48 protein-coding genes, 2 tRNA genes, 1 pseudogene and 1 riboswitch (1 of these 52 only partly in view) are annotated in these 51,293 nt (G+C 48.3%); of the genes and pseudogenes, 30 read left to right on the top strand and 21 right to left on the bottom strand.

The window, feature by feature from the left end; all coding sequences use genetic code 11:
• Positions 1-363, top strand: a 363-nt coding sequence (locus O3681_RS05475) for a type IV pilin protein (protein WP_371459460.1), incomplete at its 5' end; no start/stop codon positions are given.
• A gap of 75 nt (positions 364-438) precedes the next feature.
• Here the strand turns inward: O3681_RS05475 and O3681_RS05470 are convergent.
• From O3681_RS05470 to metK, 7 genes are all read right to left on the bottom strand, one after another.
• Entirely contained in the window at positions 439-1,263 is an 825-nt protein-coding gene (locus O3681_RS05470; RefSeq protein WP_371459459.1) for an undecaprenyl-diphosphate phosphatase, read from the bottom strand.
• 44 nt (positions 1,264-1,307) lie between these two features.
• Positions 1,308-1,949: a thiol:disulfide interchange protein DsbA/DsbL gene (locus tag O3681_RS05465; protein WP_070608096.1), complete on the bottom strand. Its 642-nt coding sequence runs from the start codon at positions 1,947-1,949 to the stop codon at positions 1,308-1,310.
• Positions 1,950-1,960: 11 nt separating this feature from the next.
• Positions 1,961-3,067: an SPOR domain-containing protein gene (locus O3681_RS05460; protein ID WP_107723648.1), complete on the bottom strand. Its 1,107-nt coding sequence runs from the start codon at positions 3,065-3,067 to the stop codon at positions 1,961-1,963.
• A gap of 154 nt (positions 3,068-3,221) precedes the next feature.
• Positions 3,222-4,718 (bottom strand): YifB family Mg chelatase-like AAA ATPase, encoded by a 1,497-nt coding sequence (locus O3681_RS05455; protein ID WP_107723647.1) that lies wholly within the window; start codon positions 4,716-4,718, stop codon positions 3,222-3,224.
• A gap of 13 nt (positions 4,719-4,731) precedes the next feature.
• Positions 4,732-5,052, bottom strand: a complete 321-nt coding sequence (locus tag O3681_RS05450; protein ID WP_003684455.1) for an accessory factor UbiK family protein — start codon at positions 5,050-5,052, stop codon at positions 4,732-4,734.
• A gap of 124 nt (positions 5,053-5,176) precedes the next feature.
• Positions 5,177-6,244, bottom strand: a complete 1,068-nt coding sequence (locus O3681_RS05445) for a DUF1176 domain-containing protein (RefSeq protein ID WP_107723646.1) — start codon at positions 6,242-6,244, stop codon at positions 5,177-5,179.
• A gap of 171 nt (positions 6,245-6,415) precedes the next feature.
• Positions 6,416-7,585 carry a methionine adenosyltransferase gene (gene metK, locus O3681_RS05440; RefSeq protein WP_371459458.1) on the bottom strand — a complete coding sequence of 390 codons (1,170 nt, stop codon included), beginning with the start codon at positions 7,583-7,585 and terminating at the stop codon, positions 6,416-6,418.
• Positions 7,586-7,758: 173 nt separating this feature from the next.
• A riboswitch (SAM-I-IV-variant riboswitch) is annotated at positions 7,759-7,869 on the bottom strand.
• A 108-nt stretch (positions 7,870-7,977) separates the two neighbouring features.
• On the opposite strand from metK, the gene O3681_RS05435 reads away from it, so the two are divergent.
• Complete coding sequence (locus tag O3681_RS05435; protein ID WP_070625949.1) at positions 7,978-8,856, top strand: lysophospholipid acyltransferase family protein; 879 nt, start codon at positions 7,978-7,980, stop codon at positions 8,854-8,856.
• Positions 8,857-8,904: 48 nt separating this feature from the next.
• Here the strand turns inward: O3681_RS05435 and O3681_RS05430 are convergent.
• Positions 8,905-8,981: transfer RNA gene (locus O3681_RS05430), tRNA-Pro, on the bottom strand.
• Between the two features lie 199 nt (positions 8,982-9,180).
• Here O3681_RS05430 and recC point away from each other — a divergent pair.
• Positions 9,181-12,480, top strand: coding sequence for an exodeoxyribonuclease V subunit gamma (recC, locus tag O3681_RS05425; RefSeq protein WP_371459457.1), 3,300 nt, complete (start codon positions 9,181-9,183; stop codon positions 12,478-12,480).
• A gap of 3 nt (positions 12,481-12,483) precedes the next feature.
• Positions 12,484-12,990: a thioredoxin family protein gene (locus O3681_RS05420; RefSeq protein WP_371459456.1), complete on the top strand. Its 507-nt coding sequence runs from the start codon at positions 12,484-12,486 to the stop codon at positions 12,988-12,990.
• Positions 12,991-13,105: 115 nt separating this feature from the next.
• Here O3681_RS05420 and lapB read toward each other — a convergent pair whose 3' ends face one another.
• Together lapB and O3681_RS05410 are read right to left on the bottom strand one after the other, a co-directional pair.
• Positions 13,106-14,275, bottom strand: coding sequence for a lipopolysaccharide assembly protein LapB (gene lapB / locus O3681_RS05415; protein WP_003684462.1), 1,170 nt, complete (start codon positions 14,273-14,275; stop codon positions 13,106-13,108).
• A 25-nt stretch (positions 14,276-14,300) separates the two neighbouring features.
• Positions 14,301-14,624, bottom strand: a complete 324-nt coding sequence (locus O3681_RS05410; protein ID WP_371459455.1) for a lipopolysaccharide assembly LapA domain-containing protein — start codon at positions 14,622-14,624, stop codon at positions 14,301-14,303.
• Positions 14,625-14,837: 213 nt separating this feature from the next.
• Between O3681_RS05410 and ilvE the strand changes: the two genes are divergently transcribed.
• Positions 14,838-15,836 carry a branched-chain-amino-acid transaminase gene (ilvE, locus tag O3681_RS05405; protein WP_371459454.1) on the top strand — a complete coding sequence of 333 codons (999 nt, stop codon included), beginning with the start codon at positions 14,838-14,840 and terminating at the stop codon, positions 15,834-15,836.
• A 1,085-nt stretch (positions 15,837-16,921) separates the two neighbouring features.
• Positions 16,922-19,162, top strand: coding sequence for a right-handed parallel beta-helix repeat-containing protein (locus O3681_RS05400; protein WP_371459485.1), 2,241 nt, complete (start codon positions 16,922-16,924; stop codon positions 19,160-19,162).
• A 92-nt stretch (positions 19,163-19,254) separates the two neighbouring features.
• Here O3681_RS05400 and metE read toward each other — a convergent pair whose 3' ends face one another.
• From metE to iscX, 3 genes are all read right to left on the bottom strand, one after another.
• Complete coding sequence (gene metE / locus O3681_RS05395) at positions 19,255-21,531, bottom strand: 5-methyltetrahydropteroyltriglutamate--homocysteine S-methyltransferase (RefSeq protein ID WP_371459453.1); 2,277 nt, start codon at positions 21,529-21,531, stop codon at positions 19,255-19,257.
• A gap of 89 nt (positions 21,532-21,620) precedes the next feature.
• Complete coding sequence (gene metF / locus O3681_RS05390; protein WP_003745556.1) at positions 21,621-22,502, bottom strand: methylenetetrahydrofolate reductase; 882 nt, start codon at positions 22,500-22,502, stop codon at positions 21,621-21,623.
• 171 nt (positions 22,503-22,673) lie between these two features.
• Positions 22,674-22,871, bottom strand: coding sequence for a Fe-S cluster assembly protein IscX (gene iscX / locus O3681_RS05385; protein ID WP_003682097.1), 198 nt, complete (start codon positions 22,869-22,871; stop codon positions 22,674-22,676).
• A gap of 300 nt (positions 22,872-23,171) precedes the next feature.
• Between iscX and O3681_RS05380 the strand changes: the two genes are divergently transcribed.
• The gene (locus O3681_RS05380; protein WP_371459452.1) at positions 23,172-23,792 is read left to right on the top strand and encodes a hypothetical protein; all 621 of its coding nucleotides are present in this window, start codon (positions 23,172-23,174) and stop codon (positions 23,790-23,792) included.
• Positions 23,793-23,867: 75 nt separating this feature from the next.
• Here O3681_RS05380 and fdx read toward each other — a convergent pair whose 3' ends face one another.
• The 3 genes from fdx to hscA all read right to left on the bottom strand — a co-directional run bounded on the left by fdx (position 23,868) and on the right by hscA (position 26,603).
• The gene (fdx, locus tag O3681_RS05375; protein ID WP_003686005.1) at positions 23,868-24,209 is read right to left on the bottom strand and encodes an ISC system 2Fe-2S type ferredoxin; all 342 of its coding nucleotides are present in this window, start codon (positions 24,207-24,209) and stop codon (positions 23,868-23,870) included.
• 92 nt (positions 24,210-24,301) lie between these two features.
• Entirely contained in the window at positions 24,302-24,664 is a 363-nt protein-coding gene (locus O3681_RS05370) for a TIGR02328 family protein (protein ID WP_308881563.1), read from the bottom strand.
• Positions 24,665-24,743: 79 nt separating this feature from the next.
• Complete coding sequence (gene hscA / locus O3681_RS05365) at positions 24,744-26,603, bottom strand: Fe-S protein assembly chaperone HscA (RefSeq protein ID WP_308881561.1); 1,860 nt, start codon at positions 26,601-26,603, stop codon at positions 24,744-24,746.
• Positions 26,604-26,848: 245 nt separating this feature from the next.
• Between hscA and rpsF the strand changes: the two genes are divergently transcribed.
• The 5 genes from rpsF to mltB all read left to right on the top strand — a co-directional run bounded on the left by rpsF (position 26,849) and on the right by mltB (position 29,514).
• On the top strand, positions 26,849-27,220 hold the full coding sequence (gene rpsF, locus O3681_RS05360) for a 30S ribosomal protein S6 (protein ID WP_003686150.1): 372 nt from the start codon (positions 26,849-26,851) through the stop codon (positions 27,218-27,220).
• On the top strand, positions 27,217-27,519 hold the full coding sequence (gene priB / locus O3681_RS05355) for a primosomal replication protein N (RefSeq protein ID WP_191620531.1): 303 nt from the start codon (positions 27,217-27,219) through the stop codon (positions 27,517-27,519). Before rpsF ends, priB begins: the two co-directional genes overlap by 4 nt.
• 6 nt (positions 27,520-27,525) lie before the next feature.
• The gene (gene rpsR / locus O3681_RS05350; protein ID WP_003678863.1) at positions 27,526-27,756 is read left to right on the top strand and encodes a 30S ribosomal protein S18; all 231 of its coding nucleotides are present in this window, start codon (positions 27,526-27,528) and stop codon (positions 27,754-27,756) included.
• A 16-nt stretch (positions 27,757-27,772) separates the two neighbouring features.
• Entirely contained in the window at positions 27,773-28,225 is a 453-nt protein-coding gene (rplI, locus tag O3681_RS05345; RefSeq protein ID WP_371459451.1) for a 50S ribosomal protein L9, read from the top strand.
• 209 nt (positions 28,226-28,434) lie between these two features.
• Positions 28,435-29,514, top strand: a complete 1,080-nt coding sequence (mltB, locus tag O3681_RS05340; protein WP_371459450.1) for a lytic murein transglycosylase B — start codon at positions 28,435-28,437, stop codon at positions 29,512-29,514.
• A 57-nt stretch (positions 29,515-29,571) separates the two neighbouring features.
• On the opposite strand, the gene O3681_RS05335 is transcribed toward mltB, so the two are convergent.
• Positions 29,572-30,285: an aldose epimerase gene (locus O3681_RS05335; protein WP_371459449.1), complete on the bottom strand. Its 714-nt coding sequence runs from the start codon at positions 30,283-30,285 to the stop codon at positions 29,572-29,574.
• Positions 30,286-30,483: 198 nt separating this feature from the next.
• Here O3681_RS05335 and dnaX point away from each other — a divergent pair, with 198 nt between their 5' ends.
• The gene (gene dnaX, locus O3681_RS05330) at positions 30,484-32,487 is read left to right on the top strand and encodes a DNA polymerase III subunit gamma/tau (protein ID WP_371459448.1); all 2,004 of its coding nucleotides are present in this window, start codon (positions 30,484-30,486) and stop codon (positions 32,485-32,487) included.
• Between the two features lie 90 nt (positions 32,488-32,577).
• A complete protein-coding gene (locus O3681_RS05325; protein ID WP_003678854.1) occupies positions 32,578-32,913 on the top strand; it encodes a YbaB/EbfC family nucleoid-associated protein in 336 nt (111 codons plus the stop codon).
• A 253-nt stretch (positions 32,914-33,166) separates the two neighbouring features.
• On the opposite strand, the pseudogene O3681_RS05320 reads toward O3681_RS05325, so the two are convergent.
• Positions 33,167-33,229: pseudogene (locus tag O3681_RS05320) on the bottom strand (transposase); the annotation flags it as partial.
• Between the two features lie 25 nt (positions 33,230-33,254).
• Here O3681_RS05320 and O3681_RS05315 point away from each other — a divergent pair.
• Positions 33,255-33,821: a hypothetical protein gene (locus O3681_RS05315; RefSeq protein ID WP_371459447.1), complete on the top strand. Its 567-nt coding sequence runs from the start codon at positions 33,255-33,257 to the stop codon at positions 33,819-33,821.
• A 261-nt stretch (positions 33,822-34,082) separates the two neighbouring features.
• Here the strand turns inward: O3681_RS05315 and O3681_RS05310 are convergent.
• Together O3681_RS05310 and O3681_RS05305 are read right to left on the bottom strand one after the other, a co-directional pair.
• A tRNA-Asn gene (locus O3681_RS05310) sits at positions 34,083-34,158 on the bottom strand.
• Positions 34,159-34,297: 139 nt separating this feature from the next.
• Complete coding sequence (locus O3681_RS05305) at positions 34,298-34,789, bottom strand: NemA protein (RefSeq protein ID WP_371459446.1); 492 nt, start codon at positions 34,787-34,789, stop codon at positions 34,298-34,300.
• A 180-nt stretch (positions 34,790-34,969) separates the two neighbouring features.
• Between O3681_RS05305 and dapF the strand changes: the two genes are divergently transcribed.
• The 4 genes from dapF to O3681_RS05285 all read left to right on the top strand — a co-directional run bounded on the left by dapF (position 34,970) and on the right by O3681_RS05285 (position 38,114).
• Positions 34,970-35,821: a diaminopimelate epimerase gene (gene dapF / locus O3681_RS05300; RefSeq protein WP_107723631.1), complete on the top strand. Its 852-nt coding sequence runs from the start codon at positions 34,970-34,972 to the stop codon at positions 35,819-35,821.
• Positions 35,818-36,420 carry a hypothetical protein gene (locus O3681_RS05295; protein WP_107723630.1) on the top strand — a complete coding sequence of 201 codons (603 nt, stop codon included), beginning with the start codon at positions 35,818-35,820 and terminating at the stop codon, positions 36,418-36,420. The genes dapF and O3681_RS05295 overlap by 4 nt, the downstream gene beginning before the upstream one ends.
• A gap of 106 nt (positions 36,421-36,526) precedes the next feature.
• Complete coding sequence (cysK, locus tag O3681_RS05290; RefSeq protein ID WP_107723629.1) at positions 36,527-37,459, top strand: cysteine synthase A; 933 nt, start codon at positions 36,527-36,529, stop codon at positions 37,457-37,459.
• A gap of 154 nt (positions 37,460-37,613) precedes the next feature.
• Complete coding sequence (locus O3681_RS05285) at positions 37,614-38,114, top strand: membrane lipoprotein lipid attachment site-containing protein (RefSeq protein WP_371440888.1); 501 nt, start codon at positions 37,614-37,616, stop codon at positions 38,112-38,114.
• An 83-nt stretch (positions 38,115-38,197) separates the two neighbouring features.
• Here O3681_RS05285 and O3681_RS05280 read toward each other — a convergent pair whose 3' ends face one another.
• Entirely contained in the window at positions 38,198-38,581 is a 384-nt protein-coding gene (locus O3681_RS05280) for a YkvA family protein (RefSeq protein ID WP_049329785.1), read from the bottom strand.
• Positions 38,582-39,042: 461 nt separating this feature from the next.
• Here O3681_RS05280 and sdhC point away from each other — a divergent pair, with 461 nt between their 5' ends.
• The 11 genes from sdhC to sucC all read left to right on the top strand — a co-directional run.
• Positions 39,043-39,420: a succinate dehydrogenase, cytochrome b556 subunit gene (gene sdhC, locus O3681_RS05275; protein ID WP_003686156.1), complete on the top strand. Its 378-nt coding sequence runs from the start codon at positions 39,043-39,045 to the stop codon at positions 39,418-39,420.
• Positions 39,414-39,755, top strand: a complete 342-nt coding sequence (sdhD, locus tag O3681_RS05270) for a succinate dehydrogenase, hydrophobic membrane anchor protein (protein ID WP_003678837.1) — start codon at positions 39,414-39,416, stop codon at positions 39,753-39,755. The genes sdhC and sdhD overlap by 7 nt, the downstream gene beginning before the upstream one ends.
• Positions 39,756-39,757: 2 nt before the next feature.
• Complete coding sequence (sdhA, locus tag O3681_RS05265) at positions 39,758-41,521, top strand: succinate dehydrogenase flavoprotein subunit (RefSeq protein WP_070491556.1); 1,764 nt, start codon at positions 39,758-39,760, stop codon at positions 41,519-41,521.
• 119 nt (positions 41,522-41,640) lie between these two features.
• On the top strand, positions 41,641-42,348 hold the full coding sequence (locus O3681_RS05260; protein WP_003678833.1) for a succinate dehydrogenase iron-sulfur subunit: 708 nt from the start codon (positions 41,641-41,643) through the stop codon (positions 42,346-42,348).
• Positions 42,349-42,351: 3 nt separating this feature from the next.
• Positions 42,352-42,600: a succinate dehydrogenase assembly factor 2 gene (locus O3681_RS05255; protein WP_003678830.1), complete on the top strand. Its 249-nt coding sequence runs from the start codon at positions 42,352-42,354 to the stop codon at positions 42,598-42,600.
• 124 nt (positions 42,601-42,724) lie between these two features.
• Positions 42,725-44,008, top strand: coding sequence for a citrate synthase (gene gltA / locus O3681_RS05250; protein WP_003686103.1), 1,284 nt, complete (start codon positions 42,725-42,727; stop codon positions 44,006-44,008).
• 209 nt (positions 44,009-44,217) lie between these two features.
• Positions 44,218-47,046, top strand: coding sequence for a 2-oxoglutarate dehydrogenase E1 component (locus O3681_RS05245; protein ID WP_371459445.1), 2,829 nt, complete (start codon positions 44,218-44,220; stop codon positions 47,044-47,046).
• A gap of 99 nt (positions 47,047-47,145) precedes the next feature.
• Complete coding sequence (gene odhB / locus O3681_RS05240; RefSeq protein WP_371459444.1) at positions 47,146-48,327, top strand: 2-oxoglutarate dehydrogenase complex dihydrolipoyllysine-residue succinyltransferase; 1,182 nt, start codon at positions 47,146-47,148, stop codon at positions 48,325-48,327.
• A gap of 259 nt (positions 48,328-48,586) precedes the next feature.
• Positions 48,587-50,020 carry a dihydrolipoyl dehydrogenase gene (gene lpdA / locus O3681_RS05235; RefSeq protein ID WP_002217382.1) on the top strand — a complete coding sequence of 478 codons (1,434 nt, stop codon included), beginning with the start codon at positions 48,587-48,589 and terminating at the stop codon, positions 50,018-50,020.
• 124 nt (positions 50,021-50,144) lie between these two features.
• Positions 50,145-50,432: a hypothetical protein gene (locus O3681_RS05230; RefSeq protein WP_004519272.1), complete on the top strand. Its 288-nt coding sequence runs from the start codon at positions 50,145-50,147 to the stop codon at positions 50,430-50,432.
• A 17-nt stretch (positions 50,433-50,449) separates the two neighbouring features.
• Positions 50,450-51,293 carry the 5' portion of an ADP-forming succinate--CoA ligase subunit beta gene (gene sucC / locus O3681_RS05225; protein ID WP_371459443.1) on the top strand. It continues 377 nt past the right edge of the window, so 844 of the gene's 1,221 nt are visible here — the first part of the coding sequence; its start codon is at positions 50,450-50,452; the stop codon falls past the right edge of the window.

Genomic DNA, 51,293 nt, shown 5'->3' with positions numbered 1-51,293 from the left:
TCGGTCCGCTCGGCCAACTTGCGTGCGGCGCATGCTGCGCTGCTGGAAAATGCGCGCTTTATGGAGCAGTTCTACGCGAAAAAGGGCAGCTTTAAGCTGACGTCGACGAAGTGGCCGGAACTGCCGGTGAAGGAGGCGGGCGGTTTCTGTATCAGGATGAGCGGTCAGGCTAAGGGCATCCTGGAGGGTAAGTTTACCTTGAAGGCGGTGGCGCTGGATAGGGAAGCGGAGCCGAGGGTGCTGCGTTTGAACGAGTCGCTGACGGCGGTGGTATGCGGGAAGATGAAGGGGAAGGGCAGCTGTACGGACGGTGAGGAGATATTTAGGGGCAATGATGCGGAGTGTAAGCCTTTTATGGGGTGACAATAGAGTGGAAAGGAGATAAGAGAGTAAAAAGGACGTGGGGTACACGCCCTTTGAGGAGAATGAAGGGAGCGATTATTCGCTCCAGCTGACTATGCCTAGCATCCAAGTAAGGAGAATCAGACCACCAAATACAATACGGTAGTAGGCAAAAGGCACATAGTTTTTACTGGAGACAAATTTCAGCAAAGCTTTTACTGCCAATAAACCGGCAATAAATGCTGCGATAAAACCGATGGCAATTTGTCCGACATCTTGCAAGGTAAAAAGTTTGTAGTTTTTTAAAATGTCGTAACCTGTGGCCGCAATCATCATTGGTACAGCAAGGAAGAATGAAAATTCGGTAGCCGTTTTACGTTCCAGTCCCCATAGCATACCGCCCATGATGGTACTGCCTGAACGTGATGTCCCAGGGATAAGGGCACAAATTTGGGCGCATCCTACAACAAATGCGTCAATTGGGCGCATATCATCGACATGGTTGACTTTAGGTTTTGCTGTTGCTTGGCGTTTTTCAACCCATAAAATGAAGAAGCCTCCCAGTGCCAGCATGGTAGCAACGGTAATCGGGTTGAAAAGATACAATTTAATTTGTTTACTGAATAAGAGGCCAACAATCGCAGCGGGGATGAATGCGATAAATAAATTCAGCACAAAGCGATTGGCTGTTCGCTCTTTGCCTAGTCCTTTTATGATATGGATAAATCGTTGGCGATATTCGAATACGACGGCTAATACGGCACCGAGCTGGATGGCAATTTCGAATACTTTACCGTTACTTTGGAAATTCATTAAGTCGCCGAATACAATCAAGTGACCGGTACTTGAAATAGGGAGGAACTCGGTTAAACCTTCGATAATACCGAGAATAAGTGCTTTAAATAAAATCAGAATGTCCATAAGTTTTCAGACGGCCTTGAGGCCGTCTTTCTTTTGTTGAATAGTTAAAGTGGTTTTGAGGATTGTTCGCGACGGGCTTTGACGATGAGGTCATCTATGGTTTTCATACCGACTTTCCAGTCGCCACCATTGAAATTGACTTTGTATTTACCACCGACAATGACAGTTGGTGTGTTTTCAATTCGATAAGTTTCCGTCAATTGCTGCATTTTTGCAGCAGCCGACGCGGCAGCAGGGCTATTGTAGGCTTGAAGCAGTTTTTGACTGTCAAAACTTGTCTGTTTACCAACCCATGATCGGAATACATTTGCATCAGCCAGGTTGATTTTTTGTTCGTAAACTGCTTTGAAGATGACTGGATTGGCCTGATATTTTAAACCTGAAAGATTGACGGCAGCGGCTACTTTGGCCAAGCCTAACATTTCAGGCATCCAAACGACGTGTTCTGTCCGTAAGGAAACATCTTTGGCAAAGGTTTTGCTGTGTTGCAACAAAACGGGATCGAGATGGTAACAATGGACGCAGAAGTAGCCGAAAAATTCTAGCACTTCAATTTTTCCGGCTTGTTGCTGCGGAATAGGGCGACTGAGGACAGTATAGTCCACGCCCTCGGTAGCAGCCTGCGCACTCAGACTGAGCAGGCTCAGGCTGAGTGCGGAAATGGTTTGTTTTATATGCTGCTTCATCAGTGATTCCATTATTTGCTAGAACGAATCAAGCTGTTGATATTATGGCCTTGCAGGTTTTTTTGCAGTTTTACAGCGGCTTCCTGCGGCATGGTATTACTTTGAACTCGGTAAATGGTTTTGTCGCCGTTTTGCGATTCAACCACTTTGGAAGAAACACCTAAAATAGCTAGTTTTGCACGTTGTGAGTCTGCGCTGGAGCGGTCTGCATATGAACCAAGTTGCAGGAAGGCTTTTTTACCGCTGTTCACAGCTGCTTCGGCTTTTTCTGCTGACTGTTTACTTGCAGTGTTGCTGCTTTCTTTTGTTGTAGAGGCATTTGCTGCTTTACGTGCTTTTTCGATGCTGCCGCTGTTGAGGATTTGCTCAGGTGTCGGCTTGTTTTGTTTTTTGACTTCGGCTGCTTTTTTCTCAGCCAATTTGCGCTCGGCACGCTCTTTTTGTTTGTCGGTCAGTTGGTCGGCTGCTTTTTTATCTTTTGCAGTTTTATCAGTAGCTTCTTTTTCAGCTTTGGCTTTTTCTGCGCGTTTTTTCTCTAATTCGGCTTTTTTCTCGGCCAGTTTTTTCTTGGTGGCTTCTTTTTCTGCTTCCGTTTTTGCGGCTTTTTCTTTGGCTTCACGTTCGGCTTTGTCGACGGCAGTTTTGTCTGCTCTTTCTTTGGCTTCGCGTTCGGCTTTGTCGGCGGCGGCTTTTTCAGCTTTTTCTTTAGCTTCGCGTTCGGCTTTTTCTGTTTCAGCTTTATCCGCTTTTTCTTTGGCCTCGCGATCGGCTTTTTCCTGAGCCTCTTTTTCTGCTTGAGCTTTCTCTTCAGCTTCTTTGGCAGCCTTTTCAGCCGCTTCTTTTGCTTTGGCTTCTTTCTCCGCCGCTTCTTTTTCAGCTTTGGCTTTTTCTTCATCTGCTTGGCTGGACGAGTTGTCGGTAGCTGGGCGTTTCTCTGCTTTGTCCTGAGGTTTCAGGATTTCAGGTTCTTCGCTTTGTTTAGGCTGAGTCAGCTCTTTGAAAACGTTTTGGTTGCCTTGGTTCAAGAAGAACAAAATACCGGCAATAATACCTGTTGCCAGTATCAGGCCGAAAAAGAAACCGGCCAAGCCTTTGCCATATTGTGTAGATTTTTTCATGACTTACCTTGTAATAATGTGTTCAGACGGTCTGAAGGGAGACTGTCTGAGTTTGGATTCGATATTTTATCAATAACCGTTATGGACGGCAAAATCCTGATGCTTTGTTTACTCTAGTTTTACTTAAACATAAAGATTCAGGCCGTCTGACAAGTTAAAGGGCGCGACGGAAGCCGATGGCTTTCATCACATGGGTTTTGCTGACTTCTTCATCACCCGCCAAATCGGCCAGCGTACGGGCGACGCGCATGATGCGGTGGAAACTTCGGGCGGAAAGGGACAGTTTTTCGAGCATAGTTCCCAAGGCTTCTTGCGCTTCTTTTTGAATACGAGCTTTGCCATCGAGCTCGCCGACACTCAGTTCTGCATTGACTTTGCCTTGTCGGTTGTATTGGATTTTGCGTGCGGCGGTAACGCGTTCCAATACGGTAGCACTGGATTCGCCTGCTTCCTGTTGCATCAACTCGGCAGCGGAAAGGCTGGGTACTTCGATGGTTAAATCAATACGGTCGAGCAATGGCCCTGAAATTTTGTTGCGGTAGCGGGCAACGCTTTCAGGCGTGCAGCGGCAAGGTTTGGATGGATGACCAAGATAGCCGCAAGGGCAGGGGTTCATGGCGGCGACAAGTTGGAACTTGGCTGGATAAACTGCTTGGCGTGCGGCGCGGGAAATATGGATTTCGCCGTTTTCCAAAGGTTCGCGCAACACTTCTAATACTTTACGGTCAAACTCGGGCAATTCGTCTAAAAACAACACACCGTGATGTGCCAATGAAATTTCGCCCGGACGCGGGTCTGAACCACCACCTACCATGGCAGCCGAGCTGGCGCTGTGATGAGGGCTGCGGAAAGGGCGGTTACTGTCGAGTTGCTGTTGATGGTTGGGCAGGAGCGAACGCAATGCCCATACTTCGACTAATTCGTCTTCGGTCAAAGGCGGAAGGATGCCGGGCAAACGTTGCGAAAGCATGGATTTGCCCGTACCCGGCGGACCCATCATCAGCAGGCTGTGTCCGCCTGCCGCTGCGATTTCCAAAGCAAGGCGGGCGGTATGCTGGCCTTTAACATCAGCTAAATCAGGAATTTTACTTTGTTCAGACGGCCTTTGTGGCAGTTTGCATTCGGTTTGTGTCAACGGTTCGATGCCGTTTAAATGGGCGGCCACTTCACCCAAAGAACGCGCTCCATAAACCGCGATACCGCGCATAACGGCAGCCTGTTCGGCATTTTCTTGCGGCAATACAAACGAACGGCCTGCCTGCATTCCCTGCCATGCCATGGCCAGTGCACCGCGCACGGGACGCAGCAGGCCGGATAGCGCCAATTCTCCGGCAAACTCATATTGGGAGAGCTTTTCAGGATTGATTTGTCCCGATGCGGCAAGAATGCCTAAGGCAATCGGCAAATCGAAACGGCCGGATTCTTTTGGGAGGTCGGCCGGTGCGAGGTTGACGGTAATTTTCTTGGCGGGAAAGTCGAAGCCGCTTTGGATAATGGCGGCACGCACACGGTCGCGGCTTTCTTTAACTTCAGTATCGGGCAAACCGACGATATTGAAATGTGGCAAGCCGTTGGCAAGGTGGGCTTCCACTTCGACCAACGGCGCATTCATGCCGCTTAAGGCGCGGCTGTAAACCAAAGCAAGCGACATGTTTCAGACGGCCTTATTCGGCAGCTTCAGTTTGTTGTTTGATTTCGGCAACAGCTTCTTCTGCAGCAGCTTCGGCCGCTTTCAAAGCAGCTTCTTCAGGCTCTTGAGCGGCTTCGAGTTTGGCCAAACGGGCTTCCAATTCAGCCAGTTTGGTACGGGTTTTAATCAAAACCTGTTGTTGGATGTCGAATTCTTCGCGGGTCACCAAATCCATGCGGTTGAATGCGCTGCCGAGCATGGCTTTAACGTTTTTTTCCATGTCTTTGGCAGGGCTGTTGGCGATGGTTTCGCTGATTTTGGAGCTGACTTCTTCAAAAAGTTGTTTGCCGAACATAATCCGTATCCTTTATTCAGAATGTATATAGAAATTCAAGTGGCTATTGTATAAGGAAAAAGGCCGTCTGAAAACGGGAATTTTGAGACGGCCTTTGCTTTCTATCGTAAATATTCCGTGTATTTTAACGTTCAACACGGGCTTCAAAAATAGACATCAGCCAAGCGCCGCCTGTGAAGCCTTTGCATGAGCCGGTGGTGTGTTCCTCACTGCGGACAAACGTTTTACCGTCCCACACCGCTGCATTGCCAGACCAGCAGTCGCCGATCCCTCGGCCTTTGAAGCTGCCGCTAAGGGTGGCTGTTTTCTCATCGAATCCGCCGTGACCGCCGTATGTCATTGGCGGCAGCACTTGTTCGATTTTGGTTAATTCTTTGTTGGCAATGGCATAGTAGCCGCCGGTTTGATAGGCTCCGCCGATACAGATGGCCTCTACCAATACTTGTTGTTTGTTGAGCGGATAAATACTTAGGCTGCGATTCCAATCCATGTGCTCTTTATCATGCAGGGCGGGGCAGTAATTGTCATCGTCAGTGGGAGCATAGTTGTTGCTGTCTCGCAGCAGTTTCATGACGGCATTGTGGCGCGACGTGTTTTGCTCCAGCGTATCGCTTGCTTTTTGTAGTACGGCAACGGCACGGATAACGGGTTTGGGTTGAGGATTGAGGACTGCCTGATTGCTGTTGCCTTTGCGTATCAGCGCGGAAGGTGTGTTCAGACGGCCTTGGAATTCATCCGCTTTCAACATTGCCGCCGCTGCGCCTTTGTCGGACAAATGCCATTCATATTTTCCAGATCGGATGCTGATTTTGCTCTCTTTTTTCAATGCTTCGAGTAAGGCACTGGTTTGCGCGCTGCTCAATTTGCCTTGGCCTTTTTTGTTCAACGCCAATTTGCCCAGTGATTTACCGTTCAATACTAATTCGTTGCGGGTTGCAATGCTGGCGAGTTGTGTGTCATCGTCATTAAATGACAGCAAGGAAACTTCGCCAATTACGGCGGCATTCGCCCCTGCTTGTCGGGTAAACAGGATAGAAACCGGCGGTTCTGTTTCATCTGCCTGATATCCGGCAAGACGGCAGGTGCCGGTATTGTCGCAAGCAATGTCCCAGTCTTTGTAATTTTGATAAAAGCCTTGAGGCGGAGCAGCCAGTGCGGTGGCAGGCAAAACAGCCAGCAGCCATTTTTTCATGATGTATGCTTTCAGTTTTATTTATGTAGATTCACAAGGAAAGCATAGCAATCCAAAATTTCATTGCACTGTTTTTGTGAAAATACGATGTGTCGTTCGTAAAAAGGTTTTGAATATTTAGATGTAAAAAGGCCGTCTGAAACTCCCGTTCAGACGACCTTTATTGTTTTTCTACACGCCTGCGGCTGCTTTCAATGCGGCTGCTTTGTCGGTGCGCTCCCAAGTAAATTCAGGCTCCTCGCGGCCGAAGTGGCCGTAGGCGGCGGATTTGCTGTAAATCGGGCGCAGCAGGTCGAGCATTTGGACGATGCCTTTAGGGCGCAGGTCGAAATGTTCGCGAACCAGGGCAATCAGTTTTTCTTCGCTGATTTTGCCGGTGCCGAAAGTATCGATGGAAATCGAAGTCGGTTCGGCAACGCCGATGGCGTAGGAAACTTGGATTTGACATTGGGTCGCCAAACCGGCGGCTACGATGTTTTTTGCAACATAACGGCAGGCGTAAGCGGCGGAACGGTCCACTTTGGACGGGTCTTTGCCGGAGAATGCGCCGCCGCCGTGCGGAGCTGCGCCGCCGTAGGTATCGACGATGATTTTACGGCCGGTCAAACCGCAGTCGCCTTGCGGGCCGCCAATAACGAAGCGGCCGGTCGGGTTGATCAGGTATTTGGTTTCGTCGGTCAGCAGTTCAGACGGCAGAACCGGTTTGATGATGTGTTCGATCACGGCGTTTTTCAGCTCTTCGTAACTGATAGACGGATCGTGCTGGGTAGACAGGACGACGGTGTCGATGCGTTTTACTTTGCCGGTTTCGCTGTCGTAAACCACGGTCAGTTGGGCTTTGGCATCAGGGCGCAGCCAAGGCAGGCGGCCGTCTTTGCGCAATTCGCTTTGGCGTTGCATCAGGCGGTGGCTGTAATAGATGGCAAACGGCATCAGGGTAGGGGTTTCGTCGCAGGCGTAGCCGAACATCAAACCTTGGTCACCCGCGCCTTGGTTCAGGTCGATGCCTTCGCCTTCGTTCACGCCTTGGGCGATGTCCGGAGATTGTTGGTCGTAGTACACGCCGACTGCGCAGCCGTTAGCGTCAAAGCCCAGCTCGGAGGAGTTGTAGCCGATGCGTTTGATGGTTTCGCGTGCGACTTTGATGTAGTCCACTTGGGCAGTAGTAGTAATTTCGCCTGCCAATACGCACAAGCCTGTGTTGACCAAGGTTTCGGCGGCGACACGCGCTTTGGGGTCTTGCGCCAAGATGGCATCCAAAATCGCATCGGATACTTGGTCGGCAACTTTATCCGGATGGCCTTCGGATACCGATTCGGAAGTAAACAGATATTCGCTCATTGCTATTCTTTCATTAAAAACAGGCTGCTGTGTTTTCAGACGGCCTTTTATTTCGGACAGCGGAAATCATAACAAAAACTCCGCTTTTTCTCTATACAAGTGAGAAATATTCGCACTTGCCTGCTGTTTCGGAATCCTGTTGCACGTTTCTTACAGGCAAAAAAATTCCCGCATTAAGCGGGTTTGGATTGCTCTGGCGAGCCACATCGGTTTTTCAACCGTCCACCTTACCTTTCCGTTTGAAAAGCAGGTTGGCATGGAATTCCCAACTCTTAATGCAGCGCGGATAGTAGCAGAAAAGCAGGTGTGCCGCAATATATTTGCCCGAAGTCTGTTTTGTTCAGACGGCCTGTTTCGTTTACAATCTGTCCACTTCATTTTGGTAAAACCTTATGCAAACGCTTGTTACCTTTGTTTTTAAATTTTTGGCCGCGCTGCCTTTGGCTTGGTTGCACAAATTAGGCAACCTACTCGGCAGTTTGGGTTTCCGCGTGCTGTCGAAAGATCGCCGGCGGGTATTCGAAAACATGAAACTTGCCGGATTGAACCCGACGGACGAGGCGGTAAAAAAAGTTTTTCGTGAAACGGCAAAAGGTGGCTTGGAATTGCCGGTGGCGTTTTTCAGACGACCTGAGGAAATTGAAAACCTGTTTGTCAGCGTCAATGGTTGGGAACATGTTCAGACGGCCTTGAGCGCGGGTGAAGGTTTGCTGTTTATCACGCCGCACATCGGCAGCTATGATTTGGCGGGCCGCTACATCAGCCAGCAACTGCCGTTTCCGCTGACGGCGATGTACAAACCGCCTAAAATCAAGGCTTTTGATGCGGTGATGCAGGCAGGGCGCGTGCGCGGCAAAGGCAAGACTGCGCCGACCAGTATTCAGGGCGTCAAACAAATCATCAAAGCGCTGCGCGGCGGCGAAGCGACCATTGTGTTGCCGGATCATGTGCCGTCTCCGGAAGAAGGCGGCGACGGCGTGTGGGTAGACTTTTTCGGCAAACCTGCCTACACCATGACGTTGGCGGGCAAGCTGGCGCAAGTCAAAGGCGTAAAGGCTTTGTTTTTCTGCGGCGAGCGTTTGCCCGACGGCAAAGGCTTTGTCCTGCACATCGAGCCTTTGCGCGGCGAATTGAACGGCGATAAGGAGAACGACGCGCGCGTGATCAATGAAAATACCGAATATTGGATACGCCGTTTTCCGGAACAATATTTGTTTATGTACAATCGCTACAAACATCCCGAAGGCGCGCCTTTCCCGCCGGAAATATAGGCTTGCCGAATGTAAAAAACCTGCTTGGACTCAAGCAGGTTTTGTATTTGGTCGGAATGAGAGGATTCGAACCTCCGATCCCTTCGTCCCGAACGAAGTGCGCTACCGGGCTGCGCTACATTCCGAATGTGGGAAATTATAGGATAGGAGAAGCCGGTTTGTACAGGGGTCGATAAATAATTAATAATTGGCTGCCGATGGGTTTGTTTTAGGCCGTCTGAAGCGATGTGTTTCAGACGGCCTGTGTTTTTGTTTGCCGCTTCTGCTGAAGCATTTGTCCTAATGGCATTATAATGTGGGCAATTGTTTTTTAGATTGTCTGTTATGTTTTATCTTTATCAGTCCGACCGTTTGGAAGCGCTTGCCGAAATGTGCGCGCATATTCATCAGGCCTTGCCCTTGGATTCTGTATTGGCGCAGGAAGAAGTGGTGGTGCAGAGCCAGGGGATGCGGCGTTATCTGAATGTGTTTTTTGCGCGCAAACTCGGCGTGGCGGCGAATTTGAAGTTCAGCCTGCCTGCCGGTTTGGCGTGGCAGCTGATGCGTAAATTGGTTCCCGATGTGCCGCCGCTCAGCCCGTTTTCGCCTGAGGTCATGCGTTGGCGTTTGCTGGATTTGTTCCGCAGCGAGGCGTTTCAGACGGCCCCGGAATACGAAAACGTGCGCTTGAAGCTGGAAAGTTATTTGCATAGTTCGGCATCGGCGGATTATCAGCTTGCCGGACAGATGGCGGATATTTTCGACCAATATTTGGTGTACCGCCCGGATTGGATTGATGCGTGGCAGGCTGGGAAGCTGCTGGGTTTGGGCGATGATGAGGATTGGCAGGCGCGGCTGTGGCGTTATTTGGACGATGGCAGCCAATCTGCGCCGCACCGCGTGGCCTTGTGGGAAAAGCTGTTGGCGCAGTTGGATAAATCGGTCTTGCCGCAAAGGTTTTTTGTATTCGGCATTTCGACAATGGCGCCGATGTATTTACAACTGCTGCACCAAATTTCCAAGCATTGCGATGTGTTTGTGTTTGCACTCAATCCGAGCAGCCAATATTGGGGCGAGGTTATCGACGAGGCGCAGATTTTGAAAAGGGGTGATGAGGCGGACTTGTCGCAGGCAGGGCATCCGCTGTTGGCTTCTTTGGGCAAGCAGGGACGCGATTTCTTTGATTTTCTGTCGGAAGTGGAAACCGAGCAGGATATTCAGGTTTATGAAGAGGGAAAAGACGATACCTTGTTGCATTGCCTGCAAAACGATATCCAAAACTTAATCATGCCGTCTGAACGCTTGTATCAACAGGAAGAAAGCGAAGTAGGCGCGCAGTCGGCTTTGGTTCAGGTTCACGATGCGGATGGCAATCCAGTGAGTGTCGAGCCGGACAAATTGTTGAATGACGGCTCCATTAAAATCGTCGCGGCCCACAGCCCTTTGCGCGAATTGCAGATTTTGAAAGAAGAGCTGTCGCTGGTGTTGCAAAAAAATCCCGACTGGCAGCCGCACGATATTGCCGTGTTGACACCGAACATTGAGCCGTACAGCCCGTTTATCGAAGCTGTTTTCGGACAGGAGCAGGCAGGCAGCCAGGCTTTGCCGTATTCGATTTCGGATGTGAAGCTCAGCCGTCGTCAGCCGTTGCTGTATGCTTTGGCGCAAACTTTGGACTTGCTGGAAAGCCGGTTTGAAGTAGACAAGGTTTTGCCTTTGCTGGAAAGCCGGTTGGTGCTGCAACGCTTCGGTTTGAGCGAGGAAGATGTGCCACTGCTGCATGAGACTGTTGCCGGATTAAATGTGCATTGGGGTTTGGACCAAACCATGCGCGAGGGTAAAGACAACCTCTTTACTTGGCAGCAGGCGGTAGAGCGTTTGGCCTTGGGCTGGATGCTGCCTGAAGGCGGCAACGGTATGTGGCAGGGAGTGAGCGCGTGGCATAGCAATGTCAACCAGTTGGACGTGTTCAGCGGTTTTGCCGAATTTGTCCGTACTTTGGCCGATATGGCGGCGCAATGGCAAGAGCCTGCCAATGTGGAAAGCTGGGTGCAGCGTTGTCGAGATTTGCTGGAGAAAATGTTTGCTCCGGATACGGACGACCAATACGCCAAGCAACAGTTTGAGCAATCTTTGGCGAAATGGCAGGAAGAGGCCCAGTTGGCCGAATTTGACGGATTGTTGCCGTGTAAAACCGTTATCCGCCATATCCGCCGCTTTTTGGACAGCGAAAGCCAAGCCGGATTTTTGAGCGGTGGCATTACTTTTTGCAGTATGGTGCCGATGCGCAGCCTGCCGTTTAAAATGGTTTGCCTGTTGGGTCTGAATGACGGCGATTTTCCGCGCAATACCAAAGCGGCAGTGTTCGACCTGATTGCCAAACATCCGAAAAAAGGCGACCGCGCCCGCCGCGACGACGACCGTTATCTTTTCCTTGAAGCCTTAATCAGCGCACGTGAAATGCTGTATTTGTCTTATATCGGCCGCGATATACGCAATGATGCCGAGTTTGCGCCGTCTTCGTTAATCAGCGAGCTGCTGGATACCATTGCCGCCATGACGGGGAAAAGTGGGCGCGAGTTGTCGGAGAAATGGGTGAAACATCATCCGTTGCAGGCGTTTTCACGCCGTTATTTCCAAAAGGATGCGCTTTCAGACGGCCTCTTCAGTACGCGCCAAGATTACGCCGATGCATTGAACCAACCGTCAGCGGAAGCGCAGCCGTTTTTCTGTGAGGCCTTAAGTCAGGAAGAACCTGGCAAAACCATTCATCAGGGCGAGCTCGTCAGTTTTTGGCGCAATCCTGTCAAAGTTTGGCTAAAGAAAAATTTAAGCTGGGATCAGCCGTATCTGGACGGCGCATGGGAGTCTGCTGAACCGTTTGAACCGCAACATGAAGGTCGGATTGCCGATGCCTATTTGGATGCGCGGCGCAAAGGTGAAGATTTTGAAGATACGGCCATTCGGCTGAATGCAGAAAGTCTGATGCCGGTAGGCGAGTTGGGCGGTTTGTGGCAGAAGCAGTATCAGATATCTGCGAAAAACGTGGATGCCGAGTTGATACGCAGTAACAAAAGGCCGTCTGAACCTTATGAAGAATCCTTTGACGACTTGGTTTTACAAGGCACCATCAGCAATCTTTACGAATGCGGCCGCATTGTGTTCCAAAACCAAAAAGACAATGCGCCCAACCGCATTGCTCGTTTATTGGAGCATTTGATTTTTTGCGCCGTCGCCCCTAAATCCGTTGAAAGCCGACAAACCTATATTGTCAGCTTGGGGCAGACCGAAACCTATGCCGCCATCGGGAAAGAGGCGGCGAGGGCACTTTTGAAAGAATGGTTGGTATATTTCCGAATCGGACAAAATACCCCCTTGCCGTTTTTTGCCAAAACCAGCCTTGCCGCTGCGGAGGAGTACAGCAAGAAAGAGGATTGGGATGCTGCCTTGAGAAAAGCCCATGATGTTTTTAATGGCAATAAAATGAGCAAAGGGCAGAAAGAATATACCGAAGTGAAGCTGGTGTTTGGTCATTCGGAAGAATCGCCGCTTGATGAGCCACTATTTGAAAACCTCGTCGTCAATCTACTTGTTCCACTTTTGACCGGCGTAGCAGGGAAAACCAATGCAACAGAACAGGAGTAAAGCATGGCCACTTATACAGAATATTTGGATTTTGATACCGAAGAAGACAAATTGAAACAGCAGCAGCTCTATCAGGCGACCGAGCTGTCGGCGCAAACGGTAGCGGCGGTCAAAAAGATCAGCCGTCTGCAAAACTGGCTGCTTGCCGCTGCGCCATATTGCCCAGATTGCCGCGTGTTTGTACCGTTTATTCAAAAAATAGCGGAGTTGAACCCCAATATCCGCGTCAACTATATTGCCCGCAAAGATTTTGACGACAGCAGCCGTTTTAATAATCCGCGCCAACAGGAAATTATCCGCGCCAATCAAAAAATTCCTGCGCTGTTTTTGATGGGTCATGAAGAGGAAGGGCCTGTGTTTAACGAGTTTCCGCAAGTGGTGTTAAACCAAATTGCGGCAGATGAAACCCGTCGCACAGAATTGCGCGATGCATACCGTGCCGGCGAATTTAATGCCGATATTGAGGCGCAGATTGTAGCGGCGTTGGCATGGGCAGAGCAGTGGTGTTGAGCAGATATTGCTGGTGTGTACAGCCATGTTTTGAACCGTTTTGATATTTTGTTTCGTAATAAAAAGGCCGTCTGAAAAGATTTCAGACGGCCTTTTTTTAATGCTTAACGCTTTATCAAATCTCGATTTTATTCGGCGTAAAGGTTTGCCATTTATTGCAGGCTGGGCAGTGCCAGAAGAAGACTTGGGATTTGAAGTGGCAGTTGCGGCAGCGGTACATAACGCTTTTTTGCAGCTGGCGGCCGATAATGGAACGAATCATATCGGTATCGGCTTTCCACTCCGGATTCATACTGCTGAGTTTCAATCCAAGCAGGCGGTACACGCCGTTGAGGTCGGGTTTTTGGCGGACGAGTTCGACAGCGATTTGCGCCGCTTCGGTTTCGCCTTTGAGCAGCAGGGCCTTTTCGTAGATGACGTTGATCAGGTCAAGATCGGGAAAGGTTTGCATATAGCCGATGAGGCGATTGAGGCCTTCTTCCTGTTTGCCTTGTGCGGCATAGGCTTCATAGAGTTTCTCGCCGACCATGCTCAAATAGGCATGGTTTTGCTGCTCGATGGCGGAATACGCTTCTACTGCGGCAGGGAAATTGCCCTGACGGTATTCAATGTCGCCGAGGATGATGTTGGCGCGTGTACATTTTTTGTTGGCTTCGAGTGCTTTGCCGATATTGTAGCGGGCGGCGTCGAAGTTGGATTTGAACAGCGCGGCTTGGGCGATTTCGCAATAGAACTGGGCGATTTCAAACTGGTAGGTCTGTTCGTCATGGCTCAAGAGCTGCGCCATTTCGATGGCTTTTTCCCAGTCGCGGTCTTGCTGGTAGATACTCAAAAGGTGTTGGCGGGCTTCGCGTGCCATATCGCCTTCCTGCAAACCGAGGAAGATTTGTTCGGCACGGTCCACCAAGCCTGCGCTTTGGTAGTTTTGCGCCAATTCAAAAAGCACGCGCGCGCGTTTTTCGTTGACGGTGTCGGGCGAATCGAGCAGGGCGCGGTGCATATTGATGGCTTTGTCGTTTTCGCCGCGTTGGCGGTAGAGCTTGCCCAATGTCAGGTTCAGGTCGTATGACTGCGGCTGCTGGTCGATGACTTCCGCCAATTCGCGCGCGGCGCGGCCGCTGTTGCGGTCAACGAGGGCATCAAGGCTTTTGTAAAAGCCTGCCGGTATGCTTTTGGCCTGTTTCAGGACGGTCTTCATATCGACGCGCGCGGCAAACCAGCCCATAGCGAAGAAAACGGGGAGGAGGACGATGGGCAGTAAGATGACCCACAATTCGTTGTCCATGGTATTCCTTTATTGATTGGTGGCGTTACGCTTTGGGAGTGGTTTCTGAAGCCGTTGCTGGTGTTTCGGTTTTGACCGGAGTCAGGTCTTTTTCGGAAAGGTGGGCGTGTTTTTTTACTTCGGCGCGCAGGCGGTTGTTTTCGCTGCGTAGGTACAGCAGACGGCCGAAGAGGGCAAACATACCGAACACGATGCCGATAATAAATGCACCGAAAAGCACGACAATCAGTGGCAGATTGACGTTTTGGCCGGGCAGGTAGAAGAAGGATACGGTGTGGGTATTGGTGATGGCCAGCAGGAGGAAAACAAGAAGAATCAGGATTTTGATGATGGTATAGATGAGTTTCATGGGTTGCTCCGGGTGGGCCGCGGTTGGGGCAGGCCGTCTGAAAAATGGTATCAGTTTAAACGATTTGCCGGATTTCGGATAGGACGGCATGTTTCAGACGGCATGGGAAGGGTATCTTTAATGCTGACGGGTACTTGTCAAACCCATATTGAAAGGCGTATTGTTCAGTCTTTAGTTATTATCTTACAAATCAGAATAAGAAAGGCAATCATCATGAGCAGACCAGTCCCAGCCGTATTCGGCAGCGTTTTCCACGCTGAAATGCCCGTTATCGCTTATCGTGAAGGTAAATGGCAACCGGTAGAATGGCAATCTTCCAAAGACCTGACACTCGCCCCCGGCGCACATGCTTTGCATTACGGCAGCGAATGTTTTGAAGGTTTGAAGGCATTCCGTCAGGCAAACGGCAAAATCGTGATGTTCCGCCCGACCGCCAACATTGCGCGTATGCAGCAAAGCGCAGATATTCTGCACCTGCCGCGTCCTGAAACGGAAGCTTATTTGAATGCTTTGATCGAATTGGTCAAACGTTCCGCCGAGGAAATCCCTGATGCGCCAGCCGCTTTGTACCTGCGTCCGACTTTGATCGGTACCGACCCTGTGATCGGTAAGGCCGGTTCTCCTTCCGAAACTGCTTTGCTGTACATTCTGGCTTCTCCTGTCGGCGACTATTTCAAAGCCGGTTCGCCCGTTAAAATCTTGGTGGAAACCGAACACATCCGTTGCGCCCCGCACATGGGCCGCGTGAAATGCGGCGGCAACTACGCTTCCGCCATGCCTTGGGTATTGAAAGCCAAAGCAGAGCACGGTGCAAACCAAGTGCTGTTCTGTCCGAATGGCGATGTTCAGGAAACCGGCGCGTCTAACTTTATCCTGATTAATGGCGATGAAATCATTACCAAACCGTTGACCGACGAATTCTTGCACGGCGTTACCCGCGATTCCGTACTGACTGTTGCCAAAGATTTGGGCTACACCGTTACCGAACGCAACTTTACCGTTGATGAGCTGAAAGCCGCGATTGAGAATGGTGCGGAAGCGATTCTGACTGGTACGGCTGCGGTCATTTCTCCGGTAACTTCTTTCGTGATTGATGATAAAGAAATCGAAGTGAAGAGCCAAGAGCGCGGTTACGCAATCCGTAAGGCGATTACCGACATTCAATACGGTTTGACAGAAGACAAACACGGCTGGTTGGTCGAAGTTTGTTGAATAGAACGCATTTAATAAAAAAGGCCGTCTGAAATATTTTTTCAGACGGCCTTTTTTATTGGTTTTTAGATGGTGAAAGCAATAATAAAATACTAAATTTTTCAAATAAACGGTAGTATTTTAAGATAATCGGTATATAATGCGCAGTCATGTTGTAAAAATACATATTGGAAATATCGAATTTTATTGATTTTTAAAAGAAGTTAAAAATAGTTATAGATATTTGTTCTGTATATTTTGTAAATTTAGTTAAATGGGGAACGCTAAAAATATATCGTGTTAGGATTTCCCTCCTTTTTTGCTTCGCGGGATTCACTCTGTCAAGTTAAAAAGGAAAACGATGCAAGATAAAACCATTTTTATTTTGCTATAAAAATCAAAAATAACTTAATTTTGGATGAACTAATCAATTAAAAAGTGACTCTGATACATTTCCGTCAAAAATAACCGGACACATGGTACGCGGACAGATCGCCTATATAAAGTCATCCAATGGTTCTGTCTGACACCATGACCGTATCCAATCAGAAAACCGGCAGAAGGGGAAACGCTGCCGAGTTTCTCAAAGCGGCCAACTTCAGTTTGGCCTTTATACAGGCAATTGTTGTTACGACAGAATCCGTCTTACCTCTTTAATCAATCGGCTTTTTTGTTGCATGCTTGTGCGGTGGGAAAGGCGATATTCGATACAAGGAAATACGCTGATTATGTCATATAAACTTGCTCCTCTTGGCAGCACCCACATTCGTCACGGCTCATCCACACCTGAAGCAAATTCCAAATCATCTTCTCCTCTAAAAGAATGGATGCATACCCACAATTGGGGGGATATGCCGTCGATTTCTCCTGAGCTTAAGCAATTAAGTGGTAAAAATACGGTAACGAGAGAAGTAGTGCATGTGGCGGAGGTAGCAAGATTTGACAGCACTTCATCATCTTCAGACGGCCTTGTGACAAAAATGCATGTTGCACGGGCCAGCGTTGCTTCTGTAAGCAGCGTTTCCAGTAAACATATCATTGAGCCTAAAGTGGCGAGCAAACACGTTGTTTCAAAAGAACCGGCAAACAAGTCGGTTAATCAATCGATGGAAAAAGTCCTGGCTGAAAGGCAAAAAGTTTACGAAGAAGCCAAAGCAAAAAAAATAGCGGAGGCTGCCGCAGCCAAAGCAAAGGCTGTCGAGCGCGCAAAAGAAGCGCATAAAGCGGCAGTCGAAAAAGCAATTGCAGAGCGTAAAGTCAAACAAGAAGCCGCCCGCAAAGAGAAAGAGGTTGAAGACAGAATTGCCGAAGGAAAAGAAACAGTTGAAATTGCGCATAAAAAGAATCTGAAGGATTCAGACAGCCATGACAAAATAGCGGGCGTTTCTTCCGGCAAAAAAGCAATCAATAGTCACGATGGACACATCAGCTCAGGCAAAGAAAACAAAATTGACGATCATGCCGAAAGCAGGGCCGGTGTATCTGGAAAATACCGCGTGTATCAATCTAAAGAGTATGGCAATTACGTTCGTGTGAATGATTTTGGTGCCGATGCGCAGGGTAAAAAAGACAGCCTTCAGGCATTTAAAGCAGCTTTAGAAGCGGCGCACAAAGAAAAAGCCATGGTTTTCTTGGATGGCACTTACTATATTTCCAATCAGATTGTGATGGATAAAACCGTCTCCGGCGCGCGCGGCTTGTTTGGTTCGGGCATGGGCAAAACCAAAGTAACGTTTGATAAGGCGCAAACAGGCGAATTCAATCCGGACACCAACCATGACGATATCCGCGAATTTGCCGGTATCTTGATCGATGGGCAAAACAATAAAACCATTGCCGATTTGTCAGTTCAATATACCAACCCTGATTTTTACCGCAAAGGCTTAAGCTATTTTGGCAAGGTAAACGGCATTTTGGTCAACGATGCGGACAATACTTTAATCAGCAAAGTTGAGGTTTCCGGTGCCAATCGTGCTGGTGTGATGTTTACCTCGACTGCTTCTTTGGAAACGGAAAAAGGTCAAAAGCTGACCTTTAAAGAGCGCGTGCAAAGCGGCGAAATTGATGAAACATACGAAGCGCTGCCTTTGGGTGAAAACAACCGTATTGTTGATTCGTATCTACACCACAACCGCGTTGCCGGTGCGCTGATCGGTTTCCAACAAAACTTTATCGGCGAGGGCAACCGTTTGGATTGGAACGGCCACGAAGCGGATGGCGGGACAGGCTACGGTATGGCTGTGGCTGCCGGCAGCTACAATTACGGCATCACATACCGTAAAAACACGACCGACCACAACTACCGCAAGGGTTTGGATGTGCATGATGGTACAGGCATTGTCATTGAAAACAATGTGTTAACGGGTGACCGGCTATATGGTATTGTTGCCTACAACCGCCAGTTTTCTATGGATAAAGTCAAAATTACCGGCAATACCATTATCCAAGACCCGAGCTTCCGTTTGAATGTTGATGATGACTTGGGCAAGTACTACCACATGTATTCAGGGATTCAGGTGCAAACCAACACCCAATACAAAGATTTGCACTCGGCTGATAAAGGCTATTTCGATATTAGCGATAATATCATTAAAAATCTGACGGTTTATCAAAACAATATTCAGACCTACGCGATTGAGTTCCGTAACCATGAAAGCAAAATGGATTACACGCTCAATATGGCAAACAACAAGATCAGCGGCGAATCCACCAAATATCTGATTGCCGTCATCAACGATACCTACGACCGTGTTTTATCTAAAAACGGCATGGGCAGCAGTACCATTACCATCAGCGGCAATGATGCCGATATCGGCAAGATTATGAAAGGCGCGGTACCGGTTTATGTGGAAGAACACCATGGTAATGTCGCTATGCATGGTGCGGTGACAATTCACAACAACAAAATTTCCGTGCGTGAAGAATCTGCCGGCTATGTCGAATTTGCTTATTTAAAGAGCAATGCCAAAGAGTACAACATTACCAATAATACATTGAAACTTGGTGGTGATTTGAATGATGCCTTGATAGACGTACACAGTACCAACCCTAAGGGTAAGGCATCTTTAAATGTGGCCAACAACAAAATTCTGACGGACATTAAAGGCAAGTTGTATGATTCATGGCTACGCTTTGAAAATGACATCAACACGTATTCTGAAGGCAATAGCCATAATGGCGCGGCACTGAAAAAAGTGAATACGACCGGCAGTAAAGTGACATTGAGCGATGTTCTGTCGGAAGCCAACCATATTGTCGAAACGACTAAAGAGACTGTGTATCACCATACTCAGAACGTGTATACATCAGGAGTGGAAGAACATCATACAACGACAGGGATTTTGTAAGCTGTTGAAGTCGTAATCTTTATGTTTTAAATATCGATAAATAAAAAAAGGCCGTCTGAAAATTTTCAGACGGCCTTTTCATCTAACTCACATTATTTAGCCAGTTCGGCACGCAGTTTGTGGGTTACATTCATCATCACTTGGAGTTGTTCCAGAGTTTCTTTCCAGCCACGTGTTTTCAGGCCGCAGTCTGGGTTAACCCACAGACGTTCAACCGGTACAACCTCGATGGCTTTGCGCAACAGGTGCTCAACTTCAGCTTCAGTCGGTACGCGTGGGCTGTGGATGTCGTAAACACCTGGGCCGATGTCGTTCGGGTATTTGAACTCGCCGAAGGCAGTCAAGAGCTCCATGTCGGAACGTGAAGTTTCGATGGTGATGACGTCAGCGTCCATAGCGGCGATGGCTGGCAGGATGTCGTTGAACTCAGAGTAGCACATATGAGTGTGGATTTGAGTGCTGTCTTCGCAACCGGTAGAGGACAGGCGGAAAGATTCGCCGGCCCAGTTCAGGTAGGCATCCCAATCGGCACGTTTCAAAGGCAGACCTTCGCGGATGGCAGGCTCGTCAATTTGGATGACTTTGATGCCGGCTTTTTCCAGATCTAATACTTCGTCGTTCAGGGCTAGTGCGATTTGTTTGCACACGGTAGAGCGAGGAATATCGTTGCGGACGAAAGACCATTGCAGAATGGTTACAGGGCCGGTCAACATACCTTTCATCGGACGTTTGGTCAGGCTTTGAGCGTAAGTAGACCAAGCCACGGTCATGGCTTCAGGACGGCTTACGTCACCGAAGATGATAGGTGGTTTAACGCAGCGTGAGCCGTAGCTTTGTACCCAGCCGTATTGAGTGAATGCAAAACCGCTCAACAATTCGCCGAAGTATTCGACCATGTCGTTACGCTCGGCTTCGCCGTGTACCAGTACGTCCAAGTCCAGTTTTTCTTGCTCTTCAACCACCAAGGCGATTTCTTTTTTCATCGCGGCTTCGTAATCAGCGGCAGGCAGTTCGCCTTTTTTGAAGGCTGCACGTGCTTGGCGGATTTCGGTAGTTTGAGGGAAAGAACCGATGTTGGTAGTTGGCAGCAGAGGCAGGTTCAACCATGCTTGTTGCGCTTTGATACGGTCGGCAAATGGAGATTTGCGTTGGTCTGCGTTGGCAGGCAAATCGGCCAGGCGTTTGGCAACGTCTGCACGGTGGATTTCGCTGCTGTTGGCGCGTGAGTCGGCGGCAGCTTGGCTGGCGGCCAGTTCTTCGGCAACAGAATCACGGCCTTTGTTCAATGCGGCTTTCAGAACGCGCAATTCTTGGGTTTTTTGCAGGGTGAATGCCAACCAAGAGTACAGGTCAGGTTTGTTGGCTTTCAGTTTTTCTTCAACTGACAAGTCAAATGGAGTGTGCAGCAGAGAGCAAGAGCTGGAGATCCACAAACGGTCACCCAGTTTGGCTTGCAGAGGCTCAACAGTTTCCAAAACTTTGTTCAGGTTGGCGCGCCAAATGTTGCGGCCGTCGATAACGCCGGCAGACAGAACTTTGTCGTAGTCGGCAAATGCGTCCAGTTGCTCAGGAGCGCGTACCAAGTCGATGTGCAGGCCGTCAACAGGCAGGGATTTCAGCAAAGTAGCGTGTTCGGCAACAGAACCGAAGTAAGTGCTCAACAGGATTTTGGCGCTTACTTTGCTCAAAGTAGCGTAAACGTCTTTGTATGCTTCTACCCATTCTTTAGGCAGGTCAACAGTCAAAGCAGGCTCGTCGATTTGAATCCACTCGGCACCTGCTTCAATCAAAGCAGTCAGGATTTCAACGTAAACAGGCAACAGTTTAGGCAACAGGCTCAGACGGTCGAATTCGACAGCGCCTTTTTCTTTACCTACCCACAGGAAAGTCAATGGGCCGACGATGGTCGGTTTGGCTTTCAGGCCCAAAGCTTGGGCTTCTTGCAGCTGTTGAACGTAGTGTTTGGCGTTGGCTTTGAATTCGGTATCGGCGTGGAATTCAGGCACCAAGTAGTGGTAGTTGGTGTCGAACCATTTGGTCATTTCGATAGCGAATTGGTCTTTGTTACCGCGGGCCAGTTGGAAGAATTGTTCCAAAGACAGGTTTTGGCTGTCGAAGCCGAAGCGGGCAGGGATGGCACCGGTGGCAACTTGCAGGTCGAGGATGTGATCGTAGAAAGTGAAATCGCCTACGGCAACGTAATCAGCGTTGGCAGCAGCTTGGTGTTTCCAGTTTTTCTCGCGCAAGTCTTTAGCAACAGCCAGCAATTCTTGCTCGCTGATTTCTTTGCGCCAGTATTTTTCTTGTGCGAATTTCAATTCGCGGAAGGCACCGACGCGCGGGAAGCCTGAAAAATGCAATGTTGTCATGTTAACTCTCCTAGTTGGAATTTTGAATCAGGCCGGTATGGCCTGAATGTTCGATATTGTAAATCAGAATGGGGAGGCCGTCTGTTTTATTAACGCGGACGCACGCCCAAAATATGGCAGATGGCGTAAGTCAGTTCGCTGCGGTTGAGGGTGTAGAAATGGAAGTCTTTGACACCTTCGCGCGAGAGGACTTTGACCATATCGATGGCGATGCTGGCGGCAACAAGGTTGCGCGTGCCTTGGTCGTCATCCAAACCTTCGTACATTTTAGACAGCCAGCTTGGGATTTTGACGTTGGTCACTTGGGCCATTTTGGTCAATTGTTTGAAATTGGTTACGGGCAGGATGCCGGGAACGATTTCAACGTCGATGCCCATCATCACGCAACGGTCGCGAAAGCGCAGATAGCTTTCCACGTCGAAGAAGAATTGGGTAATAACGTTGTTTGCACCCGCATCGATTTTGCGTTTCAGATTAATCAAGTCGGCTTGTGCGGATTTGGCTTCCGGGTGCACCTCTGGATAGGCCGCTACGGAAATATCAAAGTCGGCAACGGAGCGCAACAGCTTGACCAAATCTTCGGCATAGAAAGGTTTTTTCTCGTAGCCGGGCGGCTCGTCACCGCGCAGGGCGACAATGCGGCGGATACCGCTGTCCCAATAATCTTTGGCGATTTGGCGCAACTCGTCAGGGCTGGCGTCGATACCGGTCAGGTGGGGGGCGGCGTCAAGGCCGGTTTCTTGTTTGATGCGTTTAACGATACTGTGTGTGCGGTCGCGTTCGCCGGAGTTTGCACCGTAGGTTACGGAAACGAATTTCGGATGCAAGGTTTGCAGGCGATGGATGGAATCCCACAGCATGGTTTCCATTTGTTCGTTTTTCGGCGGGAAAAATTCGAACGAAACATTGATGTCGCCTTTCAAATCAGAAAGGCTGTTGTTTAAAGCAGCGATTTCTCGAGCGTGATTCATGGTTATGCACCTTCTGCATATCTTTTATTTGTTGTCAGACTGCATAATAAATTTGAGGTTGGTATGAGTCAATTTCGAAATTTTCCGAAATTGTATGAATAGATTTAATAAAGACCTCAGGCCGTCTGAAAAACTGCCTGAGGTCTTGTTTGGTAGGGAAGGGAGGAAAGATTATTCTGCTTCATCTATCCACGCTTGTTGCACGGCTTCGAGAATACGCTCGCCGCAACGCGCCGGATCATCGTCAAATTCAGGCAAAGCCATAATTAAATCACGCAGTTGGGTAAAGCGTACGGTTTTCGGATCGATGCTGTCGCCGTGTAAGTCGTAGAGTTCTTCGGCGATGCGTTGGGTATCTGTCCATTTCATGAGGTGTTCCTTTATTGGGTTTGGGCTATTAGTAATTATTTTAATCAAGAAGAAGTCAGACTGCCAGATTGTTTTACGGAAGATTGGCAGATAAATGATGGCGCTATTTTTTAACAAAATAGCATAGTTGCGTTAAAATACGGCAAGACACTTAAAATTCACGGCAATCTGCCGTTTTATACTTTCTATTCCGCTTTGTATGATTTGGTTTTCATACAAAATTTACACTTTGTTATGCAACCAAATTTTTTGGAATGGCTCTTAAGAAAATCCATCGCTTAAAAATAAAAGGAAAAAAAGATGAATAACGCACTCAACGCCAAGCTGTCCAAACTGATTTACGCGCTTGCTTCCGATGATCCGGAGTATCTGTCTAAAGCAGGCGCATTTGACCGTTTGCTGTTGTTGGTTCGCGAATTTTATCGGATGCTGGACGAAACAGAGGGTTTGAAGCAGCTGGTGTTCCGTCTGTATTACGGCAAGCACTATGGCTTAATTAAACTGGATGCTGCTTCACCCAATGACGATGCAGGCGCGTTGAGGTTGAAACGTTGGATGGTTTATTCGCGTATCGCAGAGCGTATCGAAAATTGCGGCAAACATCTGTCGGTTGTACTTGAAGATGCAGTGTTGGAAAATGGCACGGGCAAATCTCATTATATAGATGAAGCCAATGCCATTATCGAGCGTTTCGGTTTGGTAAGGGATGAGGCTGCGCTTTCAGCTATCGAGGCAGAGGAAGTGTTAAAGACAGAGGCTGAACTGCCGACAGTAAATAAATCTCAGAATGCTGCTCCCCGTTATAACGGCAATATGCATCAAATCAGAATGCAAGAAAAAATTGAAAATTACTCCGCTACGCAGAAAGTGGCCTCCATGCAGATTTCGCGTATGCGTTTTATTTTCCCTCATATCAAATAATTTGCTACATAACCAAAAGGCCGTCTGAAAACCATGAATTTATGGTTTCAGACGGCCTTTTCATTAAACCTTGTTTTAATGGTCTTCACGCGCGTGGTTGATCGTATATTTAGGAATTTCTACGACCAAATCTTCATCGGCAACGACTGCCTGACAGCTCAAGCGTGAATCGGCTTCCAAGCCCCATGCTTGGTCGAGCAAGTCTTCTTCCAATTCGGTCGGTTCTTCCAGGCTGTCAAAACCTTTGCGGATAATCACGTGGCAGGTGGTGCAGGCGCAGGATTTTTCGCAGGCGTGATCAACTTCGATGTCATGGTCGAGCAGCACGTCAAGGACGGTTTGGCCTTCCGGTGCGTCTTCGATAACCGCGCCTTCGGGGCATAATGTCGCGTGTGGGAGTACGGTAATTTTTGGCATTTTTATTGTCTCAGTTGTTTAAGAGTGGTTGTGGTTAAAGTAGTTTCAGACGGCCTTGGGTATTCAATATTCAGGCCGTCTGAAAAATGGGTTTATAACATGATGCCTTTACTTTTTAAATTTTCCAGGCATTCGTCCAAGTAGGCGTCATCATGTTCGGCATAAATCGGCGAAGTAGCTGTTTCAGCCGCGTGTGAATGGTATGGGGCAGCGACTTTGCCGCGATATAGCGGGTCTTTCCATAAAGCATCGGGTTTGTAACCGCGCTTTTCCATCTCTTCCATAATCAACGCGTGATATAGATAGAGTTTGTAGGGCGAATGGGTAAAAACGTAATTAACCGTCGCATGCGGCCTGCCCCAGCCTGCTCCGCGCAGTGCTGCGCATTCGCGGTGTTGCCCCAAAAGCTGGGTGCGAGGGAGCAGGGGGATAAGGGTTTGATGCCAGAGTCGCATAAAAGAAATCGTTTCAGTTTTTGGAGATTTAGATAGACGACCTTTGTATCTTTCGAGGCCGTCTGAAACTGTTTAGGCATCAAATATTATCAACGCTTTGACCTGTCAGCGCACGTTGGATATTGCGGTTCATACGCTTGGCAGCGAAGTTGTCGGTGCTGTGGCTGAGTTTGGCGACGGCGGCACGGATGTCTTCGGCTTTGCCGTCTTTCAGGCGGCCTTGCAAAGCGGCGATATCTTGTTGAATCTGTTGCAACTCTTCAGCTTCCAACAAGTCGCTATCCAACTCAAGGGCAGCATTAACGGCGTCAGTCAGGCTTTCGGCTTCGACTACGGCTTCGGCGCGGGCACGGGCTGCCATGTCTTCGGCAGCGTTGCTCATGCTGTCTTTGAGCATTTGGGTGATGGTACTGTCGTCCAAACCGTAGGAAGGTTTGACTTCGATTTGCGCCTGTACGCCGGTGCTTTGTTCTTGTGCGGAAACAGACAGCAAACCGTCAGCGTCAACTTGGAAGGTCACGCGGATACGCGCTGCGCCTGCAGCCATGGGCGGAATGCCGCGCAGGGTAAATTTGGCAAGGCTGCGGCAGTCGGAAACGAGTTCGCGCTCGCCTTGCACGACGTGTATCGTCATAGCGGTTTGACCGTCTTTGAAGGTGGTGAAGTCCTGCGCGCGTGCAGTAGGAATGGTGGAGTTGCGAGGAATGATTTTCTCGGCAAGACCACCGTAGGTCTCCAGACCAAGCGATAAGGGTGTCACGTCCAGCAGCAGCCATTCGCCATCGGTTTTGTTGCCGGCAAGGACGTTTGCCTGTATGGCGGCGCCGAGTGCGACGACTTCGTCAGGATTGAGGTTATTCAGCGGGGTTTGGCCAAAGAATGTGGCAACTGCTTGTTGAACGTGCAACATGCGAGTAGAGCCGCCAACCATAATCACACCCTTGACATCGGCCTTGGTTACGCCGGCATCTTTCAAAGCCTGTTTGACCGGCTCTATGGTTTTTTGTACCAGATTTTGGGTTAGGTTGTGAAACTCTTGACGGGTAATGACGGTATGGACTTTATGGCCGTCTGAAAGTGTGGTTTCGATGACAGCTTCGGTTTGAGTGGTCAGTTTTTCTTTGGCGGTACGGACAAAGGAAAGCAGAAGTTGGCTGTCTTGTTCGTTGAGTTTGGAAAGGTCGTTTTGTTCGAGCAGGTAGCAGAACAAACGATGGTCGAAGTCATCGCCGCCCAATGCGCTGTTGCCACCGGTGGCTTTGACTTCAAACAGGCCTTTGGTCAGTTGCAATACGGATACGTCGAATGTGCCGCCGCCCAAGTCATAAACGACAAACGTGCCTTCTGAGGCGTTGTCCAGTCCGTAGGCGATTGCGGCGGCGGTCGGCTCGTTGAGGAGGCGCAATACATTCAAGCCTGCCAAACGCGCGGCATCTTTGGTGGCTTGACGTTGGGCATCGTCAAAATAAGCGGGTACGGTAATGACGGCACCAACCAAATCTCCGCCTAATGATTCTTCTGCACGCGATTTGAGGGCTTTGAGAATTTCTGCCGATACTTCGATAGGCGTTTTGGCACCTTGACGGGTGTTTAACTCGACCACGCGCTCATTGGGTGTAAATCGATAGGGCAGGTATTGCGCCTCTTGTGCGAGGTCGGTAAGGGTGCGGCCGATCAGGCGTTTGGCAGAGCTGACTGTATTTAGCGGATCGGTTTTTTGGGCAGAAAGGGCGTTTTTGCCGACTTCGACTTCGCCATCCAAATAACGGACAACTGAAGGCAGGGTGGTGCGGCCGTCTGAATCGGGCAGGCAGACTGCGCTGCCGCTGCGGACGGTGGCAACCAAGCTGTTGGTTGTACCTAAATCAATGCCTACGGCGAGGCGGTGTTGATGGGGGGCGGCGGACATGCCGGGTTCTGAAATCTGCAAAAGAGCCATGATTGTGTGCCTTCTAATGCTGTATTTATTAGGATGGGGCAGATTTTAGCAGATTTTTGGCAGATAGTTGAGTGGTTTGCTAGGAAATAACCATAAGGCCTAATGTTGTTTTTTAATTGAAAAGAAAGTGGATTTTGAATTCAGACTTGTATTTTTTAAGAAATGCGGATAAAATTCAGCCTCTTTGCCTTGCCTTTTACTTCGCATGGTGAAAGGCTGTTTTTAATCATCCATAAGGAGATAACATGCGTCATTACGAGATCGTGTTTATCGTTCATCCTGATCAAAGCGAGCAAGTGCCTGCTATGGTTGAGCGTTACAAAACCATGATTACTGAAGCCAGCGGTAAAATCCACCGTTTGGAAGACTGGGGCCGTCGTCAATTGGCTTACCCAATCAATAAAATCCACAAAGCACACTATGTTTTGATGAATATCGAAACTACTCCTGAAGTGGTTGAAGAGCTGGAAACTGCTTTCCGCTTCAATGATGCCGTACTGCGTCACCTGACCATCAAAACAAAACACGCTGTAACTGAAGCTTCCCCAATGCTGGGCGGCGAAAAAGCAAAAAACTTGCTGAACGGTGCAGCTGAAGAAGTTGCAGCAGCTGAATAAGATTGAACAATCTGATTAAGCTTACCGCCCGTATCTTGCAGGTTCAGCCTTTGAGATATACGCCGGCAGGAATCCCTGTTTTAGATGTTGTGTTACAACATGAGTCTTGGCAGGAAGAAAACGGACAAAAATGTCTGGTCAAATTTGAAATTCCCGCGCGGATTTTAGGTAAGCAGGCTGAGGAATGGCAGTATCGGCAAGATGCCGTCATCGAGTCGGAAGGTTTTTTGGCGCAACGCAGCCAACGCTTCCCAAAGCCGGTACTACGCATACAGAACATTAAAGAATATAAAGGTTAAACGACAATGGCTCGTCAATCATTCAAACGTAGAAAATTCTGCCGCTTTACGGCTGAAAAAATCCAAGAAGTTGATTACAAACAAGTTGATTTGTTGAAAGACTTCATCTCTGAAAACGGCAAAATCATCCCTGCCCGCATTACTGGTACTAAAGCACACTACCAACGTCAGTTGGCTACTGCTGTGAAACGTGCCCGTTTCCTGGCTCTGTTGCCTTACACCGATCAACACAAATAATTTTGGAGTTTAAATCATGCAAATTATTCTGTTAGAAAAAATCGGCGGTTTGGGTAACTTGGGTGACATCGTTACCGTTAAAAACGGTTACGCCCGCAACTTCCTGATCCCTGCCGGTAAAGCAAAACGTGCAACCGAAGCCAACATGAAAGAATTCGAAGCACGCCGCGTTGAATTGGAAGCAAAACAAGCTGAAATCTTGGCTGATGCTAAAGCACGTCAAGAAAAACTGGAAGGCCAAACCATTACTGTTGCTCAAAAAGCCGGTGTTGATGGTCGTCTGTTCGGTTCTGTTACTAATGCTGACATCGCTGAAGCGATTGTTGCTGCTGGTATCCAAGCTGCTAAAGCAAACGTACGTCTGCCTAATGGCCCATTGAAAGCTGTTGGCGAATACGAAGTTGAAGTGGCTCTGCACACTGACGCTGTTGCTAAAATTACCGTTGCTGTTGTTGCAGCCGCTGAGTAATTGATTCATTCAAGGCCGTCTGAAAATCAAGGGATTCCTTGGATTTCAGACGGCCTTGTCTATGTGCTTGAGCCGAAGCAAATAGGTGTCGAGTTGTCTATATTTTTTGACTGATTAAAAAGTATGGCAGTTGGCATAGAGAGATGATGTGTTGGACGAATATTCTTTCGTATTCGGATTTATCATAGTATTTAATAAAGAGATTATTTATGAATAAAATCAAAATCTTTGGGATGGGTCTGGCTGCTTTGGCTCTGGCTTCATGTAGTACACCGAAAAAGCCTGCTGTTGATACGGCAAAACCGGTTGAGCCTGTTTCCTCTGTAAAGCGTCCTGTATTTGATGCTGCGGCTGAATCTGTTGCCAGCAGCGGTTTTAATGAGAACGTCAATGTTCAGCAGTTTATCCAATATGAAGTGAAAAACCGCCGTTTCAGTGCGGAAGAATTGCGTAATTTCTTTAATGGCGTGGTGTATAAAGGCAACATTATTACCATTATGTACCGCCCAAGCACTTCGCGTCCTTGGTATGAATTCCGCATTGGTAACTCTGGTGCAGCCAAATTTAACGGCGGCAGACAATTCTATGAGGCAAACCGTGCCGTAATCGATGATGTGGCACGCAAATACGGCGTACCTGCCGAATTGATTGTGGCGATTCTCGGTATCGAAACCAATTATGGCAAAAATACGGGCAGCTTCCGTGTTGCCGATGCCTTGAGTACATTGGCCTTTGATTATCCACGCCGTGCTGAGTTCTTCCAAAACGAGTTGAGCGAACTTTTGCAGATGGCAAAAGAAGAAAAAGAAAATATCTTTGACTTCAAAGGCAGCTATGCCGGTGCGATGGGTATGCCGCAATTTATGCCTTCAAGCTACCGTAAATGGGCGGTAGACTATGATGGTGATGGTCATCGCGATATTTGGAATAATGTCGGCGATGTCGCGGCTTCTGTCGCCAATTATATGAAACAGCATGGCTGGCAGCCCGGCGGTAAGATGGTTGTGCCGGTAAGTCTGACGATTACTCCGCACTTGCAGGCGATTATTGATGAGAAAACTGCCTTGACGCGTACTGTCGCAGATTTCAAAGCCTTGGGTGTCATGCCTCAAGCTGCTGTTGCCGATAATGAAAAGGCTGTATTGTATGCTTTGGAAACCAGCCCGGGCGTATTTGAATACTATTTGGGTCTGAATAACTTCTACACCGTATGGCAATACAACCACAGTCGCATGTATGTAACAGCGGTACGCGATATTGCGAATGCAATCAATAACAATGGCCTGTAAGCCATAAGAAAACCACCCTTCGGGGTGGTTTTTAAATATTGAGGATTTGTAAGGGGGTTAAGCCATCAGTCTGATTTTCATGGCGTAACGTTTTTTGCTGTGCCCTGAAACAAATTGTCCGCCTCTTGCAGGAGATAAAAACGCATTGCCTTCTGCGGTTGGCTCTGTACAAGTATATTGGCCGTTTCGATCGCTCCAAAGAGCATACACAGGCAGATTGTGGGTGCGGATATCCAGTTTCAAACCGTCAAATGCAACGTGTGCATCCTGGTCGGAGGAAACAAATTCGGTATGGGAGATATAGTCGGCATCGTATGGCGCGCCGTTGAAATCAAATTGTGTGCCGGCGGCGGTAAAGTAGGGGTGGAATCCCGGGGAAGTGCGGACGGGCGATTCGCCGTAATTGCAGACAGTTAGGATGGCGATGGCTTCATTTTCGTTAGGCAGGCTGTAATCAAGCAACCATTCGACGTGTTCATAGCCTTTTTCTGTGCTGATTAATTTTAAGCCGATATCCGATTCATTTTGATGGCGGATTTCCCAGTCTGAAGTTCTGCCGAAACCATGTTGGGCCAGATGATTTTTGCTGTCCGGTCCGAATTGGGGTAAGCAAACGTGCATGCCACCGCGTAATTTTGTGTCATTGGCGACTTGGACGCTGGTTTTCGGAAATAAGACTTCCCGTCCTTTCAGAATCAGAGAATCAATATATCCGCCCATTGTATTAACTTTCATAGTGGCTGATTGGTTGCGTAGTATGATTTCAGACATAATGATTTAAGCTTTAAATTGTTTATCATTTATGTAGCATTCTAACATTGAGATGACATGCTGTCGCTGTGGGCTTGATAGAAAATCCTTAATAAAAATCAAAAAAATGCTAGAATATATGCCATTTTCTGAGGTCGTCTGAAGAGCGGATCATTCTTTTCAGACGGCCTTCCGATTTATTTCCCGTAGAGAAACAACATGGCTTATCAAGTTCTTGCACGAAAATGGCGTCCGAAAACCTTTGCCGATTTGGTCGGTCAGGAACACGTCGTCAAAGCCCTGCGCAACGCGCTGGACGAAGGCCGTCTGCACCATGCCTATCTGCTGACAGGGACGCGCGGTGTGGGTAAGACCACGATTGCCAGGATTTTGGCCAAGAGCTTGAACTGCGAAAATGCCGTGCATGGCGAGCCATGCGGTCAGTGTGAAAGCTGTACGCAAATTGACAGCGGCCGTTATGTGGATTTATTGGAAATCGACGCGGCATCGAATACCGGTATCGATAATATCCGCGAAGTGTTGGAAAACGCCCAATACGCGCCGACAGCGGGTAAATACAAAGTCTATATCATCGACGAAGTGCATATGCTTTCCAAAAGCGCGTTCAATGCCATGCTGAAGACTTTGGAAGAGCCGCCTGAGCACGTTAAATTTATTTTGGCGACCACCGATCCGCACAAAGTCCCCATTACCGTATTGAGCCGCTGTCTGCAGTTTGTTTTGCGCAACATGACAACGCAGCAGGTTGCCGAGCATTTGGCGCATGTATTGGACTGTGAAAACGTCCCTTATCAGCCGCAGGCTTTGCAGCTTTTAGGACGTGCCGCCGCCGGTTCGATGCGCGATGCGTTGAGCCTTTTGGATCAGGCGATTGCCATGGGTTCGGGTAAAGTGGCCGAACAAGATGTCCGTCAGATGATCGGAGCGGTCGATAAACAATACTTGTTTGAATTGCTTGAAGGAATCATCAATCAAAACGGGGAAGCCTTGCTGGAAAAGGCTCAGGAAATGTCTGCCAGAGCGATTGGTTTTGACAGCGCATTGGCAGAATTGGCCATGCTGTTGCAACGTTTGGCTTTGATTCAAACCATTCCTTCCGCCTTGGCGAATGACGACCCTGAACGTGAAACTTTGCTGCGATTAAGTCAGGCTTTGAGTGGCGAGCAGATTCAGCTTTATTATCAATGTGCTATTCATGGTAAACAGGATTTGCCGCTGGCTCCGGACGAGTATGCCGGTTTTGTCATGACGCTTTTGCGCATGCTTGCATTTGCGCCGTTGGCCGCTTCGGGTTGCGATACGCAAAGTCAGATTGAACACACGGATTTGCATTCCGACCATCAGAAAGCTGAGGCCGAAAAAAAGCCTTTTCAGCTGCCGAAATCTGAGCCGATAGCAGCACCGGCGGTTGAGAAAGGGGCTGTTCCGAGCAAACAGGATATCGTTGAAAGGCCGTCTGAAGAAACCGTTCAGCCTATTCAGCAACAAGAGGCGGATGTACCGCCTTGGGAAGACATGCCGAGCCTAGTGTCGGCTGAGCCGCCTCAAACTCAAACGGTACAGATACAAGAAGCAGCGGAGCCATTGCCTGTTGCAAAAGTTCAGACGGCCCCTGAACCGGAAGCATATCCGCATATGGATGAGGAAATTCCGCCCCCGTTTTTTGATGAAGCATATACATATGAAGATTCACACCGTTCTGATGTGATGGAAGTGCCTCAGCCGGTTGCGTCTGCTGAGCCTGAAGAAGAGGAAGGAGATGAAGAAGAGCTTCAATTCGCTCCTTTGCCTGAGTTTAAAACAGAGAATTGGCACAGCATTATCGAACGCTTCGCCCGTAAATTAGGCGCGGCGCAGATGTTGGCGCAAAATGCGGCATGGACGAGTTATGATGCGGAAGCAGGTTTAATCATGCTGTCGTTGACGGATGAAGCCAAAGCCACTGCCAATAAAGAGCGCTTGGACAAAATCTGCCAGACGTTGAGCGAGGCATACCATCTTGGCAATTTAAGGCTGCAAACCGAGCCTTGGCAGGATGATAAAGGCTGGGAAACGCCGGTGATGCGCCGCAACCGTATTCAAGAAGAAGGGCGGCAGCAGGCGCAAGATTTGCTGGAAGCGGATACAACGGCGCAGACAATCTTGCAAACCTTTGAAGCGCAATGGCTGCCGGATTCTTTAGAGTTGGCAGGGCATTCTTAAAATACTGACATACAAGGCCGTCTGACAGGCAATAGCGTTTTTCAGACGGCATGAGTGAAACCCATTTATTCAAACCCATAGGAGTAAAACATGTTCGGAAAAGCCGGATTAGGCGGCCTGATGAAGCAGGCTCAACAAATGCAGGAAAACATGAAAAAGGCACAGGCCAAGCTGGCTGAAACCGAAGTTGAAGGTGAAGCAGGCAATGGTTTAGTGAAAGTTGTGATGACGTGTTCGCACGTTGTTCGCAAACTTGAAATCAGCCCTGATTTAATTCAAGAAGCCGCTGACGACAAAGAAATGCTGGAAGATTTGGTATTGGCCGCCATCAATGCCGCTTCTGAAAAAGCCGAGGAAACAACCAACAAAACCATGGGTGCATTTACCCAAGGCCTGCCGGCAGGCATGGGCGATTTCTTCCGCTAACCCCCGCTGCAAAGCAAACAAAGGCCGTCTGAAACGCCAAAAATCAGTTTCAGACGGCCTTTGTACTATCTGTTTTGCAGATTAAAATCAACATATCTACGGTCATTCCGCCGAAGGTATATTGAGTGTTTATTGCATTCAAACCCACTCAATCAATATTATAGTGGATTAACTTTAAACCAGTACGGCGTTGCCTCGCCTTAGCTCAAAGAGAACGATTCTCTAAGGTGCTGAAGCACCAAGTGAATCGGTTCCGTACTATCTGTACTGTCTGCGGCTTCGTCGCCTTGTCCTGATTTAAATTTAATCCACTATAAAAACCAACCGACACACCAAACAAAATGAAACCGTCCCTTCCCATCCGCTCACTTCTTCTAAGCTGTATGCTCGCCGCAGCAAGCGCAAACAGCTTTGCCGCCGAAACCATCCTTACTTCTCCGGATAAGCAGTTCAGCATTAAAAAAGTCTGCAACCACAAAACCCAAGAATGCTCTTTCTTTGCAGGCAAAAAAGCCATCGAAAAAAATCTTCCCGAAGACAGGACAAGCCATAAATGGCTTGGCAATACCTTTGCATTAAGAACCAGCTTCGGGTCGTATGATTCCTACACCACCTTCGCCGACCGTACCCACAAGCCCCATACGCTTTCCTCCGTCATCGCCACCGACAGCAAAACACAATGCGCCGTGACCGCAGATAATAAAGGCGTGTCTTTCTACTCGCTGTTCCATGAAAAACCGGTCAAATTCATTGCTGCAAACGACAAAAAATTCGGCTTCCCCCAAGATGTTGCCACGCTGGAATCCGCCGTCGAGGCAGAGTTCAAAGGCAAGAAAGTCCACATGACGTATATAAACAAAGCCGAACGCAATGTCTCGGTCGTTTTAGATAATCCGTGTGTGAAATGATGTGCCAAATTTGATGGACAAGGCCGTCTGAAAAGATGCCGTTCATTCAAAAAACGAAACAGCCCGAAACCTGACTGAAAAAAGGTTTCGGGCTGTTTGCACTTGTTCGCCAGACGAAGCGGGTAGGGCGTAAGGTTGCCAGTTTGGCGGATAGAGACCTTGGCAAAGGTCTCATGAGGATTCATGGGCTTTCTTTGGGAAAGAACAATCGTTCCTTATTGATGTAAAAAAGCCTGAACAGCAGTTCAGGCTTTTGAAATTTGGCTCCCCGACCTGGGCTCGAACCAGGGACCTGCGGATTAACAGTCCGTCGCTCTACCGACTGAGCTATCGGGGAATGGGGCGTATTATAATGGCTGGAAAAAATGTGTCAATCAGTATTTTCAAGAAAATGGTGCAAAATATTTCAAATGTTTGAATGTTAAAAATATTTTGTAATCAAGTTTCACATGCTTCCCAGCCGTTTCAGACGGCCTTTAGTATTTGGCGGTAACCAATTTGCCGTTTTGGAATACTTGCTGCTGCATCACTGTACCGTTGTAGGCGTAAGTGGTCAGCGAGCCGTTGCTTGGCGTGGCGAGGAACTGCATCAGTTGGTTGCGGCTGAGGACGTAGGGGTCCGTGCGTTTTTGGCTGTTGTCGCTGTAAAAGTCTTGGACAACGTATTCGTTGTTGCGTTTGCTGATCAGTTGGCGATGGAAGCCGCCTTTGACTGCGCTGTTGCTGGGTGTGCCGTGTGCATCGAAATAGGTCACGATTTGTTCTTCTGAGATACGGATGCCGTCTGAATCCGTGCCTTTGGTGGTTTTGGTTTTATCCAAGCCGACAGGGATGTTGATGGATGTACCCAAGCCGACATGGCGGCCGATGCTGGTGCCGACGCCTAAACCGACGGAAACACCTGGCGTGCCGACTGTACATGCGCTGAGTGAAGCGGCCAAAAGGGCAGGTAAGAGAACTTTTTTCATAATGTGTATCCTTGTAATAAGAAATGTTTGTAATGTGAGAAGTATAGTATTTTTGCGGGGTGGCTGGTGTTAGTATTGGTAAAAGGGCGCAATGCCGTCTGAAGAACAAGATAGAAACGAATATATCATTCTGGTGTAGAATGTGCCGAAATAATGATTTAATAAGAATGTGAATGAATAATGAAAACTTTGAAATTTACGAAGATGCACGGCTTGGGCAATGATTTTATGGTGGTCAATGCCATCGAGCAGGACTTTGATCCGTTGGCTGCGCCGCTTACCCAATGGGCAGACCGCTATCGCGGCGTGGGTTTTGATCAGTTTTTGGTAGTGGAGAAGCCTTCTTCTGATGCGGTCGATTTTCGGTACCGCATTTTCAATGCCGATGGTCAGGAAGTAGAGCAGTGTGGCAATGGAGCGCGTTGTTTTGCGCGTTTTGTCGCGGATAAGGGTTTGACGGATAAAACGGAAATTTTAGTCGAAACGGCCAAAGGGATTATTGTGCCGAAGCTGTTGGATAACGGTTTGGTTACTGTCAACATGGGTAAACCGCGTTTCATGCCGTCTGAAATTCCGTTTGTGCCTGCGCATGGTGAAACGGAAGATGCGTTGACACATATTGTCTTAGTCGGTTTGGAGTCTGTACCGGTAAGCTGCGTGAATATGGGTAATCCGCATGCGGTGATTTTGGTTGATAATGTTGAAACCGCACCGGTGGAGCATTGGGGCGGCGCTATTGAATCGCACGGGCAGTTTCCTGAACGGGTCAATGTCGGCTTTTTGCAGGTTGAAGATGAATTGTCAGTCCGCCTGCGCGTGTTTGAACGCGGGGTGGGGGAAACTCAGGCTTGCGGCACTGGAGCGTGTGCGGCAGTGGTGGCAGGCGTGCGCAATGGCTTGCTGAAAGCGGGTGCGCCTGTGCGTGTTACTCTGCCTGGCGGCGAATTGTTTATCAGTTGGGAAGAAGGTGGCGATGTGCAAATGACCGGCCCTGCTGAAACCGTTTTTGAAGGCGAGTTGCAGTATTCATGATGGTTTCTTTGGATTTTTGGTTTGCCGTCGCGTATGCTGCGGTATCGTTGGCATTTATTTTTCGCGCACAGCGGTTTCAATGGCTTTGGGCTACGGTGTTGTTGTGGCTGGGGGTTTCGGCATTGGGTGCACGCTTGTTGCCCGGAATGTGGGGCTTTACGCATACAGGCCCTTTGTTCATCCCTCATTTTTATCTGACAATCGCCAGTATTTTCTTCTTTATCGATGACTGTAGTAAAACGGAAGACAAAAAGTTTTGGTCGGCAGGCGAATATGCCGGTTTAACCTTATTTGCGGTTTCCAATGTCGTCATGACTTTGGCTTTTGTTTTCTTGGCAGGCGTGGTTTATTTCATCTTGCCGCTGGCTGGCGCGGTTTTTGCATGGGCGGCCTTACTGAAAATTTATGCTTTGAAACCCATTTATTGGTTTGCATTGCAGGGCGTCCTGATGCTGGTGTTTTATCTGCACCGTGTGGTTGTTTGCAAGCAGTCTGCCTCTCTTTTCAGTATGCGGCAGATGTGGGCAGGTTGGATGGTTGCCGTCGTGATGCAGGCTGTAGTTGCCGTTACATTGATTTTTGAGCGCAGTGGATATTGACCGCGCTTGAACCAAAAGTTATAAAGAAAGAAATTTTCGATATTGGTTTTTCAGACGGCCTGAGTTTAATATGCAGGCTGTATTACATCTAAATCAGGAGCAGGAAATGAAAATTGCAAATAATATTACCGAGCTGATCGGCAACACACCTCTGGTGAAACTGAACCGCCTGACCGAAGGTTTAAAAGCGCAAATCGCCGTTAAACTTGAATTTTTCAATCCGGGCAGCAGCGTGAAAGACCGTATTGCCGAATCTATGATTGAAGCGGCCGAGCAAGCCGGTAAAATCAATAAAGATACCGTTATCGTCGAGGCAACCAGTGGCAATACCGGTATCGGTTTGGCCATGGTGTGTGCGGCCCGCGGTTATAAATTGGCGATTACTATGCCTGAAAGCATGAGTAAAGAACGCAAAATGCTGCTGCGTGCATTCGGTGCAGAGCTAATTTTGACACCTGCTGCCGAAGGTATGGCGGGCGCTATTGCTAAAGCCCAGTCTTTGGTGGACGAACATCCAGATACTTACTTTATGCCGCGCCAATTTGATAACGAGGCTAATCCTGAAGTTCACCGCAAAACCACTGCCGAAGAAATTTGGCGCGATACAGACGGTAAAGTAGATATTTTCGTGGCCGGTGTAGGTACAGGCGGTACGATTACCGGTGTGGGCGAAGTATTGAAAAAATACAAACCCGAAGTTCAAATCGTGGCTGTCGAGCCTGAAGCTTCCCCAGTATTGAGCGGTGGCGAGAAAGGTCCGCATCCGATTCAAGGTTTGGGTGCAGGCTTTATCCCCAGCGTTTTGAATACGACTGTTTACGACAGCATTTCCAAAGTACCTAACGAGGCAGCGTTTGAAACTGCGCGCGCTATGGCTGAAAAAGAAGGCATTTTGGTAGGTATTTCTTCAGGTGCCGCAGTATGGAGCGCATTGCAACTGGCTAAAAAACCTGAAAACGAAGGTAAGTTGATCGTTGTCTTGTTGCCATCATATGGCGAACGCTATCTTTCTACGCCTCTGTTTGCCGATTTGGCATAATATAGGATTGTTGTTAAAAGGCCGTTTTCAGACGGCCTTTTTTGCGTATGGGCTTGAGATATCGTATGAAATCTGTTGTAATTCAGTTAATGAGCTTTGAATACCATTATTCAAAAGTTGGTTTCTTCAACGAATCATGCTTATAATGCGCATTATGAAAAAATACATTCTTCCTATCTTTGCTGTGGCGGCACTTGCCGGTTGTGAATCGATTTATGTTCCAACATTGAAAGAAGTGCCAGTTCGACCAACCAACGTTAAGAAACCTAAGGCTGATTCACAAGTTTCAGCTACCGGTTATCATTTAGCTCCTTCGCATTGGGCAGATGTTTCCAAGATTCATGATGAAGCACGTCGCTTGAGTACCCAAGTGAGCCAAGGTAGTCTGACCAAAGTTCAGGCTGCACAATATTTGAACCGCTTCCGTATCCAACAAGTGGGACGCAACTCTGTCGATGACAGTATGTACGAAGTTTATCTGCGTTCTGCCGTTGACAGCCAACGTGGTGAAATTACTACCGAGCAATCCAAACAGTACATCCAAGGTGCTTTGCGCGGTTGGCAACAGCGTTGGAAAAACATGGATACCAAACCAAGCAATCCTGCGTTTACCAACTTCCTGATGGAAGTTATGGGTATGCAGCCTTTGAAATAAAAAGTCATAAACTGAGAAGGCCGTCTGAATATTCAGACGGCCTTCTTTTTGTATTTATATATGTGTAGTCGGACTTTATCCAATTAAGAACCAAACAGCTTGTCAGCCGCTTGACGGGCTTTTTCTTGAATATCTTCGGTCAGATAGTTTTTCATCTGAGAATAAACCAGCGCAATGACGGCAATGTCATCGCTGAAGCCAAATGGAATCAGAAGGTCGGGAATGCTGTCAATAGGACTGAGGAAGTAAACCAGTGCGCCGACAATAATCATTTTTGCACGTTTGGGTGTATGTTCGGATTCCCAGAGATAATAAAGCGCATAAAGCTGGCGGACGACAGGTTTACCCAAGCGACCGGCAAAGCGTCCGAGTTTTTTCATGAAGCCGGATGTGTCTAAGTTTCGACGGCGGAAGGAGGGGATGTAGTCTTCCGGATCGGGTGTGTTTTGATGAGGGGAGTGTGTCATGATGCAGCTTCCTTATAAGGTATGGAAACATGGTTGGTGTTACGTCGTATTTTAGTCTATTTGGGGCGGATGAAATGTCTTTGAATGTATAACTATGTAAGAGTAGTGATGATAATGCAATGGTAATAAGTTAAGAATGGCTTATGCCTTTGTAAAGATTAGGTATCAAGAGTGAGAATTTATCTCACAATAGATACAATTCTCAAACAATAATGATGTTATCGTAAGTGCTTTGATGGGGAGATGGCTTAATTGCAGGAAAGTAACAAAAAAGGCTAGCCACACAAAAAAAAATCTAAGAATGATTGTTTGATTTTATTAGTCTTTTGGTAAAAATCATTAGAGCATTCATAAATTGCACTGTTCAAAATGAGATAAAACAGGTAAATTATGGTTTATGTAGCTTATTGTAGTGCTGAGCTATAGGTTTTGAGCTGATAATAAATCTAGAGGAACTGACCATGTCCGCCAAATCACGCCCGGTATTTTTGGAAATTCCGAATATCCGATTGCCCATACCGGGGATTGTATCTATTCTTCACCGTATCAGCGGCGTCGGCTTGTTTGTGATGCTGCCTGTTCTCTTGTATTTCTTCTCCGGAACGCTGGATCGCGAAGCGTCGTTTGAAGCATATCGTTCTGCTATCTCCAATCCGTTTGTGAAGCTGATCCTTATCGGTCTGTTGTGGGCATATCTGCACCACTTTTTCGCCGGTATCCGCTTTCTGTTTTTGGATGTACACAAAGGCTTGGAATTAAATACTGCCCGTGCTACTGCTAAAGTTGTATTTGCTTCTGCTTTGATTCTGACCGTCGTTTTGGGAGCTTTGTTATGGTAGAACGTAAATTGACAGGTGCGCATTACGGTTTGCGCGATTGGGCAATGCAACGTGCAACTGCGGTCATCATGTTGGTGTACACCGTGGTTCTTTTGGTTGTTTTGTTTACGTTGCCTAAAGAGTATTCGGCATGGCAGGCATTTTTTGATCAAACTTGGGTGAAAGTATTTACTCAAGTGAGCTTCTTGGCCGTATTCCTGCATGCATGGGTAGGTATCCGCGATTTGTGGATGGACTACATTAAGCCTTTCGGCCTGCGTTTGTTTTTACAAGTTGCCACCATCGTTTGGTTGGTAGGCTGCTTGGTGTATTCAGTTAAAGTAATTTGGGGGTAAATATGGGTTTTCCTGTTCGCAAGTTTGATGCCGTGATTGTTGGCGGTGGTGGTGCAGGTTTACGCGCAGCCCTCCAATTGTCTAAATCTGGTTTGAATTGTGCTGTTTTGTCTAAAGTGTTCCCAACCCGTTCTCATACTGTGGCGGCTCAAGGTGGTATTTCTGCTTCATTGGGTAATGTGCAAGAAGACCGTTGGGATTGGCATATGTACGATACCGTGAAAGGTTCTGACTGGTTGGGCGACCAAGATGCGATTGAGTTTATGTGTCGCGCAGCGCCTGAAGCCGTAATTGAGTTGGAACACATGGGTATGCCTTTTGACCGTGTGGAAAGTGGCAAAATCTACCAACGTCCTTTCGGTGGCCATACTGCCGAACACGGTAAACGTGCGGTAGAACGTGCATGTGCAGTTGCCGACCGTACCGGCCATGCGATGTTGCATACTTTGTACCAACAAAACGTCCGTGCCAATACACAATTCTTTGTGGAATGGACGGCGCAAGATTTGATTCGTGATGAAAATGGTGACGTAGTCGGTGTAACTGCCATGGAAATGGAAACCGGCGAAGTTTATATTTTCCACGCTAAAGCTGTGATGTTTGCTACCGGTGGTGGCGGCCGTATTTATGCTTCTTCTACCAATGCCTATATGAATACCGGTGATGGTTTGGGTATTTGTGCCCGTGCAGGTATTCCGTTGGAAGATATGGAATTCTGGCAATTCCACCCGACCGGCGTAGCCGGTGCCGGTGTATTGATTACTGAGGGTGTACGTGGTGAGGGTGGTATTCTGTTGAATGCCGATGGCGAACGCTTTATGGAACGTTACGCTCCAACCGTAAAAGACTTGGCTTCCCGTGACGTGGTTTCCCGTGCGATGGCGATGGAAATTTACGAAGGTCGCGGTTGTGGTAAAAACAAAGACCACGTATTGCTGAAAATCGACCATATCGGTGCAGAAAAAATTATGGAAAAACTGCCGGGTATCCGCGAGATTTCCATTCAGTTTGCTGGTATCGACCCAATTAAAGACCCGATTCCTGTCGTGCCGACAACCCACTACATGATGGGCGGTATTCCGACCAATTATCATGGCGAAGTTGTCGTTCCTCAAGGCGACGAATACGAAGTGCCTGTAAAAGGCCTGTATGCCGCAGGTGAGTGCGCCTGTGCTTCCGTACACGGTGCGAACCGCTTAGGTACCAACTCCCTGTTGGACTTGGTGGTATTCGGTAAAGCTGCCGGCGACAGCATGATTAAATTCATCAAAGAGCAAAGCGACTGGAAACCTCTGCCTGCTAATGCCGGTGAATTGACCCGCCAACGTATCGAGCGTTTGGACAACCAAACCGGTGGCGAAAACGTTGATGCATTGCGTCGCGAACTGCAACGCTCTGTACAACTGCATGCCGGCGTGTTCCGTACCGATGAGATTCTGAGCAAAGGCGTTCGAGAAATCATGGCGATTGCCGAGCGTGTGAAACGTACTGAAATCAAAGATAAGAGCAAAGTATGGAATACCGCGCGTATCGAAGCTTTGGAATTGGATAATCTGATTGAAGTAGCGAAAGCGACTTTGGTGTCTGCCGAAGCACGTAAAGAATCGCGTGGTGCACACGCTTCAGACGACCATCCTGAGCGCGATGACGAAAACTGGATGAAACATACCCTGTATCATTCAGATACCAATACTTTGTCTTACAAACCGGTACATACCAAGCCTTTGAGCGTGGAATACATCAAACCGGCTAAACGCGTTTATTGATGAGTTTTCAGACGGCCTTTATCTTAAAGGCCGTCTGAAACCTAACCATACCCACATTGAACTGCTTGAATTCATAATACAAAATCATTGGGCAGTTTATGAGAAAAGGAACACTTCTCATGGAAAAAATGAGTTTTGAAATTTACCGTTACAACCCGGACGTTGATGCCAAACCTTATATGCAACGTTACGAGTTGGAATTGGAACCAACCGACGTTAAACTTTTGGATGCTTTAGTGCGCCTGAAAGCACAAGACGATACATTGTCGTTCCGCCGTTCTTGCCGCGAAGGTATTTGCGGTTCTGACGGTATGAACATCAACGGTAAAAACGGCTTGGCATGTCTGACCGATCTGCGTAGCCTGAAACAGCCGGTTAAAATCCGCCCTCTGCCAGGTCTGCCTGTTATCCGCGACCTGATTGTGGATATGACCCAGTTCTTCAAACAATATCACTCAATCAAACCTTACGTTGTAAACGACAACCCTATCGATGCGGACAAAGAGCGTCTGCAAACTCAGGAAGAGCGTAAAGAGTTGGACGGTTTGTACGAGTGTATTTTGTGCGCCTGCTGTTCGACTGCCTGCCCGTCATTCTGGTGGAATCCTGATAAATTCGTTGGTCCGTCTGGCTTGCTGAATGCTTACCGTTTCATTGCGGATAGCCGTGATACCATCACTAATGAGCGTTTGGATAATCTGAACGACCCATACCGTTTGTTCCGTTGCCACACCATTATGAACTGCGTAGACGTATGTCCTAAACACTTGAATCCGACCCGAGCCATCGGTAAGATTAAAGAGATTATGTTGAAACGAGCCGTTTAAGAAATGATGGTTTTTGACGATATTGCCAAACGGAAAATCCGTTTTCAAACCCGCCGGGGATTGTTGGAATTAGACTTAATCTTCGGTAGGTTTATGGAAAAAGAATTCGAGCACCTGAGTGATCAGGAGTTGTCCGAATTTTCCGAAATCCTCGAATTTCAAGACCAAGAGTTGCTTGCCTTGATTAACGGACATTCGGCAACGGACAAGAAACACCTGATTCCCATGCTTGAAAAAATCAGACAGGCATGACGTGTTATAGAGCTTGTTTGCGATGCCAATCCGAACAAGCTCTTTCCATACTGAGACCGTCTGAAAAAAAGGACCGTGCCGCTTGAGCGGCAACGAAAGCCCCAACTTACAAAGGAGTTTAAGAATGTCTAAATCAGTCAAGCTCACCACCCCAAATCAAGAGACCTTGGAACTGCCAGTATTGGAAGCAAGTATCGGCCATGATGTGGTTGATATTCGTACTTTGACTAAAAATACAGGTCTGTTTTCCTTCGACCCCGGATTCGTGTCAACCGCAAGTTGCGAATCCAAAATCACTTATATTGATGGCGATGAAGGTCTGTTGTATTACCGTGGTTATCCTATCGAGCAGCTGGCCGAAAAATCTGATTACTTGGAAGTTTGCTACCTGTTGATCTACGGCGAGCTGCCTACGCCCGAACAGAAAAAAGAATTTGATGCTACAGTCAGTCGCCATACTATGCTGCATGAACAGCTGACTTGGTTCTTCCGCGGTTTCCGTCGCGATGCGCATCCGATGGCGATGATGGTTGGCGTGGTTGGCGCTTTGTCTGCTTTCTACCAAGACAGCTTGGATATTGCTAATCCTGAACACCGCAAAATTGCGATTTACCGCTTAATCTCCAAAATTCCGACCATTGCGGCAATGTGTTACCGTTATTCCAACGGTTTGCCGTTCAATTATCCAAAAAATAACCTTTCCTATGCTGAAAACTTCTTGCACATGATGTTTGCCACACCGTGTGAAGAATACAAACCTAATCCAGTATTGGCCCGCGCGCTCGACCGCATCTTTATTTTGCATGCCGACCACGAGCAAAACGCCTCTACTTCGACTGTACGTTTGGCCGGCTCTTCTGGTGCGAATCCATTTGCCTGTATCGCTGCCGGTATCGCCTGTCTGTGGGGTGCTTCACACGGCGGTGCAAATGAAGCTGTGTTGAAGATGCTGGACGAAATCGGCGATGTGTCTAATGTTGCTGCATACATGGAAGGTGTGAAACAACGCAAATACCGTCTGATGGGCTTCGGTCACCGCGTATACCGCAATATGGACCCACGAGCCAACATCATGCGCGAAACCTGTTATGAAGTCTTGAAAGAATTGGGCTTGGAAGACAGTCCTAAATTCAAGCTGGCGATGGAATTGGAACAAATTGCACTGAAAGATCCATTCTTTGTTGAGCGCAAGCTGTATCCAAACGTCGATTTCTACTCCGGTATCGTCTTGTCCGCATTGGGCATTCCAACTGAAATGTTTACCGTTATCTTCGCATTGTCGCGCAGTGTAGGTTGGATTTCTCATTGGCATGAAATGATTAGCGATCCGGCACTGAAAATCGGTCGCCCACGTCAACTGTATACCGGTGCAGAACGTCGCGATTACGTTCCGGTAGATAAACGCTAATAGACAATACATTAATATATTGTTGAAAAGTCGTTTGAAAAAATCGAATTGCCGTTTTCAATGAGGTTGGTCGTAATTAATTAAGTTGATAGCAGGTAATTTGATTTGAAATAGGGTAGAATAAAGTGTCATTTCAGACGGCCTGAATTCCGTTCGGAGAACACGGGATTCTACCCTTTGTTTATATTTTAAAGAAAAGAGCTCACGCCATGATGGACGAAAAACTCAATTTCTCTTATCTGTTTGGTTCTAATGCGCCATACATCGAGGAGTTGTATGAAAAGTTTCTGGATAATCCGGAATCTGTCGATGAAAAATGGAAACAGTACTTTACCGATTTGAGTAAACAGCCGGGCGCAGTCGCTGTCGATGTTGCCCATACACCGATTCGTGAATCATTTGCCACTTTGGCTAAAAAGAAAAGTGCCGCAGCCGTCGCAGGCGGTGTGGATGAGGCAATGATGAAAAAGCAAGTCAGCGTTTTGCGACTGATTTCTGCCTATCGTATCCAAGGCGTGGGTGCAGCCCAACTTGATCCGCTCAAACGTATCCCTCCTCAAAATATCGAAGCTCTCGATCCTAAATTCCACGGTCTGTCAGATGCCGATATGGCGCTTCAGTTCAATATGGGCGAGGGCGATTTTTCCGGTCAGAGCAAACTGCCTCTGTCCCAAATCATCAGCAACCTCAAACAAACCTACTGCGGCCATATTGCGGTAGAGTACATCTACATTCCAAATACCGAAGAGCGCCGCTGGGTTCGCAATTATTTTGAAAGCGTACTGTCTACGCCAAGCTACAACGTTGAACAAAAACGCCGTATCTTGAAAGAAATGACTGCTGCCGAAACTCTGGAACGCTACCTGCATACCAAATATGTCGGTCAAAAACGCTTTGGTGTAGAAGGCGGCGAAAGCGCGATTGCCGGTTTGAACTACCTGATTCAAAATGCCGGTAAAGACGGCGTGGAAGAAGTCATCATTGGTATGGCACACCGTGGCCGTCTGAATGTTTTGGTTAACATTTTGGGTAAAAAACCGGCTGATCTGTTTGCTGAATTTGAAGGCCGTGCCGAAATCAAATTGCCTAGCGGCGACGTGAAATACCACATGGGCTTCAGCTCCGACATTGCTACTCCACACGGCCCAATGCACGTTTCTTTGGCATTCAACCCGTCACACTTGGAAATTGTTAACCCAGTAGTGGAAGGTTCTGCGCGCGCCAAACAAAAACGTTTGGGCGAAAACGGTCGCGATAAAGTTTTGCCGGTATTGATTCACGGTGACTCTGCATTTATCGGTTTGGGTGTTAACCAAGCGACATTCAACCTGTCTAAAACACGCGGTTATACCACCGGCGGTACTGTTCACATCGTGATCAACAACCAAATCGGCTTTACGACTTCCGATACCCGCGATACCCGTTCAACCGTATACTGTACCGATATTGCGAAAATGGTTTCCGCTCCGGTTATCCATGTGAATGGCGATGATCCTGAACGCGTTTGCTTTGCCATTCAAGCCGCTTTGGATTACCGCAAAAAATTCCATAAAGACATCGTGGTCGACGTTGTCTGCTACCGTAAATGGGGCCACAACGAGGGCGATGATCCGACCTTGACCCAACCGATGATGTACAAAAAAGTATCGCAACACCCAGGTGCGCGTGCTTTGTACACCGAGCAACTGATTGCCGAAGGCGTGGTAACTCAAGCTGAGGCTGACGGTTACATCCAAGCCTACCGTGATGCTTTGGACAAAGGCGAACATGTTGAACAAACAACTTTGAGCAACTTCCAACGCACACAAATCGACTGGAGTAAATATCAAGGTAAAGATTGGCGCGAACACATCGAAACCGGTTTGCCTGCCGCGGATATTGAGCGCCTTACCGAGAAGTTTACCGCCGTACCAGAAGGCTTTGCCCTGCATCCGACTGCAAAACGTGTGATTGAAGCGCGTAAAGCAATGGCATCCGGCAAACAAGCCATCGACTGGGGTATGGCCGAAACCCTCGCATACGCAAGCCTGTTGACCAAAGGTCATGGCGTGCGTATCTCCGGTGAGGACTCCGGCCGCGGTACATTCTCACACCGTCATGCCGTTCTGCACGATCAAAAACGCGAAAAATGGGACGACGGTACTTATGTTCCTCTGCGCAACATGGGCGAAGGCTTGGGCGAGTTCCTGGTTATCGACTCTATCTTGAACGAAGAAGCCGTGATGGCGTTCGAGTACGGCTTTGCCTGCTCAGCACCTGACAAGCTGACCATTTGGGAAGCTCAATTCGGTGACTTCGCCAACGGCGCGCAAGTGACTATTGACCAATTCCTGTCTTCAGGCGAAACCAAGTGGGGTCGTTTGTGCGGCCTGACCACCATCCTGCCGCACGGCTACGACGGTCAAGGCCCTGAGCACTCTTCTGCACGCGTGGAACGTTGGTTGCAACTGTGTTCTGAGAACAATATGCAAGTCATCATGCCGTCTGAAGCGTCGCAAATGTTCCACCTCTTGCAACGCCAAGTCTTGGGTTCATACCGCAAACCGCTGGTGATTTTCATGTCCAAACGCCTGTTGCGCTTCAAAGGTGCAATGAGCCCGCTGGAAAACTTCACCGAAGGTTCGACTTTCCGTCCGGTTATCGGCGATACCGCCGAACGCGCAAGCAACGACAGCGTGAAACGCGTGGTATTGTGTGCCGGTCAGGTTTACTATGACTTGGAAGCTGGCCGTGCCGAGCGTAAACTGGAAGATGATGTTGCTATCGTCCGCGTTGAGCAGCTGTATCCGTTCCCATACGAAGAGGTTAAAGCTGAACTGGCGAAATATCCGAACGCAAAATCTGTGGTTTGGGCACAAGAAGAGCCGAAAAACCAAGGCGCGTTCTACCAAATCCGCCACCGCATCGAAGACGTTATCAGCGAAGAGCAAAAACTGTCTTATGCCGGTCGTCCAAGCAGCGCATCGCCTGCAGTGGGCTACTCAAGCAAACACATTGCTCAATTGAAACAATTGGTTGAAGACGCTTTGGCATTGTAAACCAAGTAGCATTCCGTCTGAGTCTGCTCAGGCGGAATGCCCATATGCAGAATTAAAAACACACAACAGGCCGTCTGAAAGGGCCATTGGAGACACAAAATGATTATTGATGTAAAAGTACCTATGCTGTCTGAAAGCGTATCTGAAGGCACGCTCTTGGAATGGAAGAAAAAAGTTGGCGAAGCAGTTGCCCGTGACGAAATCCTGATCGATATCGAAACTGACAAAGTGGTTTTGGAAGTACCTTCTCCACAAGCCGGCGTATTGGTTGAAATCGTAGCGCAAGACGGTGAAACCGTTGTTGCCGACCAAGTTTTGGCCCGTATCGATACAGCTGCTACTGCCGCTGCTGAAGCACCTGCAGCCGCTCCTGCCGAAGCAGCCCCAGCTGCCGCTCCTGCTGCTGCACAAAACAACGCCGCTATGCCTGCCGCCGCCAAACTGGCTGCCGAGACCGGTGTTGACGTGAACGCATTGCAAGGTTCCGGCCGTGACGGTCGCGTATTGAAAGAAGACGTACAAAATGCCGCTGCCAAACCTGCCGCAGCCGTTGCCCCTGCTGTTGCACTTCCTGCAGGCGCACGTCCTGAAGAACGCGTACCAATGAGCCGCCTGCGTGCCCGTGTTGCAGAACGCCTCTTGGCTTCTCAACAAGAAAACGCCATTCTGACTACATTCAACGAAGTCAACATGAAACCAATCATGGACTTGCGTGCGAAGTACAAAGAAAAATTCGAGAAAGAACACGGCGTAAAACTGGGCTTTATGTCCTTCTTCGTTAAAGCCGCTGTTGCCGCCCTGAAAAAATACCCGGTTGTGAATGCTTCTGTTGACGGCAAAGACATCGTGTACCACGGCTACTTCGACATCGGTATCGCAATTGGCAGCCCACGCGGTTTGGTTGTACCAATCCTGCGCGATGCCGACCAAATGAGCATTGCCGACATCGAACAAGCAATTGTTGATTACGCGAAAAAAGCTAAAGATGGCAAAATCGCCATCGAAGATCTGACCGGTGGTACATTCAGTATTACTAACGGCGGTACTTTCGGCTCTATGATGTCTACCCCGATCATCAACCCGCCTCAATCTGCGATTTTGGGTATGCACGCCACTAAAGAGCGCGCTGTGGTTGAAAACGGTCAAGTTGTTGTCCGTCCAATGATGTATCTGGCTCTGTCTTACGACCACCGTATCATCGACGGCCGTGAAGCTGTATTGACCTTGGTAGCCATTAAAGACGCGTTGGAAGACCCAGCTCGCCTGTTGTTGGATCTGTAATCGTTTCAGACGGCCTTTTATTTATTAATGAAAAGGCCGTCTGAATTTTTATTTAGATGTAGCGTAATGTAGTATCGTGCTACAATAGGCTCAACGAACGATTGAGGCCGTCTGAAACATTTGATTCGAATGAATCGACAGATATGGACTTTCAGACGGCCTTTTCTTAAAACCATCAAAACGCAGTCATTCAAAATAAAAAAGAAACAAAAAGTATCGTTTTTATTTTGAGATACTGCCAAAAGCAAAGGATGACACGATGTCTCAATATGATGTAGTAGTGATTGGTGCAGGCCCGGGCGGATACGTTGCCGCCATCCGTGCCGCGCAACTGGGTTTCAAAACCGCTTGCGTCGATGCAGGCGTTAACAAAGCAGGCAATGCCCCTGCATTGGGTGGTACTTGCTTGAACGTAGGTTGTATCCCTTCTAAAGCCCTGTTGCAATCCAGCGAACATTTCCACGCTGCGCAACACGATTTTGCCGAACATGGTATCACTGTCGGCGACGTAAAATTCGACGCGGCCAAAATGATTGAGCGCAAAGATGCCATCGTGACCAAACTGACCGGCGGCGTGAAATTCCTGTTCCAAAAAAACAAAGTAACCAGCCTGTTTGGTACTGCTTCTTTTGCCGGTAAAAATGGCGATGCTTACCAAATCGAAGTCGATAACAAAGGCGAGAAAACCGTTATTGAAGCCAAACACGTAATCGTAGCCACCGGTTCCGTACCGCGTCCGCTGCCACAAGTCGCTATCGATAATGTGAACGTATTGGACAACGAAGGCGCATTGAACCTGACCGAAGTACCTGCCAAACTCGGCGTGATCGGTTCTGGCGTGATTGGTTTGGAAATGGGTTCCGTATGGAACCGCGTGGGTGCGGAAGTTACCATTCTTGAAGCTGCGCCGACCTTCTTGGCTGCCGCAGACCAACAAATCGCCAAAGAAGCCTTCAAATACTTCACTAAAGAGCAAGGTTTGAGCATCGAATTGGGCGTGAAAATCGGCGACATCAAATCTGAAGGCAAAGGCGTTTCCGTTGCTTACGAAACTGCTGCCGGCGAAGCCAAAACCGAAGTATTCGACAAACTGATCGTTGCCATCGGCCGTATTCCAAACACCAAAGGCCTGAACGCCGAAGCCGTAGGCTTGGAAAAAGACGAACGTGGCTTTATCAAAGTAGATGGCGAATGCCGTACCAATCTGCCTAACGTATGGGCAATCGGTGACGTGGTTCGCGGCCCGATGTTGGCACACAAAGCCAGCGATGAAGGCGTTGCCGTTGCAGAGCGCATTGCCGGTCAAAAACCGCATATCGACTTCAACAACGTACCGTTCGTGATTTACACCGACCCTGAAATCGCTTGGGTGGGTAAAACCGAAGAGCAACTCAAAGCCGAAGGCGTGGAGTACAAAAAAGGTACTTCAGGTTTCGGCGCAAACGGTCGCGCATTGGCCATGGGCAAAGCCAAAGGTACGGTCAAAGTATTGGCAGATGCCAAAACCGACCGCATCTTGGGCGTACACATGATCGGCCCGGTTGTCAGCGAATTGGTTACTGAAGGCGTGACTGCGCTCGAATTCTTCGCCAGCAGCGAAGACATCGCCCGCATTATCCATGCCCACCCAACCTTGTCCGAAGTGGTTCACGAAGCTGCATTGGCAGCCGACAAACGCGCTTTGCACGGTTGATAGACATTAAGGCCGTCTGAAACTTTTCAGACGGCCTTAAGGCCTCCGACAAATTGAATGTTCCGAGAGCTTCGTTTTCTGATTTATAATTTCGTCAGGCAAACAAACAGCATTTACATTCATTATGAACAAAGAAATAGTCGGTATTTTCTTTATACCGATGGGCATCATCAGCATGTGTATGGCCGCATTGTGGCAAATGTATGTGATGATGACCGAAACTTATACGCTCAACCGTTTCAAAGATAAAGAATTGGTTTGGCGCGTGGCATTGTTGTTTATCAGTTTCAGCCTTGCCGTTTATCTGCTCTGCCCGAATTCGCGTAAAAAAGGCATCGTCTTTTTTATTCTCGGGGGAGGCGGCGCAACCATGTATCTGCTGGCGCGGATGTGGTTGCCCTTCAGTAAATAGTAAGGCCGTCTGAAAATATGGGATTGGCCGCAGGGCGATTCCTAAAACCCACTCACCTTAAGGAGAAATCCATGAATTTACACGAGTATCAGGCTAAAGAACTGCTGGCTAGCTACGGTTTGCCCGTACAAGGCGGTATTTTGGCACACGACGGCGAAGAAGCCGCTGCAGCTTACGACAAATTGGGCGGCAAATTCGCTGTTGTCAAAGCACAAGTACACGCCGGCGGCCGCGGTAAAGCGGGAGGCGTAAAAGTCGTTAAAAGCCGCGAAGAAGCTAAAGAAGTGGCTGAAAGCCTGATTGGCACCAACTTGGTAACTTACCAAACCGATGCCAACGGCCAACCTGTCAACAGCGTTTTGGTTTGCGAAGATATGTATCCTGTTCAAACCGAGCTGTACTTGGGCGCAGTGGTTGACCGTTCTACCCGCCGCGTTACATTCATGGCTTCTACCGAAGGCGGCGTGGAAATTGAAAAAGTTGCTGCCGAAACTCCAGAAAAAATCTTCAAAGTAACCGTTGATCCGCTGGTCGGCCTGCAACCTTGCCAAGCTCGCGAAGTTGCCTTCCAACTGGGCTTGAAAGACAAACAAATCAACGAGTTCGTCAAACTGATGACTGGCGCGTACAAAGCGTTTATCGAAAACGACTTCGCCCTGTTTGAAGTAAACCCATTGGCAGTTCGCGAAAACGGTGCACTGGCTTGCGTGGACGGCAAAATCGGTATCGACAGCAATGCGCTCTACCGCCTGCCAAAAATCGCTGAATTGCGCGACAAATCTCAAGAAAACGAACGTGAGCTGAAAGCTTCTGAATTCGACCTGAACTATGTTGCCCTGGAAGGCAACATCGGCTGTATGG

The sequence above is a fragment of the Neisseria sp. 27098_8_158 genome (assembly GCF_041433145.1).
GTDB lineage: Bacteria > Pseudomonadota > Gammaproteobacteria > Burkholderiales > Neisseriaceae > Neisseria > Neisseria subflava_E.
Note: the sequence above shows the minus strand (reverse complement) of the source record. Positions and strands in the feature narration are given on the sequence as shown.

What these genes read in the sequence shown, in the direction of transcription:
- O3681_RS05470 (WP_371459459.1), bottom strand. Translation starts at nt 1,263, where the DNA reads ATGGACATTCTGATTTTATTTAAAGCACTTATTCTCGGTATTATCGAA.
- O3681_RS05465 (WP_070608096.1), bottom strand. Translation starts at nt 1,949, where the DNA reads ATGAAGCAGCATATAAAACAAACCATTTCCGCACTCAGCCTGAGCCTG.
- O3681_RS05460 (WP_107723648.1), bottom strand. Translation starts at nt 3,067, where the DNA reads ATGAAAAAATCTACACAATATGGCAAAGGCTTGGCCGGTTTCTTTTTC.
- O3681_RS05455 (WP_107723647.1), bottom strand. Translation starts at nt 4,718, where the DNA reads ATGTCGCTTGCTTTGGTTTACAGCCGCGCCTTAAGCGGCATGAATGCG.
- O3681_RS05450 (WP_003684455.1), bottom strand. Translation starts at nt 5,052, where the DNA reads ATGTTCGGCAAACAACTTTTTGAAGAAGTCAGCTCCAAAATCAGCGAA.
- O3681_RS05445 (WP_107723646.1), bottom strand. Translation starts at nt 6,244, where the DNA reads ATGAAAAAATGGCTGCTGGCTGTTTTGCCTGCCACCGCACTGGCTGCT.
- metK (WP_371459458.1), bottom strand. Translation starts at nt 7,585, where the DNA reads ATGAGCGAATATCTGTTTACTTCCGAATCGGTATCCGAAGGCCATCCG.
- O3681_RS05435 (WP_070625949.1), top strand. Translation starts at nt 7,978, where the DNA reads ATGCAAACGCTTGTTACCTTTGTTTTTAAATTTTTGGCCGCGCTGCCT.
- recC (WP_371459457.1), top strand. Translation starts at nt 9,181, where the DNA reads ATGTTTTATCTTTATCAGTCCGACCGTTTGGAAGCGCTTGCCGAAATG.
- O3681_RS05420 (WP_371459456.1), top strand. Translation starts at nt 12,484, where the DNA reads ATGGCCACTTATACAGAATATTTGGATTTTGATACCGAAGAAGACAAA.
- lapB (WP_003684462.1), bottom strand. Translation starts at nt 14,275, where the DNA reads ATGGACAACGAATTGTGGGTCATCTTACTGCCCATCGTCCTCCTCCCC.
- O3681_RS05410 (WP_371459455.1), bottom strand. Translation starts at nt 14,624, where the DNA reads ATGAAACTCATCTATACCATCATCAAAATCCTGATTCTTCTTGTTTTC.
- ilvE (WP_371459454.1), top strand. Translation starts at nt 14,838, where the DNA reads ATGAGCAGACCAGTCCCAGCCGTATTCGGCAGCGTTTTCCACGCTGAA.
- O3681_RS05400 (WP_371459485.1), top strand. Translation starts at nt 16,922, where the DNA reads ATGGAAAAAGTCCTGGCTGAAAGGCAAAAAGTTTACGAAGAAGCCAAA.
- metE (WP_371459453.1), bottom strand. Translation starts at nt 21,531, where the DNA reads ATGACAACATTGCATTTTTCAGGCTTCCCGCGCGTCGGTGCCTTCCGC.
- metF (WP_003745556.1), bottom strand. Translation starts at nt 22,502, where the DNA reads ATGAATCACGCTCGAGAAATCGCTGCTTTAAACAACAGCCTTTCTGAT.
- iscX (WP_003682097.1), bottom strand. Translation starts at nt 22,871, where the DNA reads ATGAAATGGACAGATACCCAACGCATCGCCGAAGAACTCTACGACTTA.
- O3681_RS05380 (WP_371459452.1), top strand. Translation starts at nt 23,172, where the DNA reads ATGAATAACGCACTCAACGCCAAGCTGTCCAAACTGATTTACGCGCTT.
- fdx (WP_003686005.1), bottom strand. Translation starts at nt 24,209, where the DNA reads ATGCCAAAAATTACCGTACTCCCACACGCGACATTATGCCCCGAAGGC.
- O3681_RS05370 (WP_308881563.1), bottom strand. Translation starts at nt 24,664, where the DNA reads ATGCGACTCTGGCATCAAACCCTTATCCCCCTGCTCCCTCGCACCCAG.
- hscA (WP_308881561.1), bottom strand. Translation starts at nt 26,603, where the DNA reads ATGGCTCTTTTGCAGATTTCAGAACCCGGCATGTCCGCCGCCCCCCAT.
- rpsF (WP_003686150.1), top strand. Translation starts at nt 26,849, where the DNA reads ATGCGTCATTACGAGATCGTGTTTATCGTTCATCCTGATCAAAGCGAG.
- rpsR (WP_003678863.1), top strand. Translation starts at nt 27,526, where the DNA reads ATGGCTCGTCAATCATTCAAACGTAGAAAATTCTGCCGCTTTACGGCT.
- rplI (WP_371459451.1), top strand. Translation starts at nt 27,773, where the DNA reads ATGCAAATTATTCTGTTAGAAAAAATCGGCGGTTTGGGTAACTTGGGT.
- mltB (WP_371459450.1), top strand. Translation starts at nt 28,435, where the DNA reads ATGAATAAAATCAAAATCTTTGGGATGGGTCTGGCTGCTTTGGCTCTG.
- O3681_RS05335 (WP_371459449.1), bottom strand. Translation starts at nt 30,285, where the DNA reads ATGTCTGAAATCATACTACGCAACCAATCAGCCACTATGAAAGTTAAT.
- dnaX (WP_371459448.1), top strand. Translation starts at nt 30,484, where the DNA reads ATGGCTTATCAAGTTCTTGCACGAAAATGGCGTCCGAAAACCTTTGCC.
- O3681_RS05325 (WP_003678854.1), top strand. Translation starts at nt 32,578, where the DNA reads ATGTTCGGAAAAGCCGGATTAGGCGGCCTGATGAAGCAGGCTCAACAA.
- O3681_RS05315 (WP_371459447.1), top strand. Translation starts at nt 33,255, where the DNA reads ATGAAACCGTCCCTTCCCATCCGCTCACTTCTTCTAAGCTGTATGCTC.
- O3681_RS05305 (WP_371459446.1), bottom strand. Translation starts at nt 34,789, where the DNA reads ATGAAAAAAGTTCTCTTACCTGCCCTTTTGGCCGCTTCACTCAGCGCA.
- dapF (WP_107723631.1), top strand. Translation starts at nt 34,970, where the DNA reads ATGAAAACTTTGAAATTTACGAAGATGCACGGCTTGGGCAATGATTTT.
- O3681_RS05295 (WP_107723630.1), top strand. Translation starts at nt 35,818, where the DNA reads ATGATGGTTTCTTTGGATTTTTGGTTTGCCGTCGCGTATGCTGCGGTA.
- cysK (WP_107723629.1), top strand. Translation starts at nt 36,527, where the DNA reads ATGAAAATTGCAAATAATATTACCGAGCTGATCGGCAACACACCTCTG.
- O3681_RS05285 (WP_371440888.1), top strand. Translation starts at nt 37,614, where the DNA reads ATGAAAAAATACATTCTTCCTATCTTTGCTGTGGCGGCACTTGCCGGT.
- O3681_RS05280 (WP_049329785.1), bottom strand. Translation starts at nt 38,581, where the DNA reads ATGACACACTCCCCTCATCAAAACACACCCGATCCGGAAGACTACATC.
- sdhC (WP_003686156.1), top strand. Translation starts at nt 39,043, where the DNA reads ATGTCCGCCAAATCACGCCCGGTATTTTTGGAAATTCCGAATATCCGA.
- sdhD (WP_003678837.1), top strand. Translation starts at nt 39,414, where the DNA reads ATGGTAGAACGTAAATTGACAGGTGCGCATTACGGTTTGCGCGATTGG.
- sdhA (WP_070491556.1), top strand. Translation starts at nt 39,758, where the DNA reads ATGGGTTTTCCTGTTCGCAAGTTTGATGCCGTGATTGTTGGCGGTGGT.
- O3681_RS05260 (WP_003678833.1), top strand. Translation starts at nt 41,641, where the DNA reads ATGGAAAAAATGAGTTTTGAAATTTACCGTTACAACCCGGACGTTGAT.
- O3681_RS05255 (WP_003678830.1), top strand. Translation starts at nt 42,352, where the DNA reads ATGATGGTTTTTGACGATATTGCCAAACGGAAAATCCGTTTTCAAACC.
- gltA (WP_003686103.1), top strand. Translation starts at nt 42,725, where the DNA reads ATGTCTAAATCAGTCAAGCTCACCACCCCAAATCAAGAGACCTTGGAA.
- O3681_RS05245 (WP_371459445.1), top strand. Translation starts at nt 44,218, where the DNA reads ATGATGGACGAAAAACTCAATTTCTCTTATCTGTTTGGTTCTAATGCG.
- odhB (WP_371459444.1), top strand. Translation starts at nt 47,146, where the DNA reads ATGATTATTGATGTAAAAGTACCTATGCTGTCTGAAAGCGTATCTGAA.
- lpdA (WP_002217382.1), top strand. Translation starts at nt 48,587, where the DNA reads ATGTCTCAATATGATGTAGTAGTGATTGGTGCAGGCCCGGGCGGATAC.
- O3681_RS05230 (WP_004519272.1), top strand. Translation starts at nt 50,145, where the DNA reads ATGAACAAAGAAATAGTCGGTATTTTCTTTATACCGATGGGCATCATC.